At 72.9% G+C, this 57671-nt stretch carries 43 protein-coding genes and 2 pseudogenes; 20 read left to right on the forward strand and 25 right to left on the reverse strand.

Annotated features, from left to right (window positions below; all coding sequences use genetic code 11):
* The 5 genes and pseudogenes from ACWEKM_RS18205 to ACWEKM_RS18225 all read right to left on the reverse strand — a co-directional run.
* Nucleotides 1-840: SDR family NAD(P)-dependent oxidoreductase (locus ACWEKM_RS18205; protein ID WP_451622187.1), on the reverse strand; the 840-nt coding region annotated here is incomplete at its 3' end.
* A 232-nt stretch (nucleotides 841-1072) separates the two neighbouring features.
* Nucleotides 1073-2416, reverse strand: coding sequence for a wax ester/triacylglycerol synthase family O-acyltransferase (locus ACWEKM_RS18210; protein ID WP_451622188.1), 1344 nt, complete (start codon nucleotides 2414-2416; stop codon nucleotides 1073-1075).
* Nucleotides 2417-2561: 145 nt separating this feature from the next.
* The gene (locus tag ACWEKM_RS18215) at nucleotides 2562-4892 is read right to left on the reverse strand and encodes a GH92 family glycosyl hydrolase (RefSeq protein WP_451622189.1); all 2331 of its coding nucleotides are present in this window, start codon (nucleotides 4890-4892) and stop codon (nucleotides 2562-2564) included.
* Between the two features lie 174 nt (nucleotides 4893-5066).
* Nucleotides 5067-5630: pseudogene (locus ACWEKM_RS18220) on the reverse strand (glycosyltransferase); the annotation flags it as partial.
* 21 nt (nucleotides 5631-5651) lie between these two features.
* Nucleotides 5652-6431, reverse strand: a complete 780-nt coding sequence (locus ACWEKM_RS18225; protein ID WP_451622237.1) for a (2Fe-2S)-binding protein — start codon at nucleotides 6429-6431, stop codon at nucleotides 5652-5654.
* Between the two features lie 282 nt (nucleotides 6432-6713).
* Between ACWEKM_RS18225 and ACWEKM_RS18230 the strand changes: the two genes are divergently transcribed.
* Entirely contained in the window at nucleotides 6714-7841 is a 1128-nt protein-coding gene (locus ACWEKM_RS18230; protein ID WP_451622190.1) for a DMT family transporter, read from the forward strand.
* A gap of 10 nt (nucleotides 7842-7851) precedes the next feature.
* Here ACWEKM_RS18230 and ACWEKM_RS18235 read toward each other — a convergent pair whose 3' ends face one another.
* Entirely contained in the window at nucleotides 7852-9099 is a 1248-nt protein-coding gene (locus tag ACWEKM_RS18235) for a transglycosylase family protein (RefSeq protein WP_451622191.1), read from the reverse strand.
* 298 nt (nucleotides 9100-9397) lie between these two features.
* Between ACWEKM_RS18235 and gndA the strand changes: the two genes are divergently transcribed.
* Nucleotides 9398-10837 (forward strand): NADP-dependent phosphogluconate dehydrogenase, encoded by a 1440-nt coding sequence (gene gndA / locus ACWEKM_RS18240; RefSeq protein ID WP_451622192.1) that lies wholly within the window; start codon nucleotides 9398-9400, stop codon nucleotides 10835-10837.
* 1037 nt (nucleotides 10838-11874) lie between these two features.
* Here gndA and ACWEKM_RS18245 read toward each other — a convergent pair.
* On the reverse strand, nucleotides 11875-12219 hold the full coding sequence (locus ACWEKM_RS18245; RefSeq protein WP_451622193.1) for a GNAT family N-acetyltransferase: 345 nt from the start codon (nucleotides 12217-12219) through the stop codon (nucleotides 11875-11877).
* A gap of 128 nt (nucleotides 12220-12347) precedes the next feature.
* Entirely contained in the window at nucleotides 12348-14225 is a 1878-nt protein-coding gene (locus ACWEKM_RS18250) for an ABC transporter ATP-binding protein (protein ID WP_451622238.1), read from the reverse strand.
* A 171-nt stretch (nucleotides 14226-14396) separates the two neighbouring features.
* On the opposite strand from ACWEKM_RS18250, the gene ACWEKM_RS18255 reads away from it, so the two are divergent.
* From ACWEKM_RS18255 to ACWEKM_RS18275, 5 genes are all read left to right on the forward strand, one after another.
* Nucleotides 14397-15374 (forward strand): lysylphosphatidylglycerol synthase transmembrane domain-containing protein, encoded by a 978-nt coding sequence (locus ACWEKM_RS18255; protein ID WP_451622194.1) that lies wholly within the window; start codon nucleotides 14397-14399, stop codon nucleotides 15372-15374.
* Between the two features lie 67 nt (nucleotides 15375-15441).
* Nucleotides 15442-16206 carry a crotonase/enoyl-CoA hydratase family protein gene (locus tag ACWEKM_RS18260; protein WP_451622195.1) on the forward strand — a complete coding sequence of 255 codons (765 nt, stop codon included), beginning with the start codon at nucleotides 15442-15444 and terminating at the stop codon, nucleotides 16204-16206.
* A gap of 256 nt (nucleotides 16207-16462) precedes the next feature.
* Nucleotides 16463-17560: a mechanosensitive ion channel family protein gene (locus ACWEKM_RS18265; protein ID WP_451622196.1), complete on the forward strand. Its 1098-nt coding sequence runs from the start codon at nucleotides 16463-16465 to the stop codon at nucleotides 17558-17560.
* Nucleotides 17561-17917: 357 nt separating this feature from the next.
* Nucleotides 17918-20137 carry an NADP-dependent isocitrate dehydrogenase gene (locus ACWEKM_RS18270; RefSeq protein ID WP_451622197.1) on the forward strand — a complete coding sequence of 740 codons (2220 nt, stop codon included), beginning with the start codon at nucleotides 17918-17920 and terminating at the stop codon, nucleotides 20135-20137.
* Nucleotides 20138-20432: 295 nt separating this feature from the next.
* Nucleotides 20433-21230, forward strand: a complete 798-nt coding sequence (locus ACWEKM_RS18275) for an N-formylglutamate amidohydrolase (protein WP_451622198.1) — start codon at nucleotides 20433-20435, stop codon at nucleotides 21228-21230.
* A 460-nt stretch (nucleotides 21231-21690) separates the two neighbouring features.
* Here ACWEKM_RS18275 and ACWEKM_RS18280 read toward each other — a convergent pair whose 3' ends face one another.
* From ACWEKM_RS18280 to ACWEKM_RS18290, 3 genes are all read right to left on the reverse strand, one after another.
* Complete coding sequence (locus tag ACWEKM_RS18280) at nucleotides 21691-22110, reverse strand: hypothetical protein (protein ID WP_451622239.1); 420 nt, start codon at nucleotides 22108-22110, stop codon at nucleotides 21691-21693.
* Nucleotides 22111-22340: 230 nt separating this feature from the next.
* Nucleotides 22341-22940 carry an RNA polymerase sigma factor gene (locus ACWEKM_RS18285; RefSeq protein WP_451622199.1) on the reverse strand — a complete coding sequence of 200 codons (600 nt, stop codon included), beginning with the start codon at nucleotides 22938-22940 and terminating at the stop codon, nucleotides 22341-22343.
* Between the two features lie 35 nt (nucleotides 22941-22975).
* On the reverse strand, nucleotides 22976-24412 hold the full coding sequence (locus ACWEKM_RS18290) for a S8/S53 family peptidase (RefSeq protein WP_451622200.1): 1437 nt from the start codon (nucleotides 24410-24412) through the stop codon (nucleotides 22976-22978).
* Nucleotides 24413-24615: 203 nt separating this feature from the next.
* Between ACWEKM_RS18290 and ACWEKM_RS18295 the strand changes: the two genes are divergently transcribed.
* Nucleotides 24616-27219 carry a CHAT domain-containing protein gene (locus tag ACWEKM_RS18295; RefSeq protein WP_451622201.1) on the forward strand — a complete coding sequence of 868 codons (2604 nt, stop codon included), beginning with the start codon at nucleotides 24616-24618 and terminating at the stop codon, nucleotides 27217-27219.
* An 18-nt stretch (nucleotides 27220-27237) separates the two neighbouring features.
* On the opposite strand, the gene ACWEKM_RS18300 is transcribed toward ACWEKM_RS18295, so the two are convergent.
* A complete protein-coding gene (locus ACWEKM_RS18300; protein WP_451622202.1) occupies nucleotides 27238-29550 on the reverse strand; it encodes a LuxR C-terminal-related transcriptional regulator in 2313 nt (770 codons plus the stop codon).
* Between the two features lie 94 nt (nucleotides 29551-29644).
* Here ACWEKM_RS18300 and absR1 point away from each other — a divergent pair, with 94 nt between their 5' ends.
* Nucleotides 29645-30772, forward strand: a complete 1128-nt coding sequence (absR1, locus tag ACWEKM_RS18305; protein ID WP_451622203.1) for a beta-glucuronidase AbsR1 — start codon at nucleotides 29645-29647, stop codon at nucleotides 30770-30772.
* Nucleotides 30773-31424: 652 nt separating this feature from the next.
* Here the strand turns inward: absR1 and ACWEKM_RS18310 are convergent.
* Both ACWEKM_RS18310 and ACWEKM_RS18315 read right to left on the reverse strand, forming a co-directional pair.
* Nucleotides 31425-31733 (reverse strand): hypothetical protein, encoded by a 309-nt coding sequence (locus ACWEKM_RS18310; RefSeq protein WP_451622204.1) that lies wholly within the window; start codon nucleotides 31731-31733, stop codon nucleotides 31425-31427.
* 174 nt (nucleotides 31734-31907) lie between these two features.
* Nucleotides 31908-32330, reverse strand: a complete 423-nt coding sequence (locus ACWEKM_RS18315) for a YjbQ family protein (RefSeq protein ID WP_451622205.1) — start codon at nucleotides 32328-32330, stop codon at nucleotides 31908-31910.
* 939 nt (nucleotides 32331-33269) lie between these two features.
* On the opposite strand from ACWEKM_RS18315, the gene ACWEKM_RS18320 reads away from it, so the two are divergent.
* Both ACWEKM_RS18320 and ACWEKM_RS18325 read left to right on the forward strand, forming a co-directional pair.
* Nucleotides 33270-34424, forward strand: a complete 1155-nt coding sequence (locus ACWEKM_RS18320) for an LLM class flavin-dependent oxidoreductase (protein WP_451622206.1) — start codon at nucleotides 33270-33272, stop codon at nucleotides 34422-34424.
* Nucleotides 34425-34469: 45 nt separating this feature from the next.
* Entirely contained in the window at nucleotides 34470-35564 is a 1095-nt protein-coding gene (locus ACWEKM_RS18325) for an NAD(P)-binding domain-containing protein (RefSeq protein ID WP_451622207.1), read from the forward strand.
* A 53-nt stretch (nucleotides 35565-35617) separates the two neighbouring features.
* Here the strand turns inward: ACWEKM_RS18325 and mltG are convergent.
* Together mltG and ACWEKM_RS18335 are read right to left on the reverse strand one after the other, a co-directional pair.
* Nucleotides 35618-36463: pseudogene (gene mltG, locus ACWEKM_RS18330) on the reverse strand (endolytic transglycosylase MltG); the annotation flags it as partial.
* A gap of 43 nt (nucleotides 36464-36506) precedes the next feature.
* Nucleotides 36507-38309 (reverse strand): ABC transporter ATP-binding protein, encoded by a 1803-nt coding sequence (locus ACWEKM_RS18335; RefSeq protein WP_451622208.1) that lies wholly within the window; start codon nucleotides 38307-38309, stop codon nucleotides 36507-36509.
* 115 nt (nucleotides 38310-38424) lie between these two features.
* On the opposite strand from ACWEKM_RS18335, the gene ACWEKM_RS18340 reads away from it, so the two are divergent.
* The 5 genes from ACWEKM_RS18340 (at nucleotide 38425) to ACWEKM_RS18360 (ending at nucleotide 44675) form a co-directional block, all read left to right on the forward strand.
* Complete coding sequence (locus ACWEKM_RS18340) at nucleotides 38425-38874, forward strand: MarR family winged helix-turn-helix transcriptional regulator (protein ID WP_451622209.1); 450 nt, start codon at nucleotides 38425-38427, stop codon at nucleotides 38872-38874.
* Nucleotides 38875-39852: 978 nt separating this feature from the next.
* Nucleotides 39853-41691: an ABC transporter transmembrane domain-containing protein gene (locus ACWEKM_RS18345; RefSeq protein ID WP_451622210.1), complete on the forward strand. Its 1839-nt coding sequence runs from the start codon at nucleotides 39853-39855 to the stop codon at nucleotides 41689-41691.
* Nucleotides 41688-43469, forward strand: coding sequence for an ABC transporter ATP-binding protein (locus ACWEKM_RS18350; RefSeq protein ID WP_451622211.1), 1782 nt, complete (start codon nucleotides 41688-41690; stop codon nucleotides 43467-43469). The genes ACWEKM_RS18345 and ACWEKM_RS18350 overlap by 4 nt, the downstream gene beginning before the upstream one ends.
* Before the next feature lie 414 nt (nucleotides 43470-43883).
* Nucleotides 43884-44354 carry a DUF5709 domain-containing protein gene (locus tag ACWEKM_RS18355; protein ID WP_451622212.1) on the forward strand — a complete coding sequence of 157 codons (471 nt, stop codon included), beginning with the start codon at nucleotides 43884-43886 and terminating at the stop codon, nucleotides 44352-44354.
* Nucleotides 44355-44399: 45 nt separating this feature from the next.
* Complete coding sequence (locus ACWEKM_RS18360; protein WP_451622213.1) at nucleotides 44400-44675, forward strand: type B 50S ribosomal protein L31; 276 nt, start codon at nucleotides 44400-44402, stop codon at nucleotides 44673-44675.
* Nucleotides 44676-44782: 107 nt separating this feature from the next.
* Here ACWEKM_RS18360 and ACWEKM_RS18365 read toward each other — a convergent pair whose 3' ends face one another.
* Complete coding sequence (locus ACWEKM_RS18365; protein ID WP_451622214.1) at nucleotides 44783-45577, reverse strand: metal-dependent hydrolase; 795 nt, start codon at nucleotides 45575-45577, stop codon at nucleotides 44783-44785.
* A 145-nt stretch (nucleotides 45578-45722) separates the two neighbouring features.
* Here ACWEKM_RS18365 and ACWEKM_RS18370 point away from each other — a divergent pair, with 145 nt between their 5' ends.
* Both ACWEKM_RS18370 and ACWEKM_RS18375 read left to right on the forward strand, forming a co-directional pair.
* A complete protein-coding gene (locus ACWEKM_RS18370; RefSeq protein ID WP_451622215.1) occupies nucleotides 45723-48236 on the forward strand; it encodes a DEAD/DEAH box helicase in 2514 nt (837 codons plus the stop codon).
* Nucleotides 48237-48255: 19 nt separating this feature from the next.
* On the forward strand, nucleotides 48256-49122 hold the full coding sequence (locus ACWEKM_RS18375; protein ID WP_451622216.1) for an acyl-CoA thioesterase: 867 nt from the start codon (nucleotides 48256-48258) through the stop codon (nucleotides 49120-49122).
* Between the two features lie 37 nt (nucleotides 49123-49159).
* Here ACWEKM_RS18375 and ACWEKM_RS18380 read toward each other — a convergent pair whose 3' ends face one another.
* Complete coding sequence (locus ACWEKM_RS18380) at nucleotides 49160-50101, reverse strand: DUF6397 family protein (RefSeq protein WP_451622217.1); 942 nt, start codon at nucleotides 50099-50101, stop codon at nucleotides 49160-49162.
* 127 nt (nucleotides 50102-50228) lie between these two features.
* A complete protein-coding gene (locus tag ACWEKM_RS18385) occupies nucleotides 50229-50642 on the reverse strand; it encodes a roadblock/LC7 domain-containing protein (protein ID WP_451622218.1) in 414 nt (137 codons plus the stop codon).
* A gap of 92 nt (nucleotides 50643-50734) precedes the next feature.
* Between ACWEKM_RS18385 and ACWEKM_RS18390 the strand changes: the two genes are divergently transcribed.
* Nucleotides 50735-51163: a PPOX class F420-dependent oxidoreductase gene (locus tag ACWEKM_RS18390; RefSeq protein ID WP_451622219.1), complete on the forward strand. Its 429-nt coding sequence runs from the start codon at nucleotides 50735-50737 to the stop codon at nucleotides 51161-51163.
* 7 nt (nucleotides 51164-51170) lie between these two features.
* Here the strand turns inward: ACWEKM_RS18390 and ACWEKM_RS18395 are convergent, their stop codons facing one another.
* The 5 genes from ACWEKM_RS18395 to ACWEKM_RS18415 all read right to left on the reverse strand — a co-directional run bounded on the left by ACWEKM_RS18395 (nucleotide 51171) and on the right by ACWEKM_RS18415 (nucleotide 56183).
* Complete coding sequence (locus ACWEKM_RS18395) at nucleotides 51171-51773, reverse strand: GTP-binding protein (protein WP_451622220.1); 603 nt, start codon at nucleotides 51771-51773, stop codon at nucleotides 51171-51173.
* Nucleotides 51774-51915: 142 nt separating this feature from the next.
* Nucleotides 51916-52326: a DUF742 domain-containing protein gene (locus ACWEKM_RS18400; protein WP_451622221.1), complete on the reverse strand. Its 411-nt coding sequence runs from the start codon at nucleotides 52324-52326 to the stop codon at nucleotides 51916-51918.
* 22 nt (nucleotides 52327-52348) lie between these two features.
* Nucleotides 52349-52786, reverse strand: a complete 438-nt coding sequence (locus tag ACWEKM_RS18405; protein ID WP_451622222.1) for a roadblock/LC7 domain-containing protein — start codon at nucleotides 52784-52786, stop codon at nucleotides 52349-52351.
* Nucleotides 52783-55368 (reverse strand): nitrate- and nitrite sensing domain-containing protein, encoded by a 2586-nt coding sequence (locus ACWEKM_RS18410; RefSeq protein ID WP_451622223.1) that lies wholly within the window; start codon nucleotides 55366-55368, stop codon nucleotides 52783-52785. Before ACWEKM_RS18410 ends, ACWEKM_RS18405 begins: the two co-directional genes overlap by 4 nt.
* Before the next feature lie 38 nt (nucleotides 55369-55406).
* Nucleotides 55407-56183 carry an MHYT domain-containing protein gene (locus ACWEKM_RS18415; protein ID WP_451622224.1) on the reverse strand — a complete coding sequence of 259 codons (777 nt, stop codon included), beginning with the start codon at nucleotides 56181-56183 and terminating at the stop codon, nucleotides 55407-55409.
* Between the two features lie 151 nt (nucleotides 56184-56334).
* Between ACWEKM_RS18415 and ACWEKM_RS18420 the strand changes: the two genes are divergently transcribed.
* Nucleotides 56335-56934 carry a class I SAM-dependent methyltransferase gene (locus ACWEKM_RS18420; protein ID WP_451622225.1) on the forward strand — a complete coding sequence of 200 codons (600 nt, stop codon included), beginning with the start codon at nucleotides 56335-56337 and terminating at the stop codon, nucleotides 56932-56934.
* Between the two features lie 499 nt (nucleotides 56935-57433).
* Here ACWEKM_RS18420 and ACWEKM_RS18425 read toward each other — a convergent pair whose 3' ends face one another.
* Nucleotides 57434-57616, reverse strand: a complete 183-nt coding sequence (locus ACWEKM_RS18425) for a hypothetical protein (RefSeq protein ID WP_451622226.1) — start codon at nucleotides 57614-57616, stop codon at nucleotides 57434-57436.
* Nucleotides 57617-57671 lie beyond the last annotated feature (55 nt).

Below are 57671 nucleotides of genomic sequence, written 5' to 3' on the forward strand. Positions count from 1 at the left end.
CTCGGCGGCCGGCAGCTCACCGGCCGGCAGCGGGGCGGACTCGGCGGCGACCAGTTCGCCGTACGCCTGCGGGGAGCGGCGCACCGTCTGCGCCGCGTTGTTGATCAGGATGTCGAGCGGGCCCTCGGCGGCGACCGAGTCGGCCAGCGCCACCACCTGGGCGGGGTCGCGCAGATCGATGCCGACGATCTTCAGGCGGTGGATCCACTCGTCGCTGTCGGGCTGGGCCTTGAAGCGGCGGATCGCGTCGTTCGGGAACCGCGTCGTGATCGTCGTGTGCGCGCCGTCCCGCAGCAGCCTGAGCGCGATATACATGCCGATCTTGGCCCGGCCGCCGGTGAGCAGCGCCCGCTTGCCACTGAGGTCGGCGCGGGCGTCGCGGCGGGCCCGGTTCTCGGCGGCGCACTGCCGGCAGAGCTGGTGGTAGAAGTAGTCGACCTCGACGAAGCGCTGCTTGCAGATGTAGCAGGAGCGCGGGCGCTGGAGTATCCCCGCGATCCGGCCCGTCTCGGTCATCGAGGAGGGCAGGATGCCCTCGGTCTCGTCGTCGATGCGCTGCGCGGAGCCGGTCGCGGTGGCCTCGGTGACCACCTTGTCGTGGGCGGTCTTGGCAGCCCGGCGCTCCTGGCGGCGGCGCTGCTTGACCGTGCGGTAGATGTGCGAGGTGGCGCGGCGCACCTTGATCGCGTCGGGGTGGTCGATCTCGATCCGGCCCAGTTCCTCCAGCACGCCGAGGCACACCGCGAGGCGTTCGGGGTCGATGCCCGGACCGTACGCCGCGTCGTCACCGGGCGCCGACGCCCTCTCGGGGGCCGTCGGGCCGTCCTCTGTCACCGTCATCGCGCTGCCGTTTCCCTGATCACCGCGGGGCGCTCCGGTCGCGCCCGCCGTCGAACGCGGAATTTTACGGAGCGCCCGGCCGCACCGCCAAACCCAGTCACACCGCCGAGCCCGATCACACCGCCAAACCGGGCCGCACCGCCGAGCCCGGCCGCACCCACCGCCGAACCCGTGCGGCACCGGTCGGCGGCGTGGGCCGGGCGCCGCGGCGATCAGGGCCCGCTCGCCGCGCTCATGCCTCGCAGACCGTGATCAGGGCTTCGACCTCGTCGGTCACCGCGCGGGCCAGCCGGTCGAGGTCGGGCACAGCCCGTGCGTCCGCGACGAGTCCGTAGTGGACCCGGCCGCGGTAGGTCGAGATCGCGACCGCGAGGGACTGGCCGGGGGCGAGCGGGGCGAAGGGGTAGACCTCGGTCAACTGGTGGCCGCCGAGCCGCAGGCCCAGGCCGGGCAGCGGCACGCTGGTGACCAGGATGTCGAACCAGAGTCGGGCGGCCTGGCCGACGAACGGTCCGCCGATCCGGTGCCCCAGCGCGGGCACATGGTCGGCGAGCAGCGCCACGGCGCCGGCGCCCCGGTTGGGTCCCGCGTCCTTGTTGCGGTCCATCGCGGCACGGACCGTGCCGAGGCGGCGCAGCGGGTCGGGCTCTCCCACGGGGAGCCGTATCAGGTACCCGGAGAGCCGGTTGCCCTGCGGGTGCGCGGCGCGCGGGCGGCGCTTGGAGACGGGGATCAGGGCGCGCGGGGCGACCCCTTCGCTGCCGTCGCCGCGCTCGTCGAGCCAGCGCCGCAGGGCGCCCGCGACGACGGCGATGAGGACGTCGTTGACGGTGCCGCCGACGGTTTTCCGGATCCGGTGCACCTCGTCGATGTCGAGGACGACGCCCGCGGTGCGGCGGGTGCCGCTGGGGGCGGAGGTGAGCGCGGCGGACGAGCGCACGTCCAGGCCGGACAGGGCGACACAGGCGCCGATGTCGAGGGCGCGGCCGATGTCGGACAGGGCGCCGCGCAGCAGACCGGGCAGCCTGCGCACATCGGGCACCGTCCGGCGTGGCGGCTCGGCGGGGCGGGGGTCGCGGCGTGGCAGGTCCACCGGGTCGAGCACGCCGGCGGCGAGCTTGAGCGCCCGCAGACCGTCGGCCAGCGCATGGTGGAACTTGAACAGCACGGCGAAGGAGACACCGTCCGCGCCGGGCAGGACGTGCGCCTCCCAGGGCGGCCGGTCGCGTTCCAGCGGGCGCTGCATCAGCCGGCCCGCGACGGCCTGGAAGTCGTCGGTGGGGGCGTGCAGCCGCACGTGGTTCAGGGGGTCGAAGGCGGGATCGGGTTCGCGGGCCGCACCGCCGAAGGCGAGCGGGATGGCCAGCGGGGATCCGGTCGGCTGCCACACGTCCCGGATGCGCATGCGCAGTCCGGGCACGGCGGCGGCGCGGGCGGCGAGCAGGTCGGCGGCGTGCGCGCCGGCGGTGGGCGAGTGTGTGCCGAAGACACCGAGCGCGCCCAGGTGCATCGGGTGCAGGTCGGACTCGATGTTCCAGAACGCCAGGTCGAGGGGGGCGAGCAGATGGGATGTCAAGGGCTTGCCTCGCGTCGGCGGAGGGTGGACGAGCAGTCAACCCCCGAGCGGCAATTACGGTCAAGTACGATCAGACTACGCACAGTTAACGTCAGATGAAGGTCCCGCTCCTCCGAAAGGGGCGGGACTCATGAGCCGCTTGAGGTCACGTCAGGGCAGGTGGGGCCGCCTGCCGTGAGGTACCCCACTCTGACGGGCGCGGGCCGACCGTGAACGCGAGCGACCGCAGGGAGCGCAGCGCACCCGTCGTCAGATACGTCCGGCGGTAGGGCACCCCGTCTGCGTGGACCGTCCGGACGTAGCGGTCGGCGGCCGAGGTGCCGGGCGCGGTGATGGTCAGCCCGCCGCTCGGCCAGTGGTGCCGGTCCAGGATCAGCTCGACCCGGTCGAAGACGGGCGTGGACAGGCCCCAGGTGCCGTATCCGGGCTGGATCGGGAAGAGCCCGATCGAGGAGAGCACATGCCAGGCGGACATGGTGCCGAGGTCGTCGTTGCCGGTGATGCCGGTCGGCGTGCCGGTGAAGAGGGTGAGCGCCGCGTGCACCACGTCGGTGGTCTTCCAGGGCTGACCGGTCGACAGATAGGTGTACGGGGCGATGAGGTCGGGCTCGTTCTGCGGGTTGTACTTGTCCGCGTGGTAGTACGCGTACGGATCGCCGTGCACCCACACCTGACGGGCGGTGCCCGCCGGGTCGGCCAGCAGCCGGTCGTAGGCGAAGAACGCGTCCAGCCGGTCGTTCGCCACCCGCTCGCCGCCGATCAGGTCGATCAGCCCCGGCAGGTCCTGCGGGACCAGCCACTGGTACTGCCAGGCGGTGCCCTCGTGGAAGCCGACGCTGTGCGCCGGGTCGGCCGGTCCGGTGAAGGCGCCGGAGGCGTCCCGGGCCCGGAAGAACCCGGTCGAGGCGTCGAAGACAGTGCGGTAGTTCCGGGACCGGGCCGCGTACCGGGCGGCGTCGCCGGTGTGGCCGAGGCCGCGCGCCATCTGCGCGAGCATCGCGTCGGACAGGGCGTACTCCAGGGTCACCGAGCCGCCCTGGTGATAGTCGGAGTCGCCCAGCTTGGCCTGCGGGCGGCCCTTGTCGTACGGGGCGAAGCCGTGCGCGAGGTACTCGGCGTTGGCCTCGCGGCCCGCCATCGGCAGGCCGGCCGGCGGCACACCGTCGGCGTTGCGCCGCAGCAGGCGGTACGCCCGCTCGTCGTACCCGGCGGCCCCGGCGAGCAGTCCCTGCTGGTAGGCGGTGGTCAGGAACGGGGTGACCGGGTCGCCCGTCATGATGTTCGTCTCGACCGTGCCGTAGCCCCACTTGGGCAGCCAGCCGCCCTCCTCGCCGACCCTGACCACCGACACCGCCATGTCGCGGGCCTCGCGCGGCGCGAGCAGGGCGAGCAGTTGGCACTGGGTGCGGTAGGTGTCCCACAGGGACCAGTTCTGGTAGTACGTGAAGTCCCGCGCACGGTGCACCCGCAGGTCCCAGCCCCGGTAGCGGCGGTCCGCGTCGCTGCCGACGTTCGGCGCGAGGAACGACCGGTACAGCGACGAGTAGAAGGTGCGCCGCCGCGGCTCGTCGCCGCCCGTGACCCGGACCGTGCCGAGCCGCTCCTCCCACGCCCGCCGGGCCGCGTCGCGCACGGCGTCGAAGGAACGGCCGCCCTCCGCCCGCAGGTTGACCTGCGCGCCGTGCGCGTCGACGTACGACAGGGCGGTGGTCGCCGTGACGGTGCGCTCCCGGGTCGTATCGAAGCGGAGGTAGGCGCCCCCGGCCCCGGTCCGCGCACCGGGCGTGACGGTGGCGCGGTCCCAGGTGCCGTACGCCGTGAACGGCCGGTCGAAGCGGGTCAGCGTGTACACGGTGTAGGGCAGGGTGTCCCGGCAGAAGCCACGGCCGGTGATCTCGGTGCGCACCGTCCGGTCGTCGAGGATCTCCACCTTGCCGGCGACCGCCTTGTGCAGCGACTGGGCCGCGTTCAGCAGCACATTGGCCTTGTCGGTGGCGGGGAAGGTGTAGCGCTGCACTCCGGTGCGGGCGGTGGCGGTGAGTTCGGCGTCGATCCCGGAGGACAGGCCCACCCGGTAGTAGCCGGGGCTCGCCCGCTCGTCGTCGTGCCGGAACCCGGCCGCGTACCGGGCGTAGTCCGTCTGTGTGACGTCTCCGGTGGTCGGCAGCGCGGGCAGGTCGCCGCCGATGCGGCAGCCGACGCCCGAGAGATGGACCAGCGAGAAGCCGCGGATACGGCTGTGGGAGTAGTCGTAGCCGGTGCTGTGCCCGGTGTCCGGGGACAGTTGCACCATGCCGAAGGGCACGGCGGCGCCGGGGAAGGTGTTGCCCTCGTTCTGGGTCCCGATGAACGGGTCGACCAGGTCGGTGAGGTGGCCGACGGTCGGCTCGGCGGCCCGTGCGGCGGGGGTGGCGAACAGCGCGGACGCCGCCATCACCCCGGCCAGGCACAGTCGCGGACGCCGGGTCACTCTCATCTCGGATGACCTCCGGATCTCGACATCGATGTCTGCATCCTGAAGGTCCGCGGGCCGGAAGGCCGGGGATCCCGCGGGGGGTCCGCGGCGCGTCACCCGCGCGGCGGTGCCGGTACCGAAAGCGGCGGGCGCCGACGGCGGCCCGTCAGAAGACCGGCTGCCCTTTGCGGCCCGTCAGAAGACCGGCAGCCCCTTGCCGAGCACGATCACCCCGCCCGCGGAGACCGTGTACAGCTCGGCGTCCCGCGCCGGGTTGACGCCGATGGTCGCGCCGGGCGGCACGTCGACGTTCTTGTCGAGCACGGCCCCGCGGACCACCGCGCCCCGGCCGACGTGAACGTTGTCGTGCAGCACCGAACCCTGGACGACGGCGCCCGGGTCGATCACCACGCCCGGGGACAGTACGGACCGGGTGACCTGACCGCGGATCAGGATGCCGCCGACCCGTGACGCCACCACCGCAGTGCCGCAGGCCATCGCCTCCAGATTGACGATGCCGAGCGGCTCGTACCCCGACGGGCAGACGAACACGGCCGCGTGCGTGAGGAGTTGGACGACGTCGGCACGCGGCAGCATCCGCGTGATCCAGTGCACTGCGGCGCGGACCCGGCTCAGTTCCCGGAACAGGTCGCGGAACTCCCGGTCGATCTCCGGGGTGTCGGGGGCACCGGCGCACAGCTCGACCTGGGCCGCCGGGTCGATGTCCTGTACGGCGCGCAGCAGTTGGGGCACGCCCTTCGCACCCGCCACCCCCTGGCCTCACCGGCCGGTCCCCCCATGGTCGCCCGGACGGGGCACGCGCGAGGAAGGGCGCGGCGGGCGGGTGAGGCAGCAGTCGCCGCAGAGCCCGCCGCCGGGAACCCGGTAGTACAGGCAGCAGCTCCGGCGCCGGAAGGCGGTTTTGGTGAGGGTGCCGGTGGGGCTCAGCAGGGGGTGGGTGAAGAGTTCGGCGGTGAGCGCGCGGGCCCGGTCCGCGACATCGCCGCGGCCGCTGGCGCGCGCCCAACGGTCCAGTTCGCGGGCCGCCCCGGCGAGCGCCGAACCGGCGTTCCCCCACAGGAGGCCCGCGGCGATCCCGTAGCGGGCGCGCAGCGCCCCGCCCAGGGGCCGAAGGTGTGCGTCCAGCACGGTGTCCGCGAGCACGGCGGCCGTCCCGGGCAGGGCACGCACCTCGGTCAGCCACAGGTCCTCGGGGGCACCGGCCTCGGGGTCCCAGCGCAGCAGTCCCGGGGCGAGGCCGGGTACGCGGCCGTACAGGGCGGCGCAGCCGAGCGCCGCCGACCACAGCCGGGCGGCGAGCCCCTGCTGGGCGACGGACGCGCACACCCGAGGCTCCGCGGCGCGCAGACGCCGGGCCACGACCCGCACACGGAAAGCGAGCGGGATTCCGTAAACATCCGACCTCGTGTCGGCGTAGGCGTCCGCGAGCGTCGGCAGCCGCCGGGACGGATCCGCCCCGGCGGCCCCACTGGTGCGCAGCACGAAGAAGCCGCCGAGCGGGCGGAGCGCGGCGAGATCGGGGTCGAGGTCAGGGGCCAGGTCAGGGGTGGGGTCGGGGTCGGAATCGGGGTCGAGGTCGGGGTCGAGGTCCACGAACAGGAGTAGTACCAGGGCCGTTGACGGCGCGGGGCGACCGGGGTCCACCCTGCGTCGCCCACCCGTGGGATGACAGGGGGCGGACCGTACTCCATCGGCAGTAGGACCCATTGCCTGCTCAGGTACGACGACGGGAAGCCCTCGGACGGGCAGAGTGTTCGCCATGGAAGACGATCGTTCGCCGCACCGGGCCCGGTGCCCTCGCTCCGCGCAGAGGAGCGGCTCATGAGTGCCCTCGCGTTGTCCGTGGTGCTCTCGTTCGTCTCCGCCGTCGCCTACGCGGGCGGAGCGATCGTGCAGGAGCGGGTGGCGGTGTCTTCCTCCCCGGACGACCGGTACGCGGCGGTGCGCCGGCCGAGTTGGTGGGCGGCGATGGCGCTGAACGGACTCGGCGGGCTGCTGCACGTGGTGGCGCTGGCCTACGGCCCGCTCAGCCTGGTGCAGCCGCTGGGTGCCCTGACCATCGTGTTCGCGCTGCCCATGGCGGCGCTGTTCGTGGGGCGCAGGGCCGGGGCCACCGCCTGGCGCGGCGCGATCATGGCCACGGTCGGCCTCGCGGGTCTGCTGTCCCTGGTCGGCACGTCCGACGCCCACTCGCTCGACGGCCCCGCCCGGGTGGCGGTCGCGCTCGTCACCGGCGGTGCGGTCGTGGCCCTGATGATCGCGGGCCGTATGACGCACCGGCATTCCGCGGTGCGCAGCGTGCTGCTCGCGAGTGCCTCCGGCATCGCGTTCGGCATGTCCTCCGTGTTCACCAAGACCGTCGCGGTCGACTGGAGCAGCGGGATCGTCCTGGCGGACCTGCCGTCGCTGACCGTGATCGGCGTGTTCGCGGTCTGCGGCGTGCTGCTGTCGCAGTCCTCGTACCGCGGTGGGGGCCTGGCCGCGCCGCTCGCCACGCTGACCGTGGTGAACCCGGTGCTGGCCGCCGCGGTCGGCCTCACCCTGTTCGGCGAGACCTTCCGGTACGGCTCCACGGGTACCGTCCTCGCGCTCGGCTGCGGTGTGCTGGCGGCGGGCGGACTGGTCCTGCTGACGACCGAGCGCCTCGCGCCCGCCCTGCGGCCCGACGAGCCTCAGCCCGTGTCCGCCATCGGCGGGCCGGGGGCGGGCGGGGAGCCGTGTGTGGTGCTGCCGCGGCAGCGCTCCGCGGCGGACCGGGCGGAGCCGGACGCCGGTCCGACGGCCGAGGAGAGGGTGTTCGGAGCGGGGCCGGGCGGCGTGCGCGGGGGTGACGGCGGAGCGCAGATGTGGGACGCGTACACGCTCTCCGCCTCCTGCGGCCCGTTCTACAGCGGCGTCCCGGTACCGCCGCCGCGCCAGGATCGGCACCGCGCGCCGGTCGGATCCTGACGCCGCCGGGTCAGATCGTGACGCCGCCCGCCCGGAGATAGGCGACCGGGTCGATGTCCGTGCCGAATCCGGGCCCCGTCCGCACCTCGAAGTGCAGATGCGGGCCCGTGGAGTTGCCGGTGGATCCCGAGCGGCCGATGCGCTGCGCCGCGGTGACCGTCTGGCCGGACTTCACGGAGATCGCCGACAGATGGGCGTACTGCGAGTAGCGGCCGTCGGCGTGCCGGATCACCACCTGGTAGCCGAAGGAGCCGCCCCAGCCGGCCGAGACCACGTGCCCGGCCGCGACCGCCTTGACGGAGGAGCCGGTGGGCACGGGAAAGTCGACGCCGGTGTGATAGCCCTTCGACCAGTGCGCGCCCGAGGCGTGGTACGGCGTGCCGGTGGCGGCCTGCACGGGCGCCACGAGGGAGTGGGCGCCCGCCGACGCATGGCCGCTGTCGGCCGCCTTTTTCGCCGCCGAGGAGGACTTCTTCGCCTCCGGCGGCGTCTTCTTGGTTTCCGGGGCCTTCTTCTGCCGCGGGACCTGCTTCGCCTGCGGGGCCTTCTTCTGCTGCGGGGCTCTCTTCTCCGGTGTACCGGTGCCGGAGCGGCTCGCGGCCGTCGGGGCGGCCTTGGCGCGCAGGTCGAGCCGCTGACCCGGCAGGATCAGATCGGGGTCGGAGCCGATCGTGCTCCGGTTGGCCGAGTAGAGCCGCTGCCAGCCGCCCCGCACCCGCTGGTCCCCGGCGATACCGGAGAGGGTGTCGCCGTGCACCACCGTGTACATCCGTGCCTGGCCCGCCCGGGACTGCGGCGTGGTCTGCGGCCGCACATCGTGCGCCGGGCTCTGGGCGGGCCGGGTCGCGGCGCTCTGGGTGTGCGTGCCGGGGGCGGCGCCGCCCCGGGCGAGCCCCGCCCGGGTCGAGCATGTCGGCCAGGCGCCGGGCCCCTGCCCGTCGAGCACCTGCTCCGCCACCGCGATCTGCTGGGCCCGGGTGGCCAGATCCGCGCGTGGCGCGTATGCCGTGCCGCCGTACGCCGCCCAGGTGGACTGGGTGAACTGCAGCCCGCCGTAGTACCCGTTGCCGGAGTTGATGCTCCAGTCGCCGCTCGACTCGCAGGCGGCGACCTTGTTCCAGGTGGCCACGTCGGCCGCGTCGGCCGTTCCGGCGCCGATCAGCGGGATCGCGATGCCGACGCCGCCCGCCGTGGCCGTGAGCGAGACGCGGTTGATCCTGTTCGGCTGGTACCGGCGGTGCCGGCCGCGTACGGCCATGGAGAGCCCCCTCGACTTGCGCAGGAGCGGCCAAGGTAAGCGCCGCGAACAGGCCATGACAAGACGGCAATCGGCCGCCCCGCCTCACAAGTGACCGGGAATCCACCCCGGTTGGGATAGGGATGAGGCGGGTGGGGCTCGGCGTGCGTATCTGCCTGTACGGCCGGACCGACCAGGACGCAGCGACCGGAACAGTCAGGACGTGCGGGTGGCGTACCGGCACGTCGGGATGGTCGCGGGCAATACTGGCGGCACGACCGGCACCACCGATGTCCAGGATGCTTGAGGAGCCAACCGTATGAGCACGTCAGCCCAGATCGGCGTCACGGGTCTCGCGGTCATGGGCCGCAATCTCGCCCGTAATTTCGCGCGCAACGGGTACACGGTCGCGGTGCACAACCGGACCGCGACCCGGACCCGGGAGCTGGTGAAGGGGTTCGGCCACGAAGGGGACTTCGTCGCCGCCGAGACCGCCGAGGAGTTCGTGGCGGCGCTGGAGCGGCCCCGACGCCTGGTCGTCATGGTGAAGGCGGGCGACCCGACCGACGCGGTGATCCAGGAGTTCGCCCCGCTGCTGGAGCCCGGCGACATGATCATCGACGGCGGCAACGCGCACTTCAGGGACACCCGGCGCCGCGAGCGCGAGCTGCGCGAGCAGGGCATCCACTTCGTGGGCACGGGGATCTCCGGCGGCGAGGAGGGCGCGCTGCACGGGCCGAGCATCATGCCGGGCGGCTCGAAGGAGTCGTACGGATCCCTCGGGCCGATGCTGGAGAAGATCTCCGCGAAGGCCGCGGACGGGGCGCCCTGTGTCACCCATGTCGGCCCCGACGGAGCCGGGCACTTCGTGAAGATGGTGCACAACGGCATCGAGTACGCCGACATGCAGCTGATCGGCGAGGCGTACCAACTGCTGCGCGACGTCGCCGGCTACTCCCCCGCGCAGATCGCGGACATCTTCCGCACCTGGAACACGGGCCGTCTCGACTCCTATCTGATCGAGATCACGGCCGAGGTGCTGTCCCACGTGGACGCGGCGACGGGCAAGCCGTTCGTGGACGTCGTGGTGGACCAGGCGGAGCAGAAGGGCACCGGCCGCTGGACGGTGCAGATCGCCCTCGACCTGGGCGTGCCGGTGTCGGGCATCGCCGAGGCCGTGTTCGCCCGCTCGCTGTCGGGCCACGCCGCGCTGCGGGAGGCGTCGCGGAACCTGGCCGGGCCGAAGCCGGCCGCGCTCGCCGAGGCGGAGGCGGCGGCGTTCGCCGACCGGGTGGAGCAGGCCCTGTACGCGTCCAAGATCGTGTCGTACACGCAGGGCTTCCACGAGATCGCCGCGGGCAGCGCGGAGTACGACTGGAGCATCGACCTCGGCGCGGTCTCCGCCATCTGGCGCGGCGGCTGCATCATCCGGGCGGCGTTCCTGGACCGCATCCGCGCCGCGTACGACGCCCGGCCGGATCTGCCGAGCCTGCTGTCCGACGAGACGTTCGCACGGGAGATCGCGGCGGCGCAGGACGACTGGCGCGAGGTGCTGGTCGCGGCGACCCGGCAGGGCGTCGCGACTCCGGGGTTCGCCGCGGCGCTCGCCTACTACGACGCCCTGCGCGCCGAGCGGCTGCCCGCGGCCCTGACTCAGGGGCAGCGGGACTTCTTCGGAGCGCACACCTACCGCCGCGTCGACCGCGACGGCTCGTTCCACACACTGTGGGGCGGGGACCGCTCCCAGGTCGAGGCGTAGCAAAGCCCCGGCCGCTGCGGCGGGTGGCCCCTGCGGGGTCGCCCGCCGCCGTCGTGTCAGGTCAGCGGCGGACCCGGTTCGGGGCTCGGTACGGGTTCCGGGCCGGGCGGGATCGGGGACGGCGAGGGCTCCGGGGGCGGCCCCGGACGCGGAGCCGGCGGCGGAGTGGGGACCGGGCCGGGCGCCGGGGGCGGTTCCGGGGCCGGCGGCGGCTCGGGGGGCGGTACCGGGCTCGGATAGGGGTCCGGCGGCCGGGGGCCGGGACCCGGCGTGGGTCCGGGCGGGGCGGGTTCGGGATGCGGATTGCTCATGACGTCCTCCGGCGGGCCACTCGACATCGCCACTGGACTACTCCTCCACGTACCCGGCACCACGTCCACCACTCACCAGGGCGCACCGGTATCGCGTCCGCGCCGGCGACGGCGCGAGAGTCCGGCGTCCCCGGTCGAGTACACCTGCGGGCGGGCCCGCGCGCCTGCCCGGGCGGGGGTGGCGAACACCGCGGGGTGCGGAGGACGACGGGCGCGTCCGGGCTGAGCACGGCCGTGCTCGCGGCGGCGACCACGAACACCCCGGTGAGCATGCGCCGCGGGCTGCCGTCGGCGGCAACGGGCGCCGGCAGCGGGCGACGGCCCGCCCTGGACGCCTCGAACAGGCCCTCGTCCGCGCACAGTTGGACGAGCACCAGGATCAGCGCGAGGAGCACGAACGATCACCGGCAGCAGGGCGCGCGTCCGCTGCCAGGCGCCCGCGGCGGACACGGCGCCTACCGTCACGGTGCTTCCGCCACGGCGCCCACCATCACCACGACGGCCGCGGCCGGGACAGCCGCAGTGGCCCCCGGAAGCCCGCGCGGACCGGCAGCAGCGCGCGCCCGCTCCAGGCGCCCACCCCCACGACGGCAGCCGCCGCCGGGGCAGCCACGGCGCCCCCGCCACGGCGACGGCCGCCTCCGAGAGCCCCCGCGGCCGTACGACGGCGCAGGCCGGCACGCCGAGCAGCAGGACCACCGGGACGGTCTCGGCCGCCTCCCCCGGTCAGAACCGGCCGGGGTGGGCCGCCAGCCAGGACTTCGCGGCCCGCAGCAGTTCGCGGTCGGCGGGCGGCGCCTCCTCGGGGTGGCGGGCGGCCCACTTCACGACGTACGGGCAGAGCGGGGCCACCGGGACGCCCTCGCGCCCGGCGAGGACGTACAGCTCGCGGGCCAGGGAGCCGGCGATGCCCTTCCCCTCGTGCGCCGGTTCCACGATGGTGTGGACGGGGACCAGAGCGCGCCCCGGTGACTCCAGGACGAAGTACTCGATGTGACCGACGACTTCGGCGCCGGAAACGGCTTCCAGTCGGCCCGCCGCCCGGTCGTCGCGGATCTCGATGTCACTCATGGCTACGCACCTTCCGGCTTCCTCCTGCTTCGGTCGGCCGAGCGTAACCCATGGTGATCAGCGGCACGGCGGCGCGAGGGGCCGACGGGGGCGAGGGGCCGAGGCGGGCTGGGCGACGGGGCAGGCGATCAGCCCGCCGCCGGTTCCGTGTCCTGCCCCTCGAACTGGGTGCGGTGCAGCTCGGCGTACCGCCCGTCCGCCGCGAGGAGTTCCTCGTGGGTGCCGCGCTCCACGATGCGCCCGTCCTCGACCACCAGGATCAGATCGGCGGCCCGGACCGTGGACAGCCGGTGGGCGATCACCACGGCGGTCCGGCCCTCCAGGGCCTCGGCGAGCGCCTCCTGGACTGCAGCCTCGGAGGTGTTGTCCAGATGGGCGGTGGCCTCGTCGAGGATGACCACGCGCTGCCGGGCCAGCAGCAGCCGCGCGATGGTCATGCGCTGCCGCTCGCCGCCGGAGAGCCGGTAGCCGCGTTCGCCGACCACCGTGTCCAGGCCGTCGGGCAGCGACCGTACGACGTCGTCCAGACGGGCCCGTGTCAGCGCCTCCCACAGTTCGGCGTCGCCGGCCGCGGGGCGGGCCAGCAGCAGGTTGGCCCGTACCGTGTCGTGGAAGAGATGGCCGTCCTGGGTGACCATGCCGAGGGTGGCCCGCAGCGAGGCCGCGCTCAGCTCCCGGACGTCGACGCCGCCGATCCGCACCGCGCCCCCGTCGACGTCGTACAGGCGCGGCAGCAGCTGCGCGATCGTGGACTTCCCGGCGCCGGAGGAGCCGACGAGGGCCACCGTCCGCCCGGGTTCGGCACGGAAGGAGATGCCGTGCAGGACCTCGGCGCCGCCGCGCGTGTCCAGGACGGCGACCTCCTCCAGGGAGGCGAGGGAGACTTTGTCGGCGGACGGGTAGCCGAAGCGGACGTCCGCGAACTCGACCGCCACCGGCCCCTCGGGCACCTCGCGCGGGTCCGGCCGTTCCGCCAGCAGCGGCTTCAGATCGAGCACCTCGAAGACCCGCTCGAAGCTGACCAGCGCGCTCATCACCTCGACCCGGGCGCCGGCGAGCGCGGTCAGCGGCGCGTACAGCCGGGTCAGCAGCAGCGCCAGCGACACCACCGCGCCCGCCTCCAGGCTGCCGCGCAGCGCGAGGAAGCCGCCGAGCCCGTAGACCAGGGCGAGGGCCAGGGAGGACACCAGGGTGAGGGCGGTGATGAACGCCGACTGGGCGGTCGCCGTGCGGATGCCGATGTCCCGCACCCGGCCGGCGCGGGCCGCGAACTCCGCGGACTCCTCCTCCGGCCGGCCGAAGAGCTTCACCAGGGTCGCGCCGGGGGCCGAGAAGCGTTCGGTCATACGGGTGCCCATCGCCGCGTTGAGCGCCGCGGCCTCGCGCTGCATCCGGGCCATCCGGCTGCCCATCCGGCGGGCCGGGAGCACGAACACCGGGAGCAGCACCAGCGCGAGCAGGGTGATCTGCCAGGACAGGGTGAGCATGACGGCGAGGGTGAGCAGCAGCGTGACGACGTTGCTGACCACTCCCGACAGGGTGTTGCTGAACGCCCGCTGGGCGCCGATGACGTCGTTGTTGAGACGACTGACGAGCGCTCCCGTACGCGTGCGCGTGAAGAACGCGACCGGCATCCGCTGCACATGGTCGAACACAGCCGTGCGGAGGTCGAGGATGAGTCCCTCCCCGAGCGTCGCCGAGAGCCGTCTGCCGAGAATGCCGAGGGCCGCCTCGACGACCGCAATCAGGGCGATCAGCAGGGCCAGCCGGACGACGGTGCCCGTGTCCCCGTGCGACACGATCGCTTCCACGACGCGGCCGGCGAGCACCGGCGTGGCGACGGCGAGCAGTGCCGTCACCACCCCGAGCAGGACGAACCGGGCGATGCGGCGGCGGTGCGGGCGGGCGAAGACGGCGATACGGCGCAGGGTGGCGCGGGCCAGCGGGCGGCGCTCCTGCTGGGCCGTCATCACGCTGTGCAACTGTGTCCAGGCTGTGGTCTCCATGCTCATGGACGAGAACGTAGGACCTTGAGCTACGTTGAGGTCAACTGCGGAGGAACAACACCCCGCGCGAGGGACCCGAGACGCCCCTCCGCTCACCCGCTACCCGTACGTAAGCCGCCGTCCGCGATCCGGCCACCCGCCGTTGACGCGGAGCGGAAAACCTCTTCGGATGTGACAGCGGCACCCCTCCCCGATCCCCGCAGGGGGCGACGTCTTCTGCGGCGCCTCCCCCTCCGCCAGGTCCTGTGCCTGGCCCCGCTCGTGCTCGTCACCGCGGTCGCGGTGCAGCACCGCTCGGTGCTCGCCGAGGGCTTCGGCCATCTGCGCACCGCCTCCTGGCCGTGGCTGCTGGCGGCCGGCGGCGCCACCTGCCTGACCTGGGTGGCGGCCGCGGTGACCCGGCAGGGTGCGGTCGTGCAGCCGCTGCCCAAGCGGCGGCTGCTGGCCACGCAGTTCGCGGCGAACGCGGCCAACCATCTGCTGCCGACGGGGCTGGGTTCGAGCGCGGTGAACCTGCGCTTCATGACCGTGTGCGGGGTCCCGCTCGCCCGTTCGTCGGCCGCGGTCGCGCTGTATCTGCTGGCCGAGTCGGTGGGCCGGGTGGGTCTGCTGGCCGCACTGCTGATCGCCTTCCCGCACGCGCTGCGGGTGGGCGGCCTGCTGCCCACCGGGGCGCTCGGCCCGCTGCTGCTGGTCGTCGGCGCGCTGCTGGCGGTGGCGGCGGGCGTGCTGGCGCTCGTCCGGCGGCTGCGCACGGCCGTGTGGTCCTTCCTGCGCAGCGCGCTGGGCGAGGCACGCTCGGTGCACACGCGTCCGTCGCGGGCGCTGGCCCTGTGGGGCGGGTCGCTGGCCTTCCCGGCGCTCCAGGCCGCCGGTCTCGCCGCGGTGGGACGGGCGCTGGACCTGCCGGTGGCGCCGGCGCACATGGCGCTGGCCTATCTCGCGGCGACGGTGGCGGTGGCGCTGGTGCCCACGCCGGGCGGCCTCGGCTCCGTCGAGGCCGCGCTGATCGTGGCCCTGGTGGCGGCGGGCGGACCGGTCGCGGTCGCCACCGCGGTGGTCCTCGCCTACCGGATCATCACCGTGTGGGTGCCGCTGCTGCCGGGGGCGCTGACACTGGGCGCGCTGGTGCGGCTGAAGGTGATCTGAGGCACAGTGGGCCCTTCGAGCCGACGGGGGCGCGGCGCGGCCGGCGTCCCAGGGAGGAGAGCCGTCCGTGCCGGTGCGCCTGGAACACGAGGGACACGTCACCACCGTCGTCCTGTCCCGGCCCGCGGTCCGCAATGCGGTGGACGGGCCGACCGCGGCCGAACTCGCCGCCGCCTTCCGGGCGTTCGAGGCCGACGCCGAGGCGCGGGTGGCGGTGCTGTGGGGTGCGGGCGGCACATTCTGCGCGGGCGCGGACCTGAAGGCGCTCGGCACCGGCCGGGGCAACCGGGTGGCCGAGGACGGTGACGGCCCGATGGGTCCTACCCGGATGCGCCTGTCCAAGCCGGTGATCGCCGCGGTCGCCGGGCATGCGGTCGCCGGGGGCCTGGAACTCGCCCTGTGGTGCGATCTGCGGGTGGCGGAGGAGGACGCGGTCTTCGGCGTGTACTGCCGCCGCTGGGGCGTCCCGCTCGTCGACGGCGGCACGGTACGGCTTCCCCGGCTGATCGGCACCGGCAGGGCGCTGGACATGATCCTCACCGGGCGGCCGGTCCCGGCCCGCGAGGCGTACGAGATGGGTCTGGCCGACCGGATCGTGCCCACCGGCCGGGCCCGCGCCGAGGCGGAGGCGCTGGCCGCGGCCCTCGCGCGTTTCCCGCAGGAGTGCCTGCGCGCCGACCGGGCGTCGGTGCTGGCGCAGGAGGGGCTGACGGAGGAGGCGGCGCTGCGGGGTGAACTCCGGCGCGGATCAGCGGTGTTGGCCGAGGCGATGGAGGGGGCGGCCCGGTTCGCCGACGGCGCCGGTCGGCACGGATCCTTCACCGACCTGTGAGCCACGGGTGCCGGCGTACCGGAGCTGGCGCCTGAGCGGGCCGCCGGGTCGCCGGGCCGTCGTCCGCGCGGTCGGCCGTGGGGCGAACTCCCGTACCGGATACGGCAGGATGAACGGGCGCGGCCGGGCCTTCGCACCGTACGTACGGCCGACGCGCTCGCACATCCCGGACACAAGCAGGTGACAACGTGACGAGACATCACATCCGGCCGTCGGACGCGCCGCACGCCCCAGGGCGCCGCACCGGAGGTGACCGGTGAACCGCGCCCTCACCGCGCACGATCTGTTCCTCGCCGGGATCGCCGTGGCGGCGGGCCTGGTGGCGGCGTTCCTGTCCCGGACGCTGCTGCGCTGGCTGGCCAAGCACGCCAAGCGGACCCGCTGGGGCGGCGACGACGTCGTCGTGGACGCCCTGCGGACCGTTGTGCCCTGGGCGGCGATCGCGGGCGGCGTGGCCGTCGCGGCGAGGGTGCTGCCGCTGACCCGGACCGTGCGGCACCACACCGACCAGGCGTTGCAGGTCCTGCTGATCCTCGTGGTGAGCGGCGCCGCGGCCCGGGTGATCGCCGGTCTGGTGCGGACGGTCACCCAGTCCCGGTCCGGGGTCGCCGGTTCGGCCACCATTTTCGTGAACATCACCCGGGTACTGGTCCTCGCCATCGGGTTCCTGGTGATGCTGCAGACGCTGGGCATCTCGATAGCGCCGATGCTGACCGCCCTGGGCGTCGGCGGTCTGGCCGTGGCCCTCGCGCTCCAGGACACCCTCGCCAACCTGTTCGCGGGCATCCACATCCTCGCCTCCAAGACCGTCCAGCCCGGTGACTACATCCGGCTGAGCAGCGGGGAGGAGGGTTACGTCGTGGACATCAACTGGCGGCAGACGACAGTCCGCCAGCTCTCCAACAATCTGGTGGTCATCCCCAACGGGCAGCTCGCGAAGACGAACATGACCAACTTCACGCGCCCCGAGCAGGAGTTGACGATCCTGGTGCAGGTGGGGGTCGGCTACGACAGCGATCTGGACCAGGTCGAGCGGGTGACGGGCGAGGTCGTCACGGAGGTGATGACAAAGATCACCGGGGCGGTCCCCGAGCACGAGCCCGCGATCCGCTTCCACACCTTCGGCGACTCCCGGATCGGCTTCACGGTGATCCTGGGCGTCGGTGAGTTCAGCGACCAGTATCGGATCAAGCACGAGTTCATCAAGCGCCTGCACCGGCGCTACCGCGAGGAGGGCATCCGCATCCCGGCACCGGAACGGACGGTCGCCCTCCAGCAGGGCACGGTGGTGATCCCCCAGCAACGAGCCACGGCGAACGACCCAACCGGCCTGGACCACGCCCACCGCCCCTGACCCCCGCTGCCCCGCCGCTCACCACCGGGGTTTCCGGGATGCGAGGGGGTGGCCCCCGCGGCGTAGGGCCACGGCTGTGCGGCGGGGGCACGTCCGGACGGGCTGCGAGGACGGTCCCCGGGGGGCGGTCCCCGGAGCCGGTCCCCGGAGCCGGTCTCGGTCTCCGCGGGCGGGGCGTCGCAGGTGGAGCGGACTGTGCGGCGCCGTGGGGCCGGCTTCTGCCGGGGTGATCGTCCGTTCCCGTCGGGCGGGGAGTCGGGCCGTGATGGCGTCGAGTCGTCGGTCCCTGTCGAGTCGGGAGCGGGTACGAGATATCTTGATGTCGAGCAATGTTGCAGACGTGGAGCGGAGCACCCGGTGACAGACTCGACCATCATCTACACCTACACAGACGAGGCCCCGGCCCTGGCGACGCATTCGTTCCTGCCGGTGATCCAGGCGTACGCCTCGCAGGCCGGTGTCGCCGTGGAGACCCGCGACATCTCGCTGGCGGGCCGTATCATCGCCGTCTTCCCGGAGTACCTGAACGAGGACCAGCGCATCCCGGACGCCCTGTCCGAGCTGGGCGAGCTGGCCAGGACGCCCGAGGCCAACATCGTCAAGCTGCCGAACATCTCGGCGTCGATCCCCCAGCTGAGGGCCGCGGTCGCCGAGCTGCAGGGCAAGGGCTACGCGCTGCCGGACTACCCGGACGATCCGAAGACCGACGAGGAGCGCGAGATCCGCGCCCGCTACGACAAGATCAAGGGTTCCGCCGTCAACCCGGTGCTGCGTGAGGGCAACTCCGACCGCCGCGCCCCCACCTCGGTGAAGAACTACGCCAAGACCCACCCGCACCGCATGGGCGCCTGGACCGCCGAGTCCAAGACCAACGTGGCCACCATGGGCGCCGACGACTTCCGTGCCACCGAGAAGTCCGCGGTGATCGCCGAGACCGGTGCGCTGCGCATCGAGCTGAAGGGCGACGACGGCTCCACCACCGTGCTGCGGGAGTCCGTGCCGGTCCTGGCGGGCGAGGTCGTCGACGCCTCCGTGATGCGCGTCGCCGCGCTGCGCGAGTTCCTCACCGCGCAGGTCGCCCGCGCCAAGGAGGAGGGCGTCCTGTTCTCCGTGCACCTGAAGGCCACGATGATGAAGGTCTCCGACCCGATCGTCTTCGGCCATGTGGTGCGCGCCTTCTTCCCGAAGACCTTCGCGACGTACGGCGAGACGTTCGCCACGGCCGGTCTGACCCCGAACGACGGTCTGGGCGGCATCTTCAAGGGCCTTGAGTCCCTGCCGAACGGCGCCGAGATCAAGGCGTCCTTCGACGCCGAGCTGGCCGAGGGCCCGCGACTGGCGATGGTCGACTCCGACAAGGGCATCACCAACCTGCACGTCCCCTCCGACGTGATCGTGGACGCCTCCATGCCGGCCATGATCCGCACCTCCGGCCATATGTGGGGCCCGGACGGACAGGAGCACGACACCCTCGCGGTGCTGCCGGACTCCAGCTACTCCGGCGTCTACCAGGCCGTGATCGACGACTGCCGGGCGCACGGCGCCTACGACCCGTCGACCATGGGCTCGGTGCCGAACGTGGGCCTCATGGCGCAGAAGGCCGAGGAGTACGGCAGCCACGACAAGACCTTCGAGATCCCGGTCACGGGCACCGTCCGCCTCGTCGACCAGGCCGGCAACGTCGTCCTGGAGCAGACCGTCTCCGCCGGCGACGTCTTCCGCTCCTGCCAGACCAAGGACGCCCCGATCCGCGACTGGGTCAAGCTGGCCGTCACCCGCGCCCGCGCCACCGGCGACCCGGCCGTGTTCTGGCTGGACGAGAACCGCGCCCACGACGCCGTGCTGATCGAGAAGATCAAGGCGTACCTGCCGGAGCACGACACCGAGGGCCTGGACATCAGGATCCTGGCCCCGGTGGAGGCCACCAAGCTGTCCGTGGAGCGCATCCGCCGCGGTGAGGACACCATCTCCGTCACCGGCAATGTGCTCCGCGACTACCTGACCGACCTGTTCCCGATCCTGGAGCTGGGCACCAGCGCCAAGATGCTGTCGGTCGTCCCGCTGATGGCGGGCGGCGGCCTGTTCGAGACGGGCGCCGGCGGCTCCGCGCCCAAGCACGTCCAGCAGCTGGTCAAGGAGAACTACCTGCGCTGGGACTCCCTCGGTGAGTTCTTCGCGCTGGTGCCGTCCTTCGAGCAGTACGCGAAGACCACCGGCAACGCCCGCGCCCAGGTCCTCGCCGACACCCTGGACCGGGCCACGGCGACCTTCCTCAACGAGAACAAGTCGCCGACCCGCCGGGTGGGCGGCATCGACAACCGCGGCAGCCACTTCTATCTGTCCCTGTACTGGGCGCAGGAGCTGGCCCGCCAGACCGAGGACACGGAGCTGGCCAAGGCGTTCGCCGCGTTCGCGGAGACGCTGACCGCCCAGGAGCTGCAGATCGTGGACGAGCTGATCGCCGTCCAGGGCTCCCCGGCCGACATCGGCGGCTACTACCAGCCGGTCAAGGCCGAGGCCGACAAGGTGATGCGCCCGTCGGCCACCTGGAACGAGGCGCTCGCCTCCCTGAGCTGACCTCCCGCCCCCGCGGCCGCACGCGCACCCCACGGGTCCGTCCGCTCCGCTCCGCCCCGGCCTTTGCACCGCCCGGCCGGGGCGGAGCCATGTCCGCCGCCGTCCGGGCTCAGCCCGTCGGCCGACCGGCTCCGGGTGATCGAATCACCGTACGGACACGACGGGTTCGTGATCGAGACGAAGCACGTGGCGGCGCCGGTGCGGGAGATCCCGGGGAGATCCCGGAGTGATCGCCCGCGTACCGTGGGCCGTGGATCATCCGCCGCATCGCCGACAGCGCCCCGGGAGCCACCGTATGGACATCGCCGCACCGTCCTTCGAACTGCTCCCCGGCGCCGCCGACTCCCCGGTGATCCTGCATGTGCCGCACTCCGCGCGGGAGATACCGGCGACGGTACGCGCGGGCATCGTGCTGGACGACGCCGCGCTGGAGCGGGAGCTGGACGACATCACGGACGCGCACACGGCGGAGCTGGCCGAGGCCGCGGCCGGGCTGGCCCGGGTCGTTCCCTGGCGGTTCGTGAACCGGCTGTCGCGGCTGGTGGTGGATCCGGAGCGGTTCCCCGACGAACGGGAGGACATGCTCGCCGTGGGGATGGGGGCCGTGTACACCGGGACCACCCGGCGGGGGACGCTGAGACCCGCCGACACCGATCCGGGTCCCTTGATCGAACGGTACTTCCGGCCGTACGCGCGGGCCATGACCGAGGCGGTGCGGGACCGGCTCGCCGCGACCGGCCGGGCCGTCGTGATCGACGTGCACTCCTATCCCACCGAGCGGCTGCCCTACGAGCTGCACGGCGACGGGCCCCGGCCGCCGGTCTGTCTGGGCACCGACGCCTTTCACACCCCGGCGGGGCTGGCGGAGCTGGCCCGCGAGGCGTTTGCCGGGTGCGGCGGGACGGGGCTCGACAGCCCGTTCGCGGGGGCGTATGTGCCGCTGGAGTTCTACGGGAAGGAGCCCCGGGTCGGCGCAGTGATGGTGGAGATCCGCAGGGACGGCTATATGACGGAACCGGGCGGCCCGGCCGGGCCGGGACTGCACCGGCTCGCGTCCGCGCTCGCCACCCTGGTGGACGGCGCGGGCCGCTGACCCCCTCCGCCCGGAGCGCTTCGGTGGCCCCCGGGTCACGCCATGCCGTCCTGGATGTGCCCGCAAACTGCCGCGCCGGATCCCGCACCGGCACACCGTGGGTCTGGCCCGGATCGCCCTGAAGGACATCGACCTGAGCGAGGCGCGCGGCGGGCGGCGGGCAAGCCCGTCCACGTCTCCTGTCCGGCCGCCGACCGCGACCCGGCCGCCTCCCTCGACCCGGACCACACCGACCCCGGCCATGAGCCCTGGCCACGCCTGGCCTTCGGGCACGGCACGCACTCCTGCACCGGAGCCCTGCTCGGCCGGCCGCTGATCGAACTCGCCGGTCGACACAGTGCTGAGCCGGTTCCCCCGGCTGTGGCTCGCCGGGCCCCCGGACCAGGTGGCCCGGCGGTGCCAGACCATGATCCGGGGGCAGTTGACGCTGCCCGTCACCCGGTGACCGGGGGCTGCCGGATCAGGCGCGCAGCCACTCGGTGACGACGACGTCGCCGCCGGTGCGCAGCCGCAGCGCGAACGGGCCGACGGGCCGCACGTCGCTGGTGAAGCGGCCCAGTTCGTCGACGGTGACCGGGACCGCCGACTGCGGTCCGCCGAGCACCTCGATCCGCGCCGACCGCGGTGGCAGCACCTGCCCCATCAGCCCCTGCCCGGTGACCTCGACGTCGACGGTCAGCTCGCCCGCGCGGAAGGTGAGCATCCGCGGCGCGTCCGTCACTCCTCTGATCGGCAGGGCGTCCACCAGGGAGTCGAAGGTCAGCTCGGCGACCCGGGCGTCGAGGTCGTACAGCGCGTAGGCGTCGAGGGCCAGTTGGCTCAGCTCGGTGGGGACGGGGTCCCGGATGGCGGCCGCCTGGCGCAGCTCCTCCTCCAGCAGCCCGTCGTCACACTCCGCCGGATCGAACCCGGCAGGGTCGAAGTCGGTCCGGTCGAAGTCGGTCCGGTCGAACCCGGCCCGATCGAACTCGGTCGGGTCGAATCCGGTCGGGTCGAACTCGGCCCGGTCGAATGCCTCCGCGGGCAGTTGCCAGTCGTCCTCGCCGCGCCCGTCGTTCCCGCCGCGCCCGTCTTCCCCGCCGTGCCGGTCGTTCTCCTCCCGCATGCCGCTCACACCGCCCCTCGTGCGTCGAGCCGGGCCCGCAGCCGGCGCAGGCAGCGCTGGCGCAGCGGTCCGATGCTGCCGACCGCGATGCCCAGGGCGGCCGACACCTCCAGATAGCTGGGCGGCGGCGAGGCCATCAGGACGCGCAGCAACCGGCGGCAGCGGTCGCCCAGTTCCTCGAACTCCTGCCACAGACGGCGGACCCGCTCGGCCTCGGCGGCCGCGTCCTCGGAGTCGATCAACAGTTGCTCCGGGGTGCGGTCCTCGCTCACCCGGTCCAGGACGAGCGGGTCGTCCGTCGGCATCAGCCGGGTGAGGCTCTTGATGACCTTGAGGCACTCGTGCCGGGCCGTGCTGGCGAGCCAGGACCCGGCCTTCTCCGGCTCCCGGATCCGGCCGAGGTGCTGGGCGAAGCGGAACCACACGGTCTGGTAGACCTCGTGGCCGTCGGCGTCGGACAGCCGATGGGCCCGCACCACCGCCCACACCAGCGGGCTCAACCCTTCCACCAGCGCCTTCCAGGCCCCCGCGTCGCCGTCGACGGCGGCCCGGACCAGCGCGGCGACCTCTGCTCGCTCCACGGCCCCACCCCTCGTGTACGGCATGTCATCGTACGCCGTGGAGGGGGCGATTCCGGCCGTCATGCCCCAGCTGCCAGTCGCACAACCGGAGCCGGGCGCCAGGTCGGTGGCAGCAGCGCCGGCACATGCGCCCCGCGCACCTCCGCGTACGCGGTGGTGGCTTCGAGCAGTTGCCTGCGGGCCGCGCGCGGATCGCTCTCCTTGTGCGCGCTCATGTGTGCGGCGACGAGCCCGGCGGCCAGCGGGGTGGCGAACGAGGTGCCGCTCCACCGCGCGAAGCCCGCGAACGTCACCCGGTCCGGCTCGCCCGGCGTGCTCTCCCGCTCGTTGCTCAACACGCCCGTGTGGCGCGGGGACTGGCAGGTGCAGGCGTAGGTGAAGCCGTACCGGCAGGCGTCGTAGGTGGAGTGCTGGTACACGTACGGCACGGGCGCCGCGAAGCCGGTGAGGGAGCTGACGAGGCGCTCGCCGGGGGCGTACGCCGCCACCCACGAGCCGTGGTTGCTGAAGCAGGCGCCCATCTCGCCGTCGCCGCGCAGGGCGCCGACCGACAGCACGGCGTCCTGATAGTCGGGCAGCGAGGCGTAGGCGGCGGGCCAGAACGGGGTGGCGCTGCCGTTGTTGCCGGCCGCGGCGACCAACAGGGTGTCCTGCTCACGCAGTTCGCGCATGAAGGCGTCGACGCCGAGCAGCCCGTCGGTGCGGCCGTTGGAGGTGCCGGCGGACAGGCTGATGATGTCCGGCCAGCCGTCCCGGTCGACGGCCTCGAAGAGCCTGGCGCCGAACTCGGACTCCAGGACGGCTCCGGCGTCGTTGAGGGTGCCCCGCACGGTGATGTCGGTGTTGGGCGCGACGGCGGCGACCAGCCCCGCGATGAACGTGCCGTGACCGACGTACTGCCGCAGGACGCCCTCCTCGTCGGTCTCCATGATCTGCCCGTCGCCCTGTGTGTGGGCGAGCGGCGGGTAGCAGCGGTAGTCGTGCATGAGGCCGGTGTCGATGACGAGGACGCCGACGGCCGTGTCCTGGTCGTAGAACGTGCCGTCCGTCGCCGGGTTGGGCGGCTCGCCGGCCGGGGCGGGCACGGGCTCGTCGCCGGGACAGGCGTTGACCGCGATCGAGACCACATGGTTGCGGCTGACCAGCCGGTGACCCCGGCGTCCCTCCGCCTCGCGCAGGGCGCGCAGCGCGTGCCCCACGGCCGGGTCGCCGTCGCGCACCCCGTGGCCCGGGTCGCCGACCCGGATGCGGGTGATGCCGGTCCGGTTGGTCTGCGGACCCGCCCGGCGCACCTCGTCGGCGACCAGGTCGGGCGCCGCGGCGAAGTGGCTGCGTACGGTCTCCTCGACGACGCGTGCCTCCTCGCCGTCGCGGGCGAGGACGACGCCCTTCTCGTAGCAGAACTCGGCGGAGTCGTCCGGGCCCATCGCCAGCGGGACGTCGGGCATGGAGCGCTGGATCTGGTCGAACTGCTCGTGGAATCGCTGTGGTGCCATGGCAGGTCCTCCCACTGGTACGGCGGTCGTCAGTCAGAGCCCCGGGACCGTCGGTTGATACAGCCGATACCGCTACCTACCGAGCCGAGACCTATTGATAACCATTGATAACCACTGATAACCAGCGAGATCTACTGCTACCTACTGCTACTGCTGTGACGAACCCGTGTGACGTGCAGCCCCCGGCCACTACCATCCGAGGGGTGACAGCGGGAAACGACTCGGTTCTCGAACTGCTGCCGATGGTGTTCGCCGCCCCCATGGAGGCCCTGGCGCGCGCGGAGCGGGTGCTGGAGACCGGTCCGCCGCCGCTGCACGCCTCCGTCGCCCACCAGGTGATCGGCATCTGGCAGCGGGACTTCGGCGACCTGCGGATCGCCCTCGGCCATCTGCGGCGGGCCCGTGACCTCGCGGCGCACGCCGAGTCCGCCGAGCGCGAGGCGGATGTCCTCGCCACCCTCGGGGTCGCACTGGTGCACGCGGGGCGCACACGGCAGGGGTTGACGGCCTTCGAGCGCGGGGTGGCCCGGGGCACCGGGCACACCCGGGCCCGGGTGCTGTACCGCCGCGCCTACGTCTGGTGGGTGCTGGGCCGCCACCGGGAGGCGCTGGAGGACGTGCGTCGGGCGATCTCCGTGCTCCGCCAGGCCGACGACGTCATCTGGACGGCGCGGGCGCTGACGCTGCGGGCCACGGTGCATCTGGCGCTGGGCGCGGTGGACCGGGCCGACGCCGACTTCACCGCGGCGGAGCGGCTGTGGGAGACCACCGGCCAGGAACACGACAAGGCCGACGCCGTGGAGAGCCGGGGACTGGCCGCGTTCCGGTCGGGCGACATCCCGGCCGCGCTGCGCCTGCTGGACGAGGCCGAGGGGCGGTACGCCAGGCTGGGCACGCCGACCTTCATGCTCAACATCCGCCGGTGCGAGGTGCTGATGGCCGCCGGGCTGGCCCCGGAGGCGCTGGCCGAGGCGGACACGGCGATCGCCACGCTCGACGGGATCGGCGGGCAGTCCACCCGCAAGGCGGAACTGCTGTTGGCCGCCGCCCGGGCCGCCCGTTCGGCGGGCGACCCGCACACGGCGATCGCCCGGGCCGCCGTCGCCGTACGGCTGTTCGCGGCACAGCGGCGCAGCTGGTGGGAGACGCACGCCCGGCTGGTGCTGATCGAGGCGCGGGTGGCGTCCGGGCGCGGCTCGGGGCGGCTGGTCGCGGACGCCGCCGCGGTCGCCGAACGGTTGGCGTCCTTCGGCTCGCCGGCCGCGCCGGAGGCATCCCTGCTGGCGGGCCGGATCGCGCTCGGCCTGGGCTGGACGGCGGACGCGGAGCGGCATCTGGCGCTGGCGGCGCGCAGCAGACAGGCGGGCCCGCCGCTGGCCCGGATGACGGGCTGGGCGGCGCAGGCGCTGCGGGCGCGGGCGGCCGGTTCCGGGCGGGGTGTCCTGGAGGCATGCCGACGCGGGCTCGACGTGCTCGACGACCACCGGATGACGCTGGGCGCCTCGGAGTTGCGGGCCCGGGCCACGGCGCAGGGCGCGGAACTCGCGGCGCTGGCGCAACAGGCCAGCCTGGCCAGGGGCGGTCCGCGGCGGCTGCTGGAGTGGAGCGAGCGGTGGCGGGCCACGGTGCTGTCCGCGCCGCCGATCCGGCCGCCCGCCGACCCGGCGCTGCTGAGCGGGCTGACCGCGTTCCGGGAGATCGCCGCCCGCGCGGAGGCCGCCCGGGTGGCGGGCCGTCCGGTGCCCGCCCTGGAGCGCGAACAACGGCGCCTGGAACGGGAGATCCGCTCCCGGACCCATCACAGGCGCGGCGACACGTCCGGCGACGGCCGCCGCTTCGACGCCGCCCGGCTGCTGGAGCGGCTCGGTGCCACGACGCTGGTCGAACTCGCCGTGCTGGACGGGCGGGTGCAGGTGCTGCTGTGCGGTCGGGGCCGGGTGCGGCGGTTCGAGGGCGGGGCGCTGGCCGAGGCGCTGACCGAGGCGGAACACGTCCAGGCGGGGTTGCGGCGGCTCGCCCATCCCGGGGCTGAGGGGCGGCTGCCGCTGGTGGAGGCGGCCGGACGCCGACTGGAGGAACTGCTGCTGGGCGGTGCGGTGCGCCGGCTCGGCTGCGGCCCGGTGGTGATCGTGCCGCCCGGGGCGCTGCACCGGGTGCCCTGGGCGCTGTTGCCCGCGCTGCGCGAGCGGGTGCTCAGCGTCTCGCCGTCGGCGGGCAGTTGGCTGCGGGCTCGGGAGACCGAGGCGCCGACGGGCGGCCGGCATGTCTTCGTGCGCGGGCCCGGGCTGGCGACCGGCGGCGCCGAAGTGCCCGAGGCGGCGGGCCGGTACGGCGCGGCGACGGTCCTGGAGCACGACGACGCGCGGGTGCCGTACGTGCTGCGGGAGCTGGACGGGGCGGCGCTGGCGCATATCGCCGCGCACGGTACGTTCCGTGCGGACAGCCCGATGTTCTCCGCGCTGCGGATGGCCGACGGCCCGCTCATCGTGCATGACTTCGAACGCCTCGACCGCAGCCCGTACCGGATCATCCTGTCCAGCTGCGACACCGCCCGCCTCGCCTCGGTCGGCGCCGACGAACTGCTCGGCCTGGTCACCGCGCTGCTCCCGCTGGGCACGGCCGGGGTGGTGGCGAGCAGCGCGCCGGTCAACGACGCCGCGGTGGTGCCGCTGATGCTCGCCCTGCACAAGGGCCTCGACGCGGGACTCTCCCTGGCCGAGGCCCTGCGCGACGCGCGGGCGGCCGTGCCGGGCGACGCGGTCCATCAGGCGACGGGATGGGCGTTCGCGGCGTTCGGCGCGGCCTGAGACCCGACCGGCGGCCGGTCAGGCCGAGGCCGCATCCGGCAGTTCCACCAGCCAGGGCAGCGCGCCCCGGTCACTGGCGCCCAGCCGGGTGTAGGCGCCGTACAGGTGGTTGCCGACGGTGCGGACGGACAGCGTCAGCCGCTCGGCGATCTGCCGGTTGCTCAGCCCGGCGGCGGCGAGCGTGACGATCTGCCGCTGCCGGGCGGTGAGTTCGCCGAGCACCAGCCCGGACAGCGCCGGGGTGCGGGCGCCCTGGCAGCGGCGGGCGAGAGCGACCGCGCGGGTGCGGGCGGTGCGGGCGGCGCTGGGGTCGCGGTGCGCCCGTACGGCCTGGGCGTATGCCTCGGCCGCGAAGAGCAGGAAGCCGCGCTCCTCCAGGGCCGCGGCGGCCCGGTCCAGGGCGGGCCCGTCGCCGCGGGCGAGCGCGTCGGCGTGCCGGGCCAGCACCCCGTCGCCGGGCAGCCGTCCGGCGGCCAGTTCGGGCGCGCCGAGGCGTACGGCGTCGTAGTGGGCGTACGCGTTGTCGTGCCAGCCGCCTGGGCCACCGCGGTCGTCGGCACCGGCGGCGCCGCCGGGGTCACCGGCTCTGTCGGCGTCGGCGACGAGTGCGCGTACGGCGCCGTCCACGTCGCCGCGCGCCGCCGCGGCCCAGGCCGCCGTCCCGTGCGTCAACGACGGGCCGTCGGCGAGGGCGGGTTCGCCGCCGTGGGCCTGCCCTTTCGGGCTTGCGTCGGCCGCGAGCCCCTCGGTGCGGCCCGAGTCGCCCGACTGCGCCGCGGCCAGGGCGAGTTCGCCGCCATGGCCGCTTTCCAGGCTTGCGTCGACGGCGAGCCCTCCGACCCCGCCCGAGTCACCCGACTCCGCTGCCGCCAGGGCGAGTTCACCGCCGAAACCCTGCCCTTTCGGGCCCCCGTCGGCCGAGAACCCCCCGACCCCGCCCGAGTCATCCAACTGCGCTGCGGCCGAGGCTAGTTCACCACCCCGCCCTCCCAGGCTTCCCTCGGCCGGAAGCCCATCGACCCCACCCGAGTCACCCGACTCCGCTGCCGCCAGGGCGAATTCACCGCCGAAACCCCGCTCTTTCGGGCCCCCGTCGGCCGAGAACCCCCCGGTGCCGCACGGGTCGCCCGACTGCGCTGCGGCCAGGGCGAGTTCGGCGCGGCACGGTGTGTCGCCCGGTGCCTCGCGCAGCCCCGCCCGGGCCCACGCCGCCGCCTCCCGCAACTCCCCCCGCAGCCGCGAGAACCGGGCCCGTACCGCCGCGTATCCCGCCGGTACGGTCGCCCCCTCCGCGAGCAGCCACTCCCCCACCGGGGCCGACAGCGGCCGTACGTCCATCTCCTCGATCCGCCGGGCCAGGGCCCGCTGTTCGGCGGCCAGGGCCGGACCGTACTGCCGCGGGCCGCGAGCCAGTCGCCGGGCCCGCAGCCGACCCACACCGGCGCGCAGCGCCGGGCCGTGCAGGGGGTGGGCAAGGCGGACACCGCCGTGGTCGTCGACGAGGACCAGGCCGTCGGCCTCGACGCGTTCGAGAACGTCCAGGTCGAGGTCGTCCAGGCGCAGCGGCAGGGGTTCGGCGAAGGCGAGGCGTTCCAGCACCTCGCGCTCGCCGGGGCCGGAGCGGTCCAGGACGCCGGCGATCCGCTCACGCACGGTGGGCGTCATCGGCACCGGGCCGCGCCAGGCCCACTCGTCCGTGCCGGGCACCCCGGTCAGCAGCCCCTGGGTGCGCAGCGCGCCCGACAGGTCCCGCAGCAGCCGCAGATCGCCCCGGCAGACCAGGTGCAGCCGACGCACCGTGAGCGGCTCCAAGGCGACGCCCCCGGCCAGCAGTCGGGCCGTCTCCTCGTGCGGCAGCGGCTCCAGGGCGAGCCGCGGCAGCAGGTCGCCCATCCACAACCGGGACACCGCGCCGGGGGCGGGGCTCCCGGCCGCGGCGATCACGACCAGTCGGGTGCGGCCGTGCACGGCGAGTTGGTGGACCAGGGCGGCCGATGCCTCGTCGAGCAGATGGGCGTCGTCGACCACGAGGAGGCGCACGCCGGACAGCGACCGCACCGCGCGGTGCAGCGAGACCGTCTCGGGCAGCAGCGGGGCGAACGCGGCGAAGGGCAGCGAGCGGGTCTCGGGGGTCCCGGTCACCCGGACGCAGTCGGCGCCGCGCACGGCCTCCGTGACCAGCCGGGTCTTGCCGCAGCCCGCCTGACCGGTCACCACGATGCCCTGCCGTGTCGCGGCCAAGGACCGCCGGATCAGCTCCAGTTCGTCCTCCCGGCCGGTGAACGGCCAGGGCAGTTCAAGGGTCTTGGCGTCCTGTACATAAATCGTCACGTCATGGAGAGTCCCGATACCCACGCCTGATACAGGGGGACTTGAGTAGCCCCCGACTCAGGCGCCCCGGGCGGGCCGACGGCAGTCTTGACGCATGACCCAGCGCTACTGCTCACTGCCGCAGCAGCCTGCCCCGTCCTTCGCGCCGGGGCTGGCCGCCGAGCGGTTGAGCGCGCTCGTCGGGGGACGGCGCATATGGGTCAACGGGACGGTCCTGCACTACTACTTCTTCGATGCCGACAGCGACGGCTCCGTCATCCCCGTACCGGGGACCGGGGAGCAACGACGGGTGCCGTGGGCCGGTGCCAAGGAACAGTGCGACGTCGTCCGGGAGTGTTTTCGGGAGTGGCAGGACCTCGGTATCGGGGTGACGTTCGCCGAGGTCGCCGACCGCCGCGAGGCGGAGCTGCGGATCGGGTTCCAGGTCGGCGACGGCTCCTGGTCGCAGGTGGGCCGGGACGCGCTCGCGGTCGGCCTCAACGAGCGCACCATGAACCTGGGTTGGGACCTGACCCGGCCCGGGCAGCGGGCCACGGCCCTGCACGAGATAGGGCATGCGCTCGGTATGCGGCACGAGCACCAGAGCCCGCTGGCCGGCATCCACTGGGACGACGAGGCGGTGTACGCCGACCTGGCGGGCCCGCCGAACTTCTGGAACCGGGACAGGACGTTCTTCAACATCCTGCGCAAGCTGGACCCGTCCGAGGTCAACGGCGCCGTCTGGGACCCGCAGTCCATCATGGAGTTCCCCTTCGAGGCGGGGCTGGTGCTGGAGCCGGAGCAGTACCACGGGGGGCTGCATCCGCCGGGCACGCTGTCCCCGGCCGACAAGGAGTTCGTGCTCCGCTGGTACCCGCCCGCCGGTCCTCCTCCGGTCGCGCACCGACTCGACCGGCAGGAGCCGGAGCCCCATCGACCGGCCGCGCTGGTGCCGTTCCGCTCGGTACCGCTCGGCCTGGGGCCGGGCGGGCAGGCCGACTTCGCCGTCGATCCACCGGAGACCCGCGACTACTCGGTGGGCACCTTCGGCGACGGCGACAGCGTCGTCGTCGCCTTCGAGGAACGCGACGGCGAGCCGCGCTACCTCGCCGGCCAGGACGACGGGGGCACACCGCACAACGCCGTCCTTCGGGTCAGGCTCGTCAAGGGCCGCCGCTACTTCGTCCGCGTCCGCCTGTACTCCACGTGGGGAACGGGCGAGACGGCCGTCATGTGCTGGTGACAGCACAGACCGACCCGCGCGGACACTTGGACCACAGTGGGGACCGGGGGAGCGGTCGAGGACGTCACCTTCGGGGGACGATGTCGCTCAGACACTGTTCGGGGGAGCAGGGTCTCAGCTGGACATCGCTGGTGACGTTCTCGACCGCGGTATACGGTCGGCGGTGTTGGTGAGCCCGGCTATCACAGCCTGCGGAATGCCAAGAACGAACGGTCATCGATCGCCGTGGGACGGTGGCTCAGCCTCGGTGTCGATGGTGAATGCCGAGACTCGTTCAGCTCCCTCGGGGCCGAGGCAGGTGGGCGCGATCGCTGGTCCCTCCCCTTTACGCTGCTGGGTGCAAGCTCGTCCGCCGTGCCGGCCACAATGGGACCGGCGCTGACGGCACGCTGGTCGTTGATGCCGATGCACTGGACGAAGGCCCGCTGATCGAGCTGAGCGCACGCTTAGTCAGGGTCGTGTGCCACGGTGGGCAACTGCCGGATGCGCTTACGACCCGTCTCGCCCAGTGGGTATGGCCCCTCGAAAGCCGGGTTCCGCGCTTGGAGAGCAGGCGAGTATCGCTCTTCTGCCTCGTCGGCGCCGATTCCCAGGAAGGCCCCGATCTGGGTCCAGGAGCTGCCGCGTTCGACTTCGTAGATGACGGCCGACGTCAGAGCCTGTTCGGCCTGTTCAACCAATTGTCGGGCCTGACCAGCCAGACCACCGCGGTGACCAGCACGGCAATCTCGCCCACGCCGAAGCCCAGCGGTTCCCGCCACTGCCTGTGACCGTTCAGACGCCGGACGGCGGTGGCGTCATCAAGTTCCAAGAGCCCGCCCAAACGAAACACGCCCATCGAGGTGCGCCTCTGGTGCGGTCTTGCGGGCCCCGAGCCGCGTGCTGGGTGAGCACGGTGGTCGGAATCGACGCCGACCGTGCTCCGGTCGAGCCGGCCTGCCAGATCGGCGTCGGCCTGCACCGCGCGCTGGATCCAGCCCGAACATCATTCGGGACGGAGAGGTCACGGAGAGATCGCGGATTCAAAGGCCGCCCCCGACCGCGCCCAGGAGCATGATGCTCACGGGCTTGTCACGCACGGACCGAGGGACCTTCGGTGCCGCCGGAATTCGACGCCACAGTCCCCTCATGGGCATCAGCCCAGAAAGCTCAGCCGCACCTGACGGCTGGGATTGTCCCGGTTGGTGTCCACCAGGCACACGGACTGCCACGTCCCCAGCTCCAGGCGGCCGCGCAGCACCGGCAGGGTGGCGTGCGGGGGGACGATCGCCGGGAGGACATGGTCGCGGCCGTGGCCGGGGCTGCCGTGCCGGTGCTGCCAGCGGTCGTCCGCGGGCAGCAGGGTGTGCAGGGCAGCCAGCAGGTCGGCGTCGCTGCCGGCGCCGGTCTCGATGACGGCGATCCCCGCGGTGGCGTGCGGGACGAAGATGTTGAGGAGGCCGTCGCGGTCGGCCGCCGTCTCCCGCAGGAAGGCATCGCAGTCGCCGGTCAGGTCGACGACCCGTTCCCGGGAACCGGTGGCGACGTTCAGCACGCGCGTGGTGAAGGCATCTGGCATGCCACCATCCTGGCCCACACGGCCGGTTTCCGACCGTCCGCCCGGCCACCCGGCCCCTGGTACCTGCGGTCCACTTTCCGAGACACCGTTGACCGCCCCGCCGCGACTGGCTACGTTCGCCCGCATGTTGCGTACAGCCCTGCTCACCACGCGCGGTCACATCGACCTGCTGCGGGTGGCCTCCGCCGCGTGTCGCCGCGGCCGCTGACGCCCATTCTCCCGCCCGTTCAGCCGCGCTTTTCCCGCTCGTTCAGCCGCGCTTTCTGCCGCTCGTTCAACCGCGCTCCGCAGTCCTGCCCGCACCTGCGGTCCGACCCTGACACGGCGGTGCCGGCCTGACGGCGCCGAGGCGCCCACCCACCGCCCTCGCCCTTCTGCCCGTGGAGCACCCATGACCGTCGGCCCTGCCCCGCCCGGCCACCCGGAGCCGGACATTACGGATATCTCCACGTCGGGTGCCGCCACCGCGAACCCCGCCGAGCCCTCCTCCCCCGCCCTCGGTCCGCACCCCGTCGTCCGCACCTCCGCCCACCGCGCCCACATGCCCCGCCGACCGCCCCGCACCACCGGCCCCGTACCGCTGCTCGCGCTGAGGCAACTGCTCAGCGCCACGGGCATGTTGACGTCCGACCTGTCGGCCTCGCCGGGCCGGATCGCGCAGGTCGGGGGCGATCCGGTCGCCGACGGTTCGCCGCCCTCGGCGATGGGCACCGCGCTTCAGCGCCTCGCGGCCGGACCCCCGGCGCACCCGCCCAACCCGGGTCACGGTCGCCGTCGACCCGCAGGCCGTCGCCCGGGAACAGCAGATCACCGGCACCGATACCGAGTTGACGCTCGTCCCGCGCAGGACCGACTTCGGTGCCTGCGTGGACACCCGGTTCGGCGGCGGCACGCCGCCGTCCACCACCCCGGCCCGCTCCTGAGACGGAGGCTCGTGACATGACCGTACGGCTGCACTGGTTCCTGCCCACGGGCGGCGACGGCCGCACGCTTGTGGACCGGCACGCGTACGCGCCCAACGAGGCGGGGGCGACGCGGACGGTCAAAGGGGTGCGCACCCCGGACATCGACTACCTCGCGCAGATCGCCAAGGCCGCCGAGCGGCTGGGTTTTGAAGCGGTGCTGACGCCGACCGGCACCTGGTGCGAGGACGCCTGGCTGACCACGGTCGCGCTCGCCCAGCACACCGAACGGCTGAAGTTCCTGGTCGCCTTCCGGCCCGGGCTGATCTCGCCGACGCTGGCCGCACAGATGGCGGCGACCTATCAGCGGGTGACCCGCGGGCGGCTGCTGCTCAACGTGGTCACCGGCGGCGATTCGGCCGAGCAGCGGCGCTTCGGCGACCACCTCGACCACGACCGGCGCTACGAGCGCACGGACGAGTTCCTGTCGGTGGTCCGCGGGGTGTGGCGGGGCCTGCCCTACGACCACGACGGCACGCACTACCGGATCGAGGGCGGGCTGACCGCGGTGCCGCCGCGTCCGCTGCCGCAGCTCTTCTTCGGTGGGTCGTCGCCGGCCGCCGGGCCGGTGGCGGCCCGGCACGCCGATGTGTATCTGACCTGGGGCGAGCCCCCGGCCCAGGTCAAGGAGAAGATCGACTGGATTCGTTCGCTGGCCGAACGGGAGGCCCGCACGGTCCGGTTCGGGATCCGGCTGCACACCATCTCCCGCGACTCGGCGGCCGATGCCTGGGCGACTGCGCACCGGCTGCTCGACGATCTCGACGCCGACACGGTCGCCGCCGCGCAGGCGGCGCTCGGGCGCAGCGAGTCGGTGGGGCAGCGGCGGATGCTGGCCCTGCACGGGGGCAGCCGCGACCGGTTGGAGATCCACCCGAACCTGTGGGCGGGCGTCGGCCTGGTCCGGGGCGGCGCGGGCACGGCGCTGGTCGGCAGCCACGCCGAGGTGGCCGACCGGATCGAGGAGTACCACGCGCTGGGCGTCGAGCACTTCGTGCTCTCCGGCTATCCGCACCTGGAGGAAGCCTACTGGTTCGGGGAGGGCGTGATCCCCGAACTGGCCTCCCGCGGGCTGCTGGACAGCACCGGCACCGGGGAGGGGGCACCGATCCTGGTGGCGAGCGGCCGCTGAATCGCGCACGGGAAGATCCCCGGCCACGGCGCTGTTGGGACGGACGTGAACAACGAGCGCGAGGTCGAGGCAGTCGTCATAGGGGCCGGGCAGGCCGGCCTGTCCAGCGCCTATCATCTGCGGCGCAGCGGCTTCGAGCCGGACCGCGACTTCGTGGTCCTGGACCACTCCCCCGCGCCGGGCGGCGCCTGGCAGTTCCGCTGGCCGTCGCTGACGTACGGCAAGGTGCACGGGATGCACTCGCTGCCGGGCATGGAGCTGACCGACGCCGATCCGGCACGGCCGTCGGCCGAGGTCATCGGCGCCTACTTCGACGCCTACGAGCGCACGTTCGGTCTGCGGGTGCGGCGGCCGGTGGACGTCCGCGCGGTGCGCGAGGGGACGGACGGGCGGCTACTCGTCGAGACCTCGGACGGCACATGGTCCACGCGCGCGCTGATCAACGCCACCGGCACCTGGGAGCGGCCGTTCTGGCCCCGCTATCGGGGACAGGAAACCTTCCGCGGACGGCAGTTGCACACCGCGCAGTACGCGGGTTCCGGGGAGTTCGCCGGGCAGCGGGTGGTCGTGGTGGGCGGCGGCGCGTCCGGCACCCAGCATCTCCTGGAGATAGCCCCGTACGCGGCGGCCACCACCTGGGTCACCCGACGGCCGCCGGTGTTCCGGGAGGGCCCGTTCGACGAGGGCGCGGGCCGGGCCGCGGTGGCCCTGGTCGAGGAGCGGGTGCGCCAGGGGCTGCCGCCCCGGAGTGTGGTCTCGGTCACCGGCCTGCCGCTCAACGACGCCGTCCGGCCGGGGTTGCGGGACGGCGTCCTGGACCGGCAGCCGATGTTCGACCGGATCACCCCGGACGGGGTGGAGTGGCTGGGGTCCCCGGGGCTCGGCGGAGGGCGGGTTGTGGCGGCCGACGTGATCCTGTGGGCGACCGGGTTCCGGGCGGCCCTCGACCATCTGAGCCCGCTGCGGCTGCGCGAGCCGGGCGGCGGGATCCGGGTCGAGGGGACCCGCGTGGTCGCCGATCCGCGGATCCACCTGGTCGGCTACGGCCCGTCGGCGAGTACCGTCGGCGCCAACCGGGCGGGGCGCGCCGCCGTGCGGGACATCAGACGGCTGTCGGCCGTGGAGCCCGTCGCCGCGTGATGTCCCGGTGGCTCATCCCGGGACCGCTGGATTCCGGACGGTGATGCCGTACCGCTCGGACTGCGTCGCGCCTCCTTGCTCTTCTGCGACAGCGCGTTGAACTCCGCGACGTTGCGCTGGTGCTCCGCGTAGTCGGCGGTGAAGCGGGTGTCGCCGGGCTTGACCGTGACGAAGTACAGCCAGTCGCCGGGCGTCGGGTTGAGCGTGGCGCGCATCGCGTCCTCGCCGGGGTTGTCGATGGGCGTCGGCGGCAGCCCCATGCGCTGGTAGGAGTTGTAGGGGCTGTCGATCCGGGTGTCGTCCAGGCTGGTGCGGACCGTGTTCCGGCGCAGCGCGTAGTTGAGGGTGGAGTCCATCTGCAACGGCATGCCGCGCTGCAGCCGGTTGATGACGACCCGGGCGACCTTCCCCATGTCGGTCCTGGAGGCGGCCTCGGCCTGGACGATGCTCGCGATGGTGACGGCCTGGTAGACGTTCATCGCATTGCGCTGGGCACCGGCCGCGACGGGGGCGACGTCGAACTTGGCGTTCGCGGTGTCGACCATGCGTTGCAGCAGTGTCTGGGGCGTGGCGTCCTCGTCGACCTGGTACGTCGCCGGGAAGAGGTAACCCTCGGGATTGCCCTCGGCGGCTTTCGGCAGCTTGAGGCCGGTCTTGCCGATGGACTTCGCGGTGCTGCCCGCGGGCAGGGCGAGCGCCTTGTCGACGGCCTCGTAGACCTGACTGACGCGCCAGCCCTCCGGGATCACCAGGCTGGTGGGCTTCCGGTCCGCGCCGCCGAGGGTCAGCAGCGGCACCACCACGGCGGTGCCGGCCACGACGGCGCCGGTCACGACGAGGACGAGCTTGCCCCGGCGCGTGAGTCGAATCGTGCTCCGTGGCGGAGTGTTCATGTGCATGCGGGCACGTTAACCCGCATATCTCCGCAAACCTGGCATATCTTCAGCTTGTCGGTTCCAGTTGCGCGTCCCGGCGGACCAGGGCCGCATAGCGCCCGTCCAGCCCCAACAGCTCCTCGTGTGTGCCGCGTTCGGCCACCCGCCCGGAGTCGAGGACCACGATCTGGTCGGCCCCGCGAACGGTGGAGAGCCGGTGCGCGATGGTGAGCGTCGTCCGGTTGGCGGACAGTGCGTCGATGGCCTCCTGAACCGCGTGCTCGGTACGGGTGTCCAGGGCACTGGTCGCCTCGTCGAGGATCAGCACCGGCGGATCGCGCAGGATGGTGCGGGCGATGGCCAGCCGCTGTTTCTCCCCACCGGAGAAGCGGTGGCCGCGCTCGCCGACAACCGTGTCGTATCCGTCGGGCAGCGCCGCGATGTGGTCGTGGATCTGGGCCGCCTTCGCCGCGGTGTACAGCTCCTCGTCGGTGGCGTCCGGCTTGGCGAAGCGGAGATTGTCGGCGACCGAGGCATGGAAGAGATACGTCTCCTGCGAGACGACGCCGACCGCCCGGGCGAGGGTGTCGAAGTCGAGGTCGCGCACGTCGACGCCGTCCAGGGTGACCCGGCCCCCGGTGACGTCGTACAGCCGGGGCACCAGATAGCCGAGCGTGGACTTGCCCGCGCCGGTCGGGCCGACGATCGCCAGGCTGCCGCCCGCGGGGACGGTGATGCCGATGCCGTCCAGCACGGGGGCGCCCTCGGTGTCGTACCGGAACTCGACATCCTCGAACCGGACCTCGCCCTTGACCCGGTCGAGGTGGACGGGCTCGGCCCGCTCGGTGATGTCGATCGGCAGGTCGAGGTACTCGAAGATGCGTTGGAAGAGGGCGAGCGAGGTCTGGATCTGAACGCCGGTCGCGAGCAGGCTCACGGCCGGGCGGAACAGGCCCTGCTGGAGCGAGACGAAGGCGACGATGGTGCCGATGGATGCCTGGGGACCGCCCAGCTGGAGCGTCATCCCCGCGGCCCAGTAGATGACGGCCGGCATCGCGGCCATGACGATGGTGATCACGGCCATGCGCCAGCGGCCGGCCATGCTGGACCGTACCTCCAGGTCGACCAGTTGCTCGGACTCCTCCGCGAAGGACCGCGTGAGCGAGTCGGCGCGGCCCATCGTGCGGCCCAGCAGGATGCCGCTGACGGACAGGGACTCGGTGACGGTGGCGGCCATGGCGGCCATCTGCTTCTGGCGCTGGGTGGTGATCCGCTTGCGTTCGTTGCCGACGCGGCGGCCGATCCACACGAACACCGGCAGCAGGACCAGCGAGACGACGGTCAGCCGCCAGTCGAGGGCGATCATCGCGACGATCGTGGCGACCACGCTGGTCAGGTTGGAGACCAGGGAGGTCGCGGTGGAGGTGACGGTGGCCTGCATGCCGCCGATGTCGTTGGCGATGCGGGACTGCACCTCGCCGGTGCGGGTGCGGGTGAAGAAGGCGAGCGACATGCGCTGGAGGCGGCCGTAGACGGCGGTGCGCAGGTCGTGCATGACGCGCTGGCCGACGGTTGTCGAGATCAGGGTCTGCAGCACGCCGAAGACGCTGTTGAGGACGGCACTGAGGATCATGCCGAGCGCGAGCAGGCTCAGCAGACCGGTGCGGCCCTGCGGGATCGCGACGTCCAGGGTCTCCTTCAGCAGGAACGGCGTGGCGACGGACACCAGCGACGAGGCGCCGACCAGCAGACCGACGATCGCGAGTCGCCCGCGGTACGGGCGGAAGAGGGCCAGGACACGGCGCACCTGCCGGGGCTGTTCCTGTGCGCCGGAAGGGGGTGTCCAGGAGGGGTTGTGGTCGAGGTGCATGGGCTCCTACGGAGGTGAGTGGGGTCGGCGCGGAGATCGGCCGACGACGACTGAGGGATCATAGCTCATTGTTACCGCTACTCACAATGAATGGAGTCCTGATATTGTTCCCGCCATGACCATCCCCGACCCCGAGGGCCTGCTCGCGGAACAGCTGCTGCGCCTCACCCGCCGGGTCCACCGCATCCAGAAGCGCCATCTTGAGCGCCGGGACCTGGGCGTCACCCCGGCCCAGTCCCGGCTGCTGCGCACCCTGGCGCACTACGGCTCACCCCCGCGCATGGCCGACCTCGCCGCGCGTCTGGAGGTGGTGCCGCGCGCGGTGACCACACTGGTCGACGGGCTGGAGGCGAGCGGCAAGGTGCGCCGGGTGCCGGATCCGACGAACCGCCGGGTGACCCGGATCGAGCTGACCGACGACGGGCGTGTGACCCTCGCGGAGCTGCGCGACGCACGCCGGGCGGCGGCGGCGGAGATCCTCGCCCCGCTCTCCGCCGAGCAGCGCGAACTGCTCGGCGGGCTGCTGGACACCCTGATCGACGGGACGATCGGCGAGCGCTGCTGAGCGAACCCCGGGACCCGCGCGGGCCCTGGCCCGGTGCGGGTGCCGCGTCAGCAGGCGCTGGTGCGGTGACGGGTCACCGCGGCTCGTGCGGGTGCCGAGTCACCGCGACTGGTGCGGGCGACGGGTCACCGCGGCTGGCGCGGGTGGCGCGACGCGGAGGCACACCGCCCCCTCAGCGGTGGTCGTCGTCCTGGGTGAGTACTCCCTGGACGGTCGTCGGCGAGCGGTCGTAGCCGCGGCGCGAGCCTGACAGCCGGTAGCGCTCGCTCGTCGGCCCGGATGGCGTCGAGGACGTCCGTTCGTCTCACCGTCGGTCCAGCGGTGTGCCGAGGTGGGCTCTGGCGTCCGACCGACGGTGGTCGTCGCCCGACCGTGCGAGCTGCTGCCGTAGCCGACGACGGGCGGCCGAGGGCCGCCCGGGTGTCGACGCGATACTCCGAACCGGGCGTGTACGTCGGGGAGTTGACGAGGTCGGTCACGCGGTGCGCGGTGCGCCCGCCGGTGGCCCGAGCGCGGTGCGGGTCCTGCCGGACACGGAGGTTCACGGGCGCGCTCCGGCCGGACTGCTCCGGGGGGGAGGGTGACGACTCAGACCGCGACCGGGTGCGGGCGGGCCGGTCGGCCGACCCCGCCAGGCCGTCGTCATGGTCCGGGGCGCCCCACACCGACAGGGTCGCCAGGAAGGTTCCGAGGCCCGCCGTCGTGACCGTCGCCCGCCGCGCTCCGTCGCTCCGCAGCGGCTCAGTACGACATCACATACCGGGCGATGTCGCGATGTTCCGCACGGCGGACCCTCGACAGGGCGGCTCGGAGGCAACTCGGGAGACACCGTGCGGGCGGGCTCGCCGATTCCGTGCGCCGCCTTGGAAAACCCATTGATTTTCACCACCCTCCGACGCGAACCTTGCACGGTTTGCTACCGCCTCTTCGCCCTTCACCCCGCGCCGCTTCCTCCCTGACACGAGCCACTGGGACGTCATGCAGATTCAAGACCTTCCGTATCCCGACCCGGGCGTGCCGGACGCACGTTCGGGCCCTCGATTCCTGTGGTGGCTGGGACGCAATCAACTGGGCGGCCAACTCAAGTCCCTGGCCTGGGGCCTGCTGCACTTCGGGTCCGTCTCCTCGCTTCCCTTCTGTGTCGGCCTCGCCGTCCAGGCCGTCGTGGACCGCTCGGGCAGCCGACTCGCCCTGACCGGCGTGCTGATGGTGATCTGCGGCCTCGGCATCGCGGTGGGCGACACCTTCCTGCACCGGGCGGCCGTCACCAACTGGATCACCGCCGCCGCCCGCGTCCAGCAACTGCTGGCCCGCAAGGCCGCACAGCTCGGATCGGGGCTGACCCGGCGGGTCGCGGCCGGTGAGGTGGTGGCCGTCTCCACCGGCGACGTCGAGAAGATCGGCTGGTTCGTCGAGGCCGCCTCCCGCTTCACCGCCGCCGCCCTGACGGTCGTCGTGGTCTGCGTGGGCCTGCTCGTCTACCAACCGGCTCTCGGTGTCGTCGTGGCGGTCGGCCTGCCCGTGCTGGCCCTCGCCGTGCTGCCGCTGCTGCCCCGGGCGACCCGGCGTGCCGACGTCCAGCGCGAGAAGGCGGGCCGGGCCACGGAACTGGCCTCCGACACCGTCGCCGGACTGCGCGTGCTGCGTGGCATCGGCGGCGAGGAGCTGTTCCTCGACCGCTACCGCCGCGCCTCCCAGGAGGTGCGGCACGCGGCCGTGCGCAGCGCCCGGATGTGGGCCCTGATCTCGGCGATCCAGGTGCTGCTGCCGGGCCTGCTGCTGATCGCGGTCGTCTGGCACGGCGTCCACCTCGCCCGCCAGGGCCGGATCCAGGTCGGCGAACTGGTCACCGTCTACAGCGCGGTGATGGTCCTCACCTACCCGCTGCGGCACTTCGAGGAGATCGCCATGGCGTACTCCTTCTCGCGTCCATCGGCCCAACGCGCGGCCCGCGTGCTGTCCCTGGAGCGGACCACGGACGCCGGCGGCTCACGCGCGGCCGACGTGCCGAACGGTGATCTGTACGACCCGGCCACCGGTCTGCTCGCGCCCGCGGGCCGGCTCACCGCCGTGGTGTGCGGTGACCCGGACGCGGCGGGGCGGCTCGCCGAACGGCTGGGCGGGCATCCGGCCGAGCCGGGCCCGTCGGTACTCCTCGGCGGCGTACCGCTCGACGAACTCCCCCTCCACAGCGCCCGCACCGCCGTCCTGGTCCAGGACAAGGATCCGATCCTGCTGTCCGGCACGCTGCGCGACCTCCTCGACGTGCCGGCGTCCGCCGGTGTCCGCGCCGACGCGGCACTGGCGGCCGCGCAGTGCGAGGACGTGCTGGACGCGCTCGTCCAGGGGTCCCTGGACACCGGGGATCCCATGGAAGCCCGGATCACGGAACGGGGACGGTCACTGTCGGGCGGCCAGCGCCAGCGGCTCGCGCTGGCCCGGTCGCTGATCACCGACCCCGAGGTACTCGTCCTGGACGAGCCGACCTCCGCCGTCGACTCGCACACCGAGGCGCGGATCGCACAGGGGCTGCGGGAGCTGCGGTCGGGACGCACGACGGTGGTGTTCACCTCGTCGCCGCTCCTCCTGGACCGCGCCGACCGGGTCGCGTTGGTGCACGGCGACGAGGTCGTGGCGGTCGGCGCGCACCGCGAACTGGTGCGCACCGAGCCCCGGTACCGGTCCGTCGTGACCCGCGAGACCGAGGACGAGACGGCGGCGCGCGGCACCCGGCACGACCGAGCCGACCCGCGCGGCCCGCTGGACGACGCGGCCGACCTGCGCGGCCCACTGGAAGAGATCGAGGAGAGCGCATGATCGGCGTTGCGCCACCGGCGTACGACCCGGCGGCCCCGACGACGGCCACCACCCTGCCCGTCGGTGCCACCGCGACCGTGCGCGCCTATGTGACCGAGCTGTTCCGGCGGCACCGCCGTACTTTCCTGGTCCTCATGGCGGTCAACACGATGGCCGTGGTCTCCTCGATGGCGGGCCCCTACCTCCTCGGCGGACTCGTGGAACGCGTCTCCGACGGGGCCCGGGAACTGCATCTGGGCCTGACCGCCGGGCTGTTCGCGCTCGCGCTCGCCGTCCAGGCCGTGTTCGTGCGCGAGGTGCGGCTGCGCGGCGCGATGCTCGGCGAGCGGATGCTGGCCGACCTGCGCGAGGACTTCCTCGTCCGGTCGGTCGGGCTGCCGCCCGGCGTCCTGGAACGCGCGGGCACCGGCGATCTGCTGTCCCGTATCACCACGGACATCGACCGGCTGTCCAACGCCATGCGCGAGGCCGTGCCGCAGCTGTCGATCGGCGTCGTCTGGGTGGCGCTGCTGCTCGGCGGTCTGGTCGTCACGGCGCCCCCGCTGGCGGCGGCCGTGCTGCTTGCCGTGCCGGTGCTGGTGATCGGCTGCCGCTGGTACTTCAAGCGGGCCCCCTCCGGCTACCGCTCGGAGGCCGCAGGCTACGCCGCCGTGGCCGCCGCGCTCGCCGAGACTGTCGACGCCGGCCGCACCGTCGAGGCCCATCGCCTCGGCGACCGGCGCATCGCCCTGTCGGAACGCCGGATCAAGGAGTGGACGGCCTGGGAGCGCTACACCCTCTGGCTGCGCTCGGTGCTCTTCCCGGTCGTCAGCCTCACCCATGTGGTGGTGCTCGGCTCGGTCCTGATGGCCGGCGGGGTCTTCGTCCTGCAGGGCTGGATCGGTGTGGGCCAGCTGACGACGGGCGCGCTCATCGCGCAGATGCTCGTCGACCCGGTCAATCTGATCCTGCGCTGGTACGACGAGGTGCAGGTCGCCCAGGTGTCGCTGGCGCGGCTGGTCGGGGTGCGGGACATCGAGCCGGACGCCGGGGACGCCTCGCTGGCCCCCGACGGGCGGAACGTGCACGCGGACCGGGTGCACTTCGGCTACCGCGAGGGCGTCGACGTCCTGCGCAAGGTGTCGCTCTCGGTCGCGCCGGGCACCCGGCTGGCCCTGGTCGGCCCGTCGGGCGCGGGCAAGTCCACGCTGGGCAGGCTGCTCGCCGGCATTTACGCGCCCCGCGACGGCCGGATCACCCTGGGCGGCGCCGAGCTGTCCCGGATGACCGCCGAGCGGGTCCGCTCACACGTCGCGCTCGTCAACCAGGAACACCACGTCTTCGTGGGCACGCTGCGTGACAACCTGCTGCTCGCCCGCACCGACGCCGAGGACGCGCAGCTGTGGGCGGCGCTGGGCGCGGTCGACGCGGACGGCTGGGCGCGGGCCCTGGACGACGGGCTGGACGCCGAGGTCGGCTCGGGTGGACTGGCGCTCACCCCGGCCCAGGCCCAGCAGATCGCTCTGGCCCGGCTGGTGCTGGCCGATCCGCACACCCTGGTCCTGGACGAGGCGACCTCGCTCCTCGACCCGCGCGCGGCCCGCCACCTCGAACGCTCCCTGGCCCGCGTCCTGGACGGCCGCACCGTGGTCGCCATCGCCCACCGCCTGCACACGGCCCACGACGCCGACGTCATCGCCGTCGTGGAGAACGGCCGCATCAGCGAGCTGGGCAGCCATGACGAATTGGTCGCGGCCGACGGCGCGTACGCCGCGCTGTGGCGGTCCTGGCACGGGTGAGCGGGGCACCGCAGCGGATGTCCGGGCGGAGCGGGGCATCGGCGCGGACGGCGGCACGAGCGGCACGAGCGGCACGAGCGGCACGAGCGGCACGAGCGGCACGAGCGGCACGAGCGGCACGAGCGGCACGAGCGGCACGAGCGGCACCGGAGTGTGGCCGTCGGGCCGGCCGGCCGGGCGTGGTGACCCGGCGCCGGCCCGTGCGGCGGCACTCCGGTCGCCGCGCGGGCGCGCGCGGCTGGGCCCGTGGCGTTGCGCGGTCCCGAAGCGGGGTGGAAGGCTGGAGTACGGCACCGGTTCGGGGGATGCCCGGGAACCGTCGGGTTCGAGCCGGGTGTGACCTGTGCCCCGCGTGCCGACGGTCCGCCGCCGACCACGGTGCGAACGGGCCGTGCCCACCACCTGGAGGTACCCGTGAACAGCTCCGACGGATGGGGGGACGACGTCTACCAGCCGGACGGATCCGAGATCCAGGAGGACTCGGGGCTGCTCGACGCGGAGGACACGCTGGTCGACGACGGTGTCGAAGATCCGCTCGACCGGGGCTGGTCTCCCCCCGAGCGGCCGTGGGCGGTGGAGCACACCGGTGTGACGGCGGCCGAGGGCCACCGGGGCGAGTCGCTGGACCAGCGTCTCGCCGAGGAACTGCCCGATCTCGCCGTGCCCGACGGCGACGGCATCGGCGACTGCCAGGGCACCGACGGCGAACTGCTGGACAACGAGGTCGGCGACCTTCGCTCCGGCCGTCTCGTCGCACCCGACGAGGGAGCCCACGAGGACGAGGAGAGCGCCCTGGTCGCCACCGACGTGGGTATCGACGGCGCGGGCGCCTCCGCCGAGGAGGCCGCGATGCACGTCGTGGACGAGGACTCCCCGTCCACCTGAGCCCGGCCTCCCCCACCCGCCGACCGCCCCACGCGAGGAGCCCTCATGCAGCAGGACAAGCACCCCGACTACCACCCCGTGGTCTTCCGCGATCGCTCCGCCGGCTACGCCTTCCTGACCCGGTCCACCGCCACCAGCGACCAGCGCATCGACTGGGACGACGGGGAGACGTACCCAGTGGTGGACGTGGAGATCTCCGCGGAGAGTCACCCCTTCTACACGGGCAAGGCCCGCACGGTCGACTCGGAGGGCCGCGTCGCCCGCTTCGAGCGCAGGTACGGCGGGGCCGGGCGGGACGCCTCCGGCAGCGGGGCGGCCTGATCCCCGGCCGCCGGGCGAGCCGGTGATCAGACCCGGCGGACGCGCCGACTGCTGCGTCCGCGCGCTCGGAACTCCGCCCGGACCAGGAACCGGATCACGGTCGTCCCTCAGATCACGTTCAGCGCCGCCGCGCAGCCCACTCCTCCGAGCAGCATGAACACCGGCATCAGCACCTTCAACTCGACCCAGCTGCCCGCCCGGAACCGCATGGCCTTCGGCGGGCCCAAGGGGTACCAGCGCTTGCGGCCCACCGGGATCGGCCACAGGACCGGGCACCCGGAGACGGTCAACGCGTCCCCGATGTCGTGCACCAGCGCCCCCAGCACGATGGGCAGCCCCAGCCACAGGTACTCCTGTCCGGGCTCGGTGAACAGCCAGTCGGCACCGTTGCCCGGTTTGTCCAGGGTGCCCGCGAGGATCCATGCGCTGGTCGCGGCCAGCAGCCACACCAGGATGTCGCTGCTGGACCCGCGGGCCGCCCGCCACAGCAGTCCCTCGATCGCCAGCACCATGTGCACGAACAGGATCGCCAGTACCGCCCAGCGGCCGCCGGTGATCGCCAGGGCCGAGGTGCCCGCGCCGATCAGCACGGCCCACAGCCAGGTGTGCGTCAGCGTCCGGTGCCCGCCGGAGCGGCGCGGGTCGCCCTTCATCCTGGTGGCCTTGTAGACGGCGTAGGAGAGCTTGTCCACGATCTCGCACAGCCAGCGCGACAGCGGTCCGAAGGCGCGCGAGACGGTGGCCGCCTTGTGGTCGAGGTCCGGAGCGAGCGCGGCGCCGGCACAGATCAAGGCGCCCACGAGGAGGACCGGCCAGGGCATCGTGTGCCCGGCCGCGGCGGCGGCCGCCCCGACGCCGAGCCAGGCCGCCGCCCCCGACAGTGAGTGTGCTGGTCCCATCATCGCCGCTGCCCGCCCCATTCCTCTTGTGCCGCTGTCCAGTTGACCGGGTGTGTTGACGCTCCGTCGGCGACACAGCGTAGCGGCAGCGATCTTCGTGCTCGCAGCCGATTCCCGCATCGGCCGGAACGCCAGGCAAGATGGGTGCGTGACCCTCATCGATCAGCTGCCGCCGACCGCCGACCCCGACGCCCTCTACGAAGCCTTCGAGTCGTGGGCGCAGGATCGCGGTCTCACGCTCTATCCCCACCAGGAGGAGGCGCTGATCGAGGCGGTCTCCGGTGCGAACGTGATCGTGTCGACGCCCACCGGATCCGGCAAGAGCATGATCGCTGCGGGCGCCCACTTCGCCGCGCTGGCCCGGGACGAGGTCACCTTCTACACGGCCCCGATCAAGGCGCTCGTGTCGGAGAAGTTCTTCGAGTTGTGCAAGCTCTTCGGCACCGAGAACGTCGGGATGCTGACCGGCGACGCCTCCGTCAACGCCGATGCCCCCGTGATCTGCTGCACCGCCGAGGTGCTGGCCTCCATCGCGCTGCGTGACGGCAAGGACGCGGACGTCGGCCAGGTCGTCATGGACGAGTTCCATTTCTACGCGGAGGGCGACCGCGGCTGGGCCTGGCAGATCCCGCTGCTCGAACTGCCCCAGGCGCAGTTCATCCTGATGTCGGCCACGCTCGGCGACGTGTCCTTCTTCGAGAAGGACCTGACCCGGCGCACCGGTCGGCCCACCTCCGTGGTCCGCTCGGCGACCCGCCCCGTGCCCCTCTCCTACGAGTACCGGCTGGCCCCGCTCACCGAGACCCTCACCGACCTTCTGGAGACCAGGCAGGCGCCGGTCTACATCGTCCACTTCACGCAGGCGCAGGCTGTGGAGCGGGCGCAGGCGCTGATGAGCATCAACATGTGCTCGCGCGAGGAGAAGGACCAGATCGCGGAGCTGATCGGCAACTTCCGCTTCACCACCAAGTTCGGCCGCAACCTCTCCCGTTACGTGCGCCACGGCATCGGCGTCCATCACGCCGGCATGCTGCCCAAGTACCGGCGTCTGGTGGAGAAGCTCGCCCAGGCCGGTCTGCTGAAGGTCATCTGCGGCACGGACACGCTCGGTGTGGGCGTCAACGTGCCCATCCGGACGGTGCTGTTCACGGCTCTGACGAAGTACGACGGCAGTCGCGTCCGCACCCTGCGCGCCCGTGAGTTCCACCAGATCGCGGGCCGGGCCGGGCGGGCCGGCTTCGACACCGCCGGTCTGGTCGTGGCACAGGCGCCGGAGCATGTCATCGAGAACGAGAAAGCCCTCGCCAAGGCGGGCGACGACCCCAAGAAGCGCCGCAAGGTGGTCCGCAAGAAGGCGCCCGAGGGCTTTGTCGGCTGGACGGAGAACACCTTCGAGAAGCTCATCGCCTCCGAGCCGGAGCCGCTGACCTCCCGCTTCCGGGTGACGCACACGATGCTGCTGTCGGTGATCGCACGTCCTGGCAACGCGTTCGAGGCGATGCGTCATCTGCTGGAGGACAACCACGAGCCGCGCAAGCAGCAGGTGCGGCACATCCGGCGGGCGATCGCCATCTACCGCTCGCTGCTGGACGGCGGCATCGTCGAGAAGCTCGACAAGTCGGACGCCGAGGGCCGCATCGTCCGGCTCACGGTCGACCTCCAGCAGGACTTCGCGCTCAACCAGCCGCTGTCCACGTTCGCGCTCGCCGCGTTCGAGCTGCTGGACCCCGAGTCGCCGTCGTACGCGCTGGACATGGTGTCCGTCGTGGAGTCCACGCTGGACGATCCGCGGCAGATCCTGGTCGCTCAGCAGAACAAGGCGCGCGGCGAGGCGGTCGCCGCGATGAAGGCGGACGGCGTCGAGTACGAGGAGCGCATGGAGCGACTCCAGGACGTCACCCACCCCAAACCCCTGGAAGAGCTGCTCTTCCACGCGTACAACACCTACCGCAAGAGCCACCCCTGGGTCGGCGACCATCCTCTGTCGCCGAAGTCGGTCGTCCGTGACATGTACGAACGGGCGCTGTCCTTCACCGAGTTGGTGTCCTTCTACGAGCTGGCGCGTACCGAGGGCATCGTGCTGCGCTACCTGGCGGGCGCCTACAAGACCCTGGACCACACCGTCCCGGACGATCTGAAATCGGAGGATCTGGAGGATCTGATCGCCTGGCTCGGCGAGATGGTCCGCCAGGTCGACTCCAGCCTGCTGGACGAGTGGGAGCAGTTGGCCAACCCGGAGGAGATGACCGCCGAGGAGGCCCGGGAGAAGGCCGACGAGGTGAAGCCGGTCACCACCAACGCGCGCGCCTTCCGGGTCCTGGTCCGCAACGCGATGTTCCGCCGCGTCGAACTCGCCGCCCTCGACCAGGTCGACGAACTGGGCGAGATGGACACGGAGGCCGGCTGGGACGCCGAGGCATGGGGCGAGGCGATGGACAAGTACTGGGACGAATACGAGGACCTGGGCACCGGCCCCGACGCGCGCGGCCCCAAGCTGCTCGTCATCCAGGAGGAGCCGCAGAACGGCCTGTGGCGCGTCCGGCAGATCTTCGACGACCCGAACGGCGATCACGACTGGGGCATCAGCGCGGAGGTCGACCTCGCCGCCTCCGACGCCGAGGGCCGCGCGGTCGTCCGCGTCACCGCCGTCGGCCAGCTGTGAACCCAGGAGAACCCCGCCCATGACGAACCCGGCCGAAAGACTCGTCGACCTGCTCGACCTGGAGCAGATCGAGGTCGACATATTCCGTGGCCGCAGCCCGCAGGAGTCCTTGCAGCGGGTCTTCGGCGGCCAGGTCGCCGGCCAGGCGCTGGTCGCCGCCGGGCGTACCACGGAAGGCGACCGCCCGGTGCACTCGCTGCACGCGTACTTCCTGCGCCCGGGCAGGCCGGGCGTGCCGATCGTGTACCAGGTGGAGCGGATCCGGGACGGCCGGTCGTTCACCACCCGGCGGGTCACCGCGGTGCAACAGGGACGCACGATCTTCAATCTGACCGCCTCCTTTCACAAACCCGAGGAAGGACCGTTCGAACATCAGCTGCCGCCGGCCCGAAAGGTGCCGGATCCGGAGGACCTGCCGACGGTCGCCGACGAGATCCGCGAGCATCTCGGTGCCCTGCCGGATCAGTTGGAGCGGATGGCGCGGCGCCAGCCCTTCGACATCCGTTACGTGGACCGGCTGCGCTGGAACGCCGGGGACATCAAGGACGCGGAGCCGCGCAGCGCGGTGTGGATGCGCGCGGTGGGCCTGCTGGGCGACGATCCGCTGGTGCACACCTGCGCGCTCACCTATGCCAGCGACATGACCCTGCTCGACGCGGTCCGCATTCCCGTCGAACCGCTGTGGGGTCCGCGGAGCTTCGACCTGGCCTCCCTCGACCACGCCATGTGGTTCCATCGCCCCTTCCGCGCGGACGAGTGGTTCCTGTACGACCAGGAGTCGCCGATCGCGACCGGTGGTCGTGGGCTGGCCCGGGGCCGCATCTACGACCTGGAGGGGCGGCTGCTCGTGTCGGTGGTCCAGGAGGGTCTGTTCAGGGCTTTGTAAGGGCCTTGCCGCCGACGCAGACGAAGCAGACGAAGCCTCACACCCGCACGGGCCGGGGCCCTCTGCCGCGCAGCCGGCCGAGCATTCCGCGGGGTCGCTCCGGTGCCCTGCCCGCGGGTGGACCGCAGCGGGGGGTGCAGGCCCTGCTGCGGGCCGTCGACGTGATGGGCCGCGGCGGATGCTGGACGGGCGGGGCCGCCGGTCGCGGTGCGGACCGGTGGGCGCGTGCCTCGTACACCGCGCGCGCCAGGTCGTGCCTCAGCCAACCGATCTCGTCGGGGTGTTCCGCCGTCATGATCTTCTCCGCGAGCTGTGCGGCGGGCGATCCCGGCGTGCCGTGGGCGGGCGGCCTCGGGCGGAAGCTCTGCAGATGGGAGCGCTCACAGGGGTCCGGGACGATGTCCGCGAGGTGGGCGGGATCCAGGAAGGCGGCCACGGCTCCGGCGCGCTCCCACGGATCGTCGGCCTGCCGCAGCAGGAACCCCAGTTGGCGTCCACGCCAGTTGCGGGCGCGCAGATCGAGTCCCCCCGCGAGCTGGTCGCGCAGCCCTTCGGGCATGCGGCCTGTCAGCAAAGTGGCGCTCTTGCCGTCGGTCGCGAACTCCCGCAGTTCGTCGGCCAGATAGAACCAGACCACGGCTCGATAACGGTTCACGTAAAATTTTACGGGCGTCATCAGCCCCAGACGTGCGAGACGGGTGAACCTGCCGGCCGGCACGTCGATGAGGGCCGCGCCTGCTGTGGCGCCCACGGTCGCGACGCTCTCCCGGAGGCCCTCCGGGAAGCGCTCCGTCGCGCGCAGCCGGTCGATCTCCGCTCGAACGACGCACCGGCCGGCGCTGCCCTCGTCCGGTACGGTCCGGATGCGTCCGAGATGCACGGCGAGCTCGAATTCGCCGCGCTTGAGGCCCAGTTCACGTGCGGCGCGGCTCGGGGCAAGGGTGAGGTGGCGAGATGATGCGACAGTGCTGCCCTGCATGGTGGTACTCCCCCGTGGAGTCGGTGCTCACGCTGTGTGCGTTCGCCGTGACACAAGACGTTAGCCGCTCGGGCGGATGCCGTGGCGAGCCTGTGGATAACTCGACGGGACACGGGAAATGCACAGGTCAGTCGTCTGATATCGGAGCGCGCTCGGGCTGTCGGGCGTCCACGCCGAGGTGCTCACCGACCCGGTTGACGAGCAGGGTCATCTCGTAGCCGATCTGGCCGATGTCCGCTTCGGCGCCGCTGAGTACGCACAGACAGCTGCCGGAGCCCGCGGCGGTGACGAAGAGCACCGCATCGTCGTATTCGATCATGGTCTGGCGCACCCTGCCCGCGCCGAAGTGGCGTCCCGACCCCTTGGCCAGGCTGTGCAGCCCGGAAGCTATCGCGGCGAGGTGCTCGGCGTCCTCGCGGCGCAGGCCCGTACTCACCCCCGTCACCAGCCCGTCGTTCGACAGGACCAGTACATGTCGTACGTGGTCCACGCGCTCGGTCAGGTCGTCGAGCAACCAGCCGAGTCCCTGCTTCTGCGCCATGCTCCCACTCCCCGTGTGTTGTCTCCCCCTGGCCGGAGGATCCCTCAGCCAGCCTTCCCCACGGCTGTCGTCCCGGCAAGGAGGATGGGGGCATGGCACAGAAGATGACCGACGAGGAATGGCGGACGTTCGTCTCGTACGGCACCCGCACCGGCAAGCTGTCGACCGTACGGGCCGACGGGGGCCCGCACGTGGCCCCGATCTGGTTCCTGCTGGACGGGGACGAGGTGGTCTTCAACACCGGGAAGGAGACCGTGAAGGGGCGCAACCTGGCCCGTGACGACCGGGTCGCCCTCTGCGTGGACGACGACCGGCCGCCGTTCCACTTCGTCGTACTGAGCGGGCGGGCCCGGCTGTCGGAGGACCTCGGCGAGGTCCGGCACTGGGCGAGCAGGATCGGGGCCCGGTACATGGGTGAGGACCGGGCGGAGGAGTTCGGCGCCCGTAACGGGGTCCCCGGCGAGCTGCTGGTCCGCGTGGTCGTGGACAAGGTGGTGGCGGTACGGGATATGGCGGACTGACGGTCCTTCAGCCCACGGAGTCGAGGAGCCGGGCGGTGTGCATGCGCCCGGCGTACTCGACCAGGCGGATCAACACCTCCTTGCCGGAGTCCCGGTCGCGGGCGTCGCAGAGGACCACGGGCGTTCCCGGGTCGAGGTCGAGGGCGCGGGACACGTCCTGTGCGCCGTGGCCGCGGGCTCCGGCGAAGCAGTTGACGGCCACGACGAACGGGATGCGCCGGTGCTCGAAGTAGTCGACCGCGGGAAAGCAGTCGGGCAGCCGCCGGGTGTCCGCGAGGACCACGGCACCGAGGGCGCCCTGCGCCAGTTCGTCCCACAGGAACCAGAAGCGGTCCTGGCCCGGTGTGCCGAAGAGGTAGAGGGAGAGCCCGGAGCGGATGGTGATGCGCCCGAAGTCCATGGCGACGGTCGTGGTGACCTTGTGGTCCACGCCATCGGTGTCGTCCACCGACTGACCGGCTTCGCTCAGCAGTTCCTCGGTGCGCAGCGGCCGGATCTCGCTGACCGAGCCGACCAGCGTCGTCTTGCCGACGCCGAATCCGCCGGCGACGAGTATCTTCAGCGCCAGTGCGCCCTCGCCGTCGAACGTGCCGGAGTGCTCGGAGGCCATGATCACTTCCCTTTGGCGTGCCGACCGCGATCGATGTCCGTGTGCCTGGTCCGCATCATGACCCCACAACTCCACTCCGGGTGCTTTGACATGATTGCAAGAGTTGTGACCGGATCGCGCTCGGTTCGTTCCGCATCGTCATCTACAGTGCCCGCAATCCCGCGATGACCTCGCGCAGAATCCGTTCGTCGGGCAGCTGGGCCGGCGGCACCGGGCGGCTGACCGACACACGGCCGAACTCCAGGAGGTCGCCGAGCAGCACCCGGACCACCCCCACGGGAAGGTCGGTGCCCGCGGCGAGTTCGGCGACCGTCTGTGTCTCCGTGCGGCACAGGTCGATGAGTGCCCGGTGTTCCGGGCCGAGCGTGTCGTCGTCGGCCACGGACGTGCCGGGGTCGAGCGTGACGAGCGCGATCAGGTCGAACCGCACTCCGGTGGGGCCGGGCCTGGTGCGGCCCCCGGTCATGGCGTACGGGCGGACCAGGGGACCGGCCTCGCCGTCGTACCACTGACTGCCCGCCTCCCGAGTGGCGCCCGTCGTGTCCTCGGTCATCGCTGCCGTCCGCCTCTCCGGCTCATCCGGCGGCGGGCGGCCGGGCGGCGGCGCGCGGCGGTGTGTAGAGGTGCTCGCCGACCCGCCTGACGAGCCGTGCCATCTCGTAGGCGACCAGTCCGATGTCCGCGGTCACGGCGGTGAGGACGGCGAGGCACGAGCCGTCTCCGGCCGCGGCGACGAACAGGAACGCGTCGTCCATCTCGACCATGGTCTGGCGCACCGCGCCCGCGCCGAAGTGCCGACCCGCGCCCTTCGCGAGGCTGTTGAAGCCCGACGCCACGGCGGCCAAGTGCTCCGCGTCTTCCCTGGCCAGTCCGGTCGAGGCGCCGATGGCGAGGCCGTCGTTGGAGAGCACCACGGCGTGCCGTACCTCGCTCACCCGGGCCACCATGTCGTCCAGCAGCCAGTCGAGTTCGCCGGAGCGCCGGTCGGCCCCTGGGTTCGGGTCCTGGATCATGCGGGGTCTCCTTCGCTGCTGTCTCGGCCCGCTCCTCGGTCCGGGCCTGCGCCGCGGCCCGGTTGCCGGCCGCCGCCGCGCGCCCATCCGGCGCGGTAGGCAGCCATGCGGTCCCGTACGAGTTCGGGGGTGCGCCGGTCGTCGTCGGCGGACCCGGGTGTCCGGGCCGGCTCCTCGGCCCGCTGGCCGCGCAGTTGTGGGGCGAGGCTCGCCTGGCGCACCCGGCGCGGGAGGTGTTCGTCGGGCTCGGAGCCGTCCGTCGGGCGGTGCAGTCGCAAGGTCGTCACTCCGGGGGGCGTGATGTCGGTCGCCGGATCGGCTCCGGGGGGCGTAGTTGCAGTGGTCGGCCCGGCTCCGGGGGCCGCGGTTACGGTCGCCGGTCCGGGCTCCGCGCGGTCCGTGGCGACGAGAGCGGGCCGGTCCGCCGCCTCGACGGCTTCCTGGGGCGGGGCGGCACCGGGCACGCGCGCGTAGGCGTGCTCCGCCGACTGCTGCGGCTGTGCCGTGAAGCCGATGGCACCACCTGCCGCCCCGGTGTGCAGAAGGGCGGTCGGGAGCAGGACCACCGCGGTGGTGCCGCCGTAGGGAGAGGGCCGCAGATGGACTGTGACGCCCTGGCGTGCCGCGAGCCTGCTGACGACGAACAGGCCGAGCCGGTCGCTGTCGAACAGGTCGAGCGCCTCGGACTGCTCGATGCGCCGGTTCGCCTCGGCGAGGGCCTCCTTTCCCATGCCCAGGCCGCGGTCCTCGATCTCGACGACGTAACCGTTGCCGACGGGTTCGCCGGTGATGCGCACGCGCGTGTGGGGCGGGGAGAACTGGGCGGCGTTCTCGACCAGTTCGGCCAGCAGATGAGTCAGGTCGGCGACGGCGGCGCCGACGACCGACGTCTCGGGGAGCCGACGTACCTCCACGCGCGCGTAGTCCTCGATCTCGGAGACGGCCGCCCGCACCACGTTCGTGAGCGACACCGGCATCCGCCAGGCCCGCCCGGGGGCGGCTCCGGAGAGGATGATCAGGCTCTCCGCGTGGCGCCGCATACGGGTGGTGAGGTGGTCGAGCCGGAAGAGGTCGCCCAGTTCGTTCGGGTCCTCGGACCGGCGCTCCATGCTGTCCAGCAGGCTCAGTTGACGGTGCACCAGGATCTGGCTGCGGCGGGCCAGGTTGACGAACACACCCGAGATGCCGCCGGCGAGTTCGGCGCGCTCCACGGCGGCGCGCAGGGCGGCCCGGTGGACGGTGGCCAGCGCCTCGGCGACCTGTCCGGTCTCGTCCTGCGCGGGCGGACCGGGCGGCGCCTCGGCCCGGATGTCGATCTCTTCCCCGGCGCGCAGCCTGCGCATGGCCTCGGGGAGTTTGCGGCGGGCGATCTCCAGGGCGCCGTTGCGCAGGCTCACCAGTTCCACGACGAGTCCCCGTCCAATGCGTACGGAGACGACGAGCGAGGCGGCGACCGCGACCAGACCGAAGAGGACCGCCGCGCCGGCCGGGGTGAGCAGGCCGCGCGCGAACGGATCGGCGCGGCCCGCGACGGCCCGCCCGGTGTCCGTCTCGATCGACCGCATGCCGTCCCGCACGCGCGCGTGGGCGGCTTCCCATGCGGTGTCGGAGGCCGCGTCGACCGCCCGGGCACCCGAGGGACTCGCCAGGACCTTGTCCTCGACGGCCGTGACGGCCCGGTAGGCGCTGCTGTCGGCAAGGCCGAGCCAGTCGGCGCGCTGGGCGGCCGGGAGGTCCGCGACGGCGGTCTCGGTGAATGCGCGGCGCGTGCCGACCGCCGCGGTGAACAGCCGCAGTTGCTCGCCGTCGAGCCGTCCGGCCGAACGCACGCCGGTGAGCAGCGCGTCCTCCTGCGCCAGGGCCTCGCCCGCGCGGCCGAATTCAAGAAGTACGCGCGCGTCGGAGCCGAGATCGTCGGCCTGGACACCGGCGAGGGCTCCGCCCACACCGAAGGTCTTGGCAATGGTCTTCGTGTACTGCTCATACGCCTCGTCCCAGTGCACGCGGCGGTCGAGCACCGCCGTCCGCAGCGCGCGCAGACGCTCGGCTCCGGTGACGAAGTCCGCGAGGCGCCGTGCGACGTCGGCGGGCAGTTCTCTGCTGTCGGCGACGGTGTGCTCGTCGCCGAGCCGAAGTCCGGCGACGGCCCGCTCCGTTCGCGCGCCGAGTGCTTTGAGGCCGCCGCCCTGCCCGGCGACCGGGTCGGTCGTGTAACGGACCACCGCCGCGCGCTCGGCCTGCAGGGCGGCCACGGCGGCGGCGACCGGGGCCCGAAGTTCGGCGTCGACATGCTGCGACTGGCGCAGTCGGGCGACGTCCTGCGCGGTGCTGACGGTGGCGTAGGCCCACAGCGCGAGCAGGGAGACGACGGGGACCATCAGAAGGCAGACGACCTTGGCCCGCACGGTCCGCGGCCGTGTCCGCCATCGCCCCGCGCGCGTGAACACAGGCTCCGGCACGGCGCCCGCCTGCTCGTCCGTGTCTTCGTCGGCGGGTGGTCCGGCGTGCGCGCGGCGACCGCGGACGGGCGGTGGCGACGGCGCCCGGGTGCCGGTCGTGGGGGTCCTCCGGGATGTACGCATGAGCTCCTCGCTCGGTGGTGGTTCGGGGCGCGCTCCGGCTAGCGGACGGCGCCGCTCTCGACAGGCCGCTGGGCCGAGGCGGACGCCTCGCGCTCCCCCGCCGTGGGCGAGAGCGCGACGAAGGCCGAGGTGAGGAACAGATAGGACCCGAGGCCGACGGCGAGGGGGAAGATGAACTGCATCGCCGTGGCCCCGGGCAGCACCGAGCCGGAGGGGGTGACGCGGACGCTCACCGCGAGCATGCCGGTGTAGTGCATGCTGCTGACGGCCGCCCCCATGACGAGCGAGGCGACGGTGACCGCGATCGGCGACTTTATGTTCAGCCCCGCCCACAGGGCCGCCGTGGCCGCGACCACGGCGATCAGCACCGAGAGCGCGACGAGGACCGGGTCGTAGTCGATGTCGCCGTGCAGCCGCATCGCCGCCATGCCCAGGTAGTGCATGCTCGCGACGCCCAGTCCGGTGGTGAGACCGCCGAGGGCGAGGGCCCGGGTGCGGTCGCGGCCGTAGCCGACGGCGAACACCCCGGCACAGACGACGACCATGGCGACGAGGAGGCTGAGGACGGTCACCGGCACGTCGTAGCGGATGTCGGTGCCGCCGACCCGGAAGCCGAGCATGGCCACGAAGTGCATGGTCCAGATACCGGTGCCGATCGCGGAGGCCGCGGTGACGAGCCAGTTGCGGCGCGACGGGCCGGTGGCGGCGAGCGCGCGGACGGTGCAGCGCAGTCCCAGTGCGGAGCCGATGCAGGCCATCGCGTACGACAGCACGGGGGGCAGCCAGCCGAAGGCGGCGTGGTCCAGGTGTCCCATGGCTCCGGGACGCTAGCCGGGGCAGCGGCGCACTACGGGGGCGCATTTCGAAAATTGTTGGAATATGACGTAGAGATGGGATGGAACGATCGCGTCAGGCTCGAACATGCGCACTGGGACATCTTTCCCGCCGTGCGGGATCATGCCAGGCATGAGCGACGACCACGCACGCGTGCAGGAGTTCTTCACCGCCCGTGCCGACGGCTGGGACAGGAAGTTCCCGAACGACGGCCCCGCCTTCGCAGCCGCAGTCGCCGACCTCGGGCTGCGGCCGGGGGACCGCGTGCTGGACGCGGGCTGTGGTACGGGCCGCGCCCTGGCGCCGCTGCGCGCGGTCGTGGGCCCCTCGGGGCTGGTCGTGGGCGTCGACCTGACCCCGGCGATGCTCCACGAGGCGGTACGCGCGGGCCGGGGCCGCCACGGGCGGCTGCTGCTCGCCGACGTGGCCGCGCTGCCGCTGCGGTCGACGGCCTTCGACGCCGCGTTCGGGGCCGGCCTGATCGCGCATCTCCCCGACCCCGCCGAGAATCTGCGGGAGCTGGCGCGGGTGGTGCGGCCGGGCGGCACGCTGGCCCTGTTCCATCCGATCGGCCGCGCGGCGCTGGCGGCCCGCCAGGGACGCCGGATCACCCCGGACGATCTGCGCGCCGAAGACAATCTCGGCCCGCTGCTCGCCGGTTCGGGGTGGCGCATGACGTCGTACGTCGACGAGGACGCCAGCTTCCTCGCCCTCGCGGTCCGGGAGGACTGAGCAGGGCTCCTCGCACGCCCCGAGCCGGCCCGGTCCCGCGACGGCCGTGTTCTTGTGCCACCGGGTCGCCCTCTTCTGTCACCGCGGTCGCGACCCTACGTTGGCGGGAACAGTTGAACGCCCCCCGGGGCGACTCGGCGCAGGGGAAGGTGGCCCGCATGTTCGACAAGATCCGCACGTATGTCACCGGATTTCGCGGTTCCGCGCACCCGGAGAACTCGGGTCCGCGTGAACGGCGCGCTCACAACTTGTTCGAAGCCGCGGGGGCCTATGTGTCGGCCCGCACGGAGGACGGCCAGGTGCGGCTGCGGCTGGGCCGCAGCGGCCGGGAAGTAGCGCATTCGGCCCGCGGCGGCGCCGCTTCAGTGGCCCGGAGCCGAGCGCCTGCCGTGCGGAGTGCGGCCCTTGCCGCCCCCGGGCCGTGTCGTCGCGAGGTCCGGGGGCGGCGAGGCGGTGGGCTTCCGCGCGCCGAAGGATGACGCGCCGCGACGCCGGCGTCTCAGCGGCCGAGTTCCTTGCGGGCCACCCTGCGCAACCTGCGCCGCTGCGAGGGGTCCAGCGCGAGATACGCGGCGGCCGGAACGCCGACCACGATCAGGAACGCCACCCACCAAGGCAGCCATATCAACAGGATGAGCCCGACCGCCACACCCCCTGCGGCGATCTTCGCGTTCTTCGACATGTGCGTCGCCTCCTTCGCGGCCACTGCCGCTCTCTGTTCTGAAAACGGGCCCGCG

Source organism: Streptomyces sp. NPDC004752 (genome assembly GCF_053601275.1).

Excerpts from the sequence above, each read along its gene's own strand:
- ACWEKM_RS18215 (WP_451622189.1), bottom strand. The coding sequence starts at position 4,892 with ATGAGAGTGACCCGGCGTCCGCGACTGTGCCTGGCCGGGGTGATGGCG.
- ACWEKM_RS18230 (WP_451622190.1), top strand. The coding sequence starts at position 6,714 with ATGAGTGCCCTCGCGTTGTCCGTGGTGCTCTCGTTCGTCTCCGCCGTC.
- ACWEKM_RS18235 (WP_451622191.1), bottom strand. The coding sequence starts at position 9,099 with ATGGCCGTACGCGGCCGGCACCGCCGGTACCAGCCGAACAGGATCAAC.
- gndA (WP_451622192.1), top strand. The coding sequence starts at position 9,398 with ATGAGCACGTCAGCCCAGATCGGCGTCACGGGTCTCGCGGTCATGGGC.
- ACWEKM_RS18245 (WP_451622193.1), bottom strand. The coding sequence starts at position 12,219 with ATGAGTGACATCGAGATCCGCGACGACCGGGCGGCGGGCCGACTGGAA.
- ACWEKM_RS18250 (WP_451622238.1), bottom strand. The coding sequence starts at position 14,225 with ATGGAGACCACAGCCTGGACACAGTTGCACAGCGTGATGACGGCCCAG.
- ACWEKM_RS18275 (WP_451622198.1), top strand. The coding sequence starts at position 20,433 with ATGGACATCGCCGCACCGTCCTTCGAACTGCTCCCCGGCGCCGCCGAC.
- ACWEKM_RS18285 (WP_451622199.1), bottom strand. The coding sequence starts at position 22,940 with ATGCCGTACACGAGGGGTGGGGCCGTGGAGCGAGCAGAGGTCGCCGCG.
- ACWEKM_RS18290 (WP_451622200.1), bottom strand. The coding sequence starts at position 24,412 with ATGGCACCACAGCGATTCCACGAGCAGTTCGACCAGATCCAGCGCTCC.
- absR1 (WP_451622203.1), top strand. The coding sequence starts at position 29,645 with ATGACCCAGCGCTACTGCTCACTGCCGCAGCAGCCTGCCCCGTCCTTC.
- ACWEKM_RS18315 (WP_451622205.1), bottom strand. The coding sequence starts at position 32,330 with ATGCCAGATGCCTTCACCACGCGCGTGCTGAACGTCGCCACCGGTTCC.
- ACWEKM_RS18320 (WP_451622206.1), top strand. The coding sequence starts at position 33,270 with ATGACCGTACGGCTGCACTGGTTCCTGCCCACGGGCGGCGACGGCCGC.
- ACWEKM_RS18335 (WP_451622208.1), bottom strand. The coding sequence starts at position 38,309 with ATGCACCTCGACCACAACCCCTCCTGGACACCCCCTTCCGGCGCACAG.
- ACWEKM_RS18340 (WP_451622209.1), top strand. The coding sequence starts at position 38,425 with ATGACCATCCCCGACCCCGAGGGCCTGCTCGCGGAACAGCTGCTGCGC.
- ACWEKM_RS18345 (WP_451622210.1), top strand. The coding sequence starts at position 39,853 with ATGCAGATTCAAGACCTTCCGTATCCCGACCCGGGCGTGCCGGACGCA.
- ACWEKM_RS18350 (WP_451622211.1), top strand. The coding sequence starts at position 41,688 with ATGATCGGCGTTGCGCCACCGGCGTACGACCCGGCGGCCCCGACGACG.
- ACWEKM_RS18360 (WP_451622213.1), top strand. The coding sequence starts at position 44,400 with ATGCAGCAGGACAAGCACCCCGACTACCACCCCGTGGTCTTCCGCGAT.
- ACWEKM_RS18365 (WP_451622214.1), bottom strand. The coding sequence starts at position 45,577 with ATGATGGGACCAGCACACTCACTGTCGGGGGCGGCGGCCTGGCTCGGC.
- ACWEKM_RS18375 (WP_451622216.1), top strand. The coding sequence starts at position 48,256 with ATGACGAACCCGGCCGAAAGACTCGTCGACCTGCTCGACCTGGAGCAG.
- ACWEKM_RS18380 (WP_451622217.1), bottom strand. The coding sequence starts at position 50,101 with ATGCAGGGCAGCACTGTCGCATCATCTCGCCACCTCACCCTTGCCCCG.
- ACWEKM_RS18385 (WP_451622218.1), bottom strand. The coding sequence starts at position 50,642 with ATGGCGCAGAAGCAGGGACTCGGCTGGTTGCTCGACGACCTGACCGAG.
- ACWEKM_RS18390 (WP_451622219.1), top strand. The coding sequence starts at position 50,735 with ATGGCACAGAAGATGACCGACGAGGAATGGCGGACGTTCGTCTCGTAC.
- ACWEKM_RS18395 (WP_451622220.1), bottom strand. The coding sequence starts at position 51,773 with ATGGCCTCCGAGCACTCCGGCACGTTCGACGGCGAGGGCGCACTGGCG.
- ACWEKM_RS18400 (WP_451622221.1), bottom strand. The coding sequence starts at position 52,326 with ATGACCGAGGACACGACGGGCGCCACTCGGGAGGCGGGCAGTCAGTGG.
- ACWEKM_RS18405 (WP_451622222.1), bottom strand. The coding sequence starts at position 52,786 with ATGATCCAGGACCCGAACCCAGGGGCCGACCGGCGCTCCGGCGAACTC.
- ACWEKM_RS18410 (WP_451622223.1), bottom strand. The coding sequence starts at position 55,368 with ATGCGTACATCCCGGAGGACCCCCACGACCGGCACCCGGGCGCCGTCG.
- ACWEKM_RS18415 (WP_451622224.1), bottom strand. The coding sequence starts at position 56,183 with ATGGGACACCTGGACCACGCCGCCTTCGGCTGGCTGCCCCCCGTGCTG.
- ACWEKM_RS18420 (WP_451622225.1), top strand. The coding sequence starts at position 56,335 with ATGAGCGACGACCACGCACGCGTGCAGGAGTTCTTCACCGCCCGTGCC.
- ACWEKM_RS18425 (WP_451622226.1), bottom strand. The coding sequence starts at position 57,616 with ATGTCGAAGAACGCGAAGATCGCCGCAGGGGGTGTGGCGGTCGGGCTC.